Raw genomic sequence first — 55,259 nt, 5'->3', positions numbered from 1 at the left:
GGCCGCTGCCCTGGACGACTAGGGATGCTCTGGTCGATTGGGCGGAGTGGCATGATGTCCAGAAAGCCCGCAGAGTGCGCGGCGTGGCGCCACGCAGGCTGGCCGCCTGGGCAAGTTGCGCACCGCACTCTGCGGGCTTTCTGGACATCACCCGAAGGGCCGGCTCTTTCTGCCTACGGCTCCGTGCCGCACCGATTCGACAGGCAGCCAGCCTGCCTTCATCGGTGCGGCCCGCATCTGCGGGCAGACAGAGCCAGTGACATCCCATCCAATCGACCAGAGCATCCCTAGCCGTGAGCTATCTCGTCAACGCACTCTCCTTTCTGATCGAACTGGCTTTTGGCGCCGCCGCCGCGTTATTCGTGTTGCGACTGCTGGCCGAAGCCAGCCGTGCAGATTTCCACAATCCGCTGAGCCAGTTTGTCTACCGCACGACCAACCCGATCCTTGCACCGATCCGCCGTGTGATGCCCAACTGGCGGCGCATCAACCTCGCCGCGCTGCTGCTGGTGTGGCTGCTGATGCTGATCAAGCGCGTGGTGCTGTTTGCCCTTCTCGGCATGTTTCCGCATGTGCTCGGATTGCTGCTGCTATCGGTGGCCGACACGCTGGACTTCATTGCGATGTTCTACGTAGTGCTGATCTTCGTCTGGTCGCTGATGAGCCTGTTCCAGGTCGAGCACTACCACCCGGTTTATCGGTTGGCCGGCAGTCTGGTCGATCCGTTGCTGCGCCCGTTGCGCGGCAAGCTGGTGGCGGGCGGGCTGGACTTCGCGCCATGGGCCGTAATGATCGTGCTGATCCTCGCCCGCCTGTTGCTGGTATCGCCACTGTCCGATCTGGGCGCGCGGCTGGCCTTGGGCATCTAAACCTGCGGTAGCTCTTCCATTTCACACAGGAACCTTCTTCGCATGAAAGCGACTACGCATTCTCTGCGCCGGTGCCTTCTGGCGCTCGCGCTGACCGCCAGCATGGGCTCGACCCTTGCCGCCGACATGGCGCCGAAGCCTGACGTGGTAGCGGGCAATATCGATACCTCCGTCAATCCTGGTGACGACTTCTTCGACTTTGCCAATGGCGCGTGGCTGAAGAGTCATCCGATTCCGGCAGAGGAATCGCAATGGGGTATCGGCCAGGTCGTGCAGGACGAGCTGTACGCCAAGCTGCGCAAGATCAGCGAAGACGCTACCGCGAAGAAGAATGCCGCCGCCGGTAGCGACGAACAGAAGGTCGGTGATTTCTGGACCACGGCGATGGACCAGGCACAGGCCGATCGTCTCGGACTGACGCCGCTGAAGGACGAACTGGGGCGCATCGACGCCGTGCACGACGTGAACTCCGCACTCGATGAAGCGTTCGCTCTTCAGCCACTAGGTGTGGACGTATTCTTCGATTTCGCCGTGTCGCAGGATGAAAAGCAGAGCGACGCGATGGCCGTGCACCTGGGCCAGGGTGGCCTGGGCCTGCCCGAGCGGGACTACTACTTCAACACCGAACAGGGTGTGGCCAAGGCCCGCGCGGCCTACGTAGAGCACCTGCACCGCACGTTCCGCCTGCTTGGCTCCGATGACGCCGCCGCGAAAACCAGTGCCACGCAAGTCATGGCATTCGAAACAGCGCTGGCCAAGGTGTCGCGACCGCTCGCCGACTTGCGTGACCCCGAGAAGAACTACAACAAGATGGCGCCGACGCAGCTGACGTCGAAATACACGCCGGCCATCGCATGGAATGCCCGCCTCACGAGCTGGAAACTGACGGCTCCCACGGTCATCGTCGGCCAGCCGGAATTCTTCAGTGGGCTGCAAGCTCTGCTGGCCAAGACGCCGGTACCCGTGCTGCGCGACTACCTGCGCGTGCATCTGGCCGATAGCTACGCGAGCTATCTGGGCCAGAATCTCGACGACGAACACTTCGATTTCTACGGCCGCACGCTGTCTGGCCAGGCACAGCAGAAACCACGCTGGAAGCGCGTACTGCGCGCCGAAAACGAAGCCCTCGGCATGATCCTGGGTCGCATCTATGTGAAGGACTACTTCACCGAGGCAAGCAAGCAGCGCTACAACACCATGGTCGAGGCCGTTCGCACTGCCTACGGTGAACGCATCGACAAGCTCGACTGGATGAGCCCGGCCACCAAGGCCAAGGCACACGAGAAGCTTGCCGCGGTGACCAGGAAGGTAGGCTATCCGGACAAGTGGAAGGACTATTCCGCGCTGACCATCGGCCGCAACTCTTACGCACAAAACATGATGAGTGCGCGGCGCTGGGCCTTCAACGACATGCTGTCGAAGTTCGGCAAGCCAGTGGACCGTAACGAATGGGAGATGACACCCCAGACCTACAACGCCTACTACAACCCATCCAACAACGAGATCGTGTTGCCGGCGGCGCAGTTCATGATCCCGGGCTTTGCCGACAGCGAGATCGACGACGCGGTGGTGTATGGCTATGTGGCGGCGTCGACCATCGGCCACGAAATCACCCACGGCTTCGACGATGAAGGTCGCCAGTTCGATGCGGCAGGCAACCTGGTCGACTGGTGGACCAAGCAGGACGCTACCCGCTTCAAGCAGCGCGCCGACGTGATGGTGAAGCAGTTCAATGCCTACGAACCGCTGCCTGGCCTGCATATCAATGGCCAGGCCAGCCTGGGCGAGAACATCGCCGATTTCGGCGGCATCATGATCGGCCTGGATGCCTTCAAGAAGACCGAGCAGTACCAGAAGGGTGAGAAGGTCGCCGGCTATACGCCGCTGCAGCGCTTCTTCCTTGGTTATGCGCTGGGTTGGCTGTCGCAACAGCGCGAGGCCAGGTTGCGCAATTCGCTGCTGGCCGATGTGCACGCACCGGCCAAGTGGCGCGTCAACGGTCCACTGTCGAATGTGCCGGCATTCTACGAGGCGTTTGGCGTGAAGCCGGGACAGCCGATGTGGCGGCCAGAAAACCAGCGCGTGAAGATCTGGTGATTGCGCTTTACTCCCTCTCCCCTTTTGGGGAGAGGGCTGGGGTGAGGGGTCAATCTTGCTCAAGCGTTTCATCAGAGCAAACTTTGTAGACGCACTATCGCGAGCCCACGCCCTTTACCACCTTCAGGTGGCGTCCCGCAATTCTCTCTTTATAGGTGAGAGGAAGCAGTTTCGCTCCGGGCTGCCCATGCCGCGATCACCTTGTGAATCGCATCCAATCCATCGAGCAACGCCGCCGGTCCCGGCTGCAGGATGATGGGCGACTTGATCTCGTAGAGATCGCCGTGGCGAACCGCCGGGATCGCATCCCAGCCATCACGCGCGGCCACGCGCTCGGGGCGAAAGCGCTTGCCGCACCACGAGCCGAGGATGATGTCAGGCGCCTGCCGCACCACCTCACCCGCATCGGCCAGAATGCGATGCTTCGCGAGTGACTCACCCGACATCTGCGGAAACACGTCATCGCCACCGGCGATGCGTACCACTTCGGCTACCCATCGGATACCCGTGATCAGCGGCTCGTCCCACTCCTCGAAGTACACCTTCGGGCGACGCTTCAAGCGCGATGCAGCAGCCTGCACCTGAGCGATGTGTTGCTCCACCTGCTGCGCATAGGCCTCCGCCTTGTCGGCTGCGCCCACCATCGCACCAAGCCGGCGGATATACCCCAGGATGCCATCCACGCTGCGGTGATTACTGATCCACACTTCCACGCCGGCTTTGATCAGCTCGCGCGCGATGTCAGCCTGGATATCGGAAAAACCGATGACGAAATCCGGCTGCAGCTTGAGGATTTCGTCGATCTTCGCGCTGGTGAACGCCGACACCTTCGGCTTTTCCTTGCGCGCCCGCGGCGGACGCACGGTGAAGCCGGAAATGCCGACGATGCGGTGTTCCTCACCCAGCGCATACAGCACTTCAGTGGGCTCTTCGGTGAGACAGACGATGCGCTGCGGATAACGGTCGGAATGGCTACGATGTTCGGTCACGCGTTCAATGTCCCAGCACGGTCACCGTGATCTTGCGTTGGTGCGGATCAAGTCGGTGTTCCCATAGAAAAATGCCCTGCCACGTTCCCAGTTGCGCGCGGCCTGCATGCACCGGCACGACCAGGCTCACGCCGGTAAGGATGGCACGCACATGCGCAGGCATGTCGTCGGGGCCTTCTTCGTCATGGCGGAAGATCTTGTCGCCATCGGGCACGGCGCGCGCGAGCCAGCGCTCCAGGTCGTCACGTACCGTGGCGTCAGCGTTCTCGCTGATCAGCAGCGAACAACTGGTATGGAGGCTGAAGATGTTGGCCATGCCCGTATGCACGCCGCTCGCGGTCACCACCTCGCCCACCTTGTCGGTGATCTCGGTGAAACCGCGGCCGCGCGTATGCACGACAAAACCATTCTGGACGACGTGATCGGCGGGCGCTGCACGCATGCTTGAAGCCTCCGAATGGCGTGACGTAACGTCAAGGATAGAGCAGTCGATTCGTCCAGGTCTGTCCGTGGCGGCTCCAGCGTACGCGTTCGTGCAGCCGGAACTCGGCGCCGTACCAGAATTCCACCATATCCGGCTCGACCACGTAGCCGCCCCAATGCAGCGGGCGCGGTACATCCCGGCCTTCGAACTCATGCTCGTAGCGCGCAAAGCGCTGGTCGAACGAGTCGCGATCGGGCAGCGTCTGCGACTGCAACGAGGCCCAGGCGCCGATCTGGCTGGCGCGTGGCCGCGTCGCAAAATAGGCGTCGGACTCCTCCGCCAGCAGTTTGCGTGCCAAACCTTCCACGCGCACCTGCACGCCTTCGCGCAACTGCTTCCAGTGAAAGCACAGCGCGACCTGAGCGTGCGCCTCAAGCTGGGCGCCCTTGTCGCTTTCGTAGTTGCTGTAGAAACGGAAGCCGCGCTCGTCGGCCCCCTTGAGCAGCACGATGCGCGAACTCACGCGACCGGCTGCATCGACCGTAGCCAGATTCATGGCCGTGGGCTCGGGGTCACCGCCCGTTCCGGCCTCGTCAAGCAGTTGCAAGAAGGTGTCAAGGATCTCTGGTTTCAACATGGGGTCTTGAATCGTGGCCGCCGCGCGCCATCATGGCGAAATGTCACCAGATGCTAGCACGCAGAATTCGACCCTGGCGGGACACCTGCTCGACCAGTATGCCGGTCGCATCGCTCGCGCCCGTCGCCCTTACCTGCTAGGGCTTTCAGGCCTGCAGGGCAGCGGCAAGAGCACGCTCGCCCGTGAAATGAAAGCCCAGGCCGAGGTCCGTGGCTGGCAGACCGAAGTGTTGTCGCTTGACGACTTCTACTATTCGCGTAGCGAACGCGAGGTGCTGGCCCACCAGATCCATCCTCTGCTGCGCACCCGCGGCGTGCCCGGCACACACGAGACCGAGCTGCTGCTGTCGGTACTGGCGGCATTGCCGCAGGCGTCCGAAAAGTTGTCCGTGAGCTATCCGCGCTTCGACAAAGGGCGTGATACGCGTGTGCCGCCCTCGAAGTGGCCGCGCGTGATCCGGCCGCCGAAACTGGTGATTCTGGAAGGCTGGGCCATGGGCCTGCGCCCGCAAATCCAGGCGGCCCTGGACGAACCGGTCAACCAGCTGGAGCGCGAGGAAGACCCCGACGGCACCTGGCGTCATTGGGTCAACAAGCAACTGCGGAGCTACCAGCCGCTATGGCGCAAGCTCGACGCGTTGATCGTTCTGCAGGCTCCCAACTGGGAAATCGTGCGCAAGTGGCGCAGCGAGCAGGAGGAAGAACTCCTTGCCCGCCACGCCCCGCTGGCCATGGATGCCGAAACGATGCTGCGCTTCCTCGCTCACTTCGAGCGTCTGAGCCGACACGCGCTGGCCACCCTGCCCGAGCTGGCGGACACGGCTGTCGAATACGACGATAGCCGCCACGTCATCGCGCTCAACCACAGCTAAGCCACTCAGGCCAGCGGCTCCACCTGCACAGCGGTGCCGTAGGCGAGCACTTCGGTTACACCTTCGGCGACGTCATTGGCGTCGTAGCGCATCGCGATCACCGCATTGGCGCCGCGCTCAGCAGCGTGGCGAAGCATCAGTTCGAATGCCTCTTCGCGCGCGTGTTCGCACAGCTCCGTGTAGATCGAGATGTTGCCGCCCACCAGCGTCTGCAGTGCGGCGCCAAGATTGCCGATGACGCTGCGCGAGCGCACGGTGATACCGCGCACGATGCCCATGGACCGCACGATGCGATAGCCGGGCAACTCGTTGCTGGTGCTGACCATGTGAAGAGGTACATTGGTTGGCATGAAGGTCTCCGCGGGACATTGAAGAGGTAGGCGTTCTATCGTCATCCCAGCGCACGCTGGTATCCAGTGCCTCTGTCGAAGCGCTAGAGACACTGGATTCCAGCGTGCGCTGGAATGACGGTGCGTTTCACGTCTTGCTTAGGGGGCATGGCCCAACAGCGCCGCATACCCCTCTCGCGCATCGGCCCACTGCAGCGTGAAGCCGCTGGCGCGCAATCGCGCATTGCTCAACCGCTTGCTGCCCACGCCGGCAGGTGCCGGACCTTCGTCAGGGAGCGGTGCGCCAATAAGCCCGGCCAGATGGTCGTACAGCACATCCAACGACAGCGGCGTGTCGTCGACGCCGAGATAGAGCGGCAGCGGGTCAGGCAGTGACAGAAGATGCACGATGGCGCCGGCCGCGTCATCGACATGGATGCGATTGGCCCAATGCGGCGTCGCGCGCGGCACACGCACCGCACCGGCACGCAGGCGCTCGATCAGCTGGAGGCGATCCGGTCCATACAGGCCAGCCAGCCGCACCACCACAGACGACACGGGTTGCGCGGCAAGCCAGCGCTCCGCTTCCAGCAGAACCTTACCGTTGAAGCCGGGTGGATCGGGCGACGTGTGTTCATCCACCCAGGCGCCACCATGCTCGCCATAGACGGCGCTGGAGGAAACGAACACCACGCGCTGCAGCGCGTTGCGATCGAGCGCGTCGAGCACATGCCGCAGGCCTTCGACGAAGACGGCGCGATAAGCCGATGCGTCCCGCGCATCGGGCGCCGGCAGATAGACCAGATGCGTAATGCCCTGAGGCAATTCGCGCAGCGTACTCGGCCGCGTCAAGTCACCTTGCAACCATTGGATGCCGTTGTCGTCGGGCCGTGTCGCGCTGCGCCGGAGTGCCCAGACTTCGTCACCGCGCGACACCAAATGGCGCGCAACGCGCAGGCCCACGTCGCCGCAACCGGCGATCAGCACGCGCGCATTCATGACTCGCGCCTCGTCATTCGGCTCAACCATGCGCTTTCGTGCCTGCTAGCATTCACCCATGAATCCATCGTGCAACCTGTTCATCGTCGGTCCGACCGGCGCCGGCAAGACGTCCATAGGGCGTCGGCTGGCCGAGCATTATGGTCTGAGCTTCGTCGATCTTGACCAGGAGATCGAACGAGTGTGCGGTGTGCCCGTAAGCACGGTGTTCGAGATCGAGGGCGAGGCCGGTTTCCGGCAGCGCGAGAGCCAGTTGCTGGACGAATGCAGCCGCCGCCGTGGTGTGCTGATGGCCACGGGTGCCGGTGCCGTGCTCGACCCAGCCAATCGCCGCCTGCTGGCCGAACACGGCTTCGTGCTGTGGCTGCAGGCCACGCTGGAACTGCAGCTCGAACGATTGACGCAGGACCGGCTGCGCCCATTGCTGGCTAGCGGCGACCGCGCGGAGCGACTCACCACCATGGCGCTAGCACGCACACCGCTCTATGAGGAGATCGCCGACCTGGCGATTCCCGGTGCCCATGAGCATGTCCACGCTGCCAGCACGCGCAGCATTCTCCTGATCGACCAGCACTGGCAGCGACAGCAGGCCGCATGATTACGACCATGGACGCCAATCTCCGCACCATCGACGTTGCCCTGGGCGCTCGCAGCTATCCGGTATGGATTGGCCCGGGCTTGCTGACCGATCACTCGCGCTGGCGCGCCACGCTACGCGGTCGTCATGCATTGGTGATCAGCAATACCACGGTGGCGCCGCTGTATCTGGATCGTGTCGCGGACGGGCTGGGCGGTCTGCATTGGTCCTCATTCCTGCTTGAGGACGGCGAGGCGCACAAGACCTTTGCCAACGTCGGCCGCGCACTGGAGGCACTGGCCCAGCTCGGCGCGACGCGCGATGCCTGCGTGGTAGCACTGGGCGGCGGTGTGGTGGGTGACCTTGCCGGCTTCAGCGCGGCCTGCTGGATGCGAGGCATCGATTTCATCCAGATGCCGACCACGCTGCTGTCGATGGTCGATTCCTCGGTGGGTGGCAAGACCGGCGTGAATCTGCCCGCCGGCAAAAACCTGGTGGGCGCATTCCACCAACCGCGCGCGGTGATCGCCGATACGAACACGCTCGCCACCCTACCCGAGCGGGAATACCGCGCCGGTCTGGCCGAGGTGGTGAAAGGTGCCGCCATTGGCGATCCAGCCTTCTTCAGCTGGCTCGAGCAGAACGCCGCTGCGTTGAATGGGCGCGAAGCTGGGACGTTGGTCGAAGCCATCGCACGCAAGGTGCAATACAAGGCCGGCGTGGTGGCGCGCGATGAAACCGAACAAGGCGAACGCGCCCTTCTCAACCTCGGCCATACCTTCGGCCATGCGCTGGAAACAGCGGGCAAGTACAGCGTGCTGCTGCATGGCGAGGGCGTGGCGATTGGCATGCTGCTCGCAGCACAGCTATCGGAGCGCATAGGCATGAGCGAAGCGGCGGACACCGCGCGCTTGCATCGATTGCTCGATGCGCTTGGGCTGCCCACGGCAATCCCAGCTGGCATGGCGCCGGAACAGCTGCTTGCACTGATGCGGCTGGACAAGAAGAACCTCGCCGGCACCCTGCGGCTGATCCTGTGGCGCGGTGTTGGCCGGGCGGAGATTGTGAGTGGCGTAGATGAAAACGCCGTGTTGACGGTGCTGGAAGCGGCGACGCGCTGAACCACCTCCTCACCGTCATCCCAGCGAAAGCTGGGATGACGGTGAGAAGTACCGAAGGTGCCTGCGACCGCCGCACGCTCGCTACTGCGCCCCCGCCCTTCTAGAATGCTGGCTTTGCGGCACCTTGCCCCTTCATCCGATCCCAGGCATCCATGCGTCTCTACCTGCAAGCCATGCCCGCCAATACCGAGGCGCCGCGCTACGTCCAGATCGCGCTGGAGCAGGATCTGCTCGGCGGCTGGACGCTTTATCGCGAATCGGGCGTGCAAGGCGGCAAGGCCACTCTGAAGCGTGAACAGTTTCTTGAGCGCGACGATGCCATCGCCGCCTTCGAGAAGGCGCGCGACGCGCAGATCAAGCGCGGTTACCGCCTGATGTTCATCCAGGGCCTGGATGGCCCTTACGGATCCTAAAAACATGACAGATGTGTTGAAGAACGACCGCTTCCTGCGCGCCCTGCGTCGTGAGGCCACCGATACCACGCCCGTATGGGTCATGCGCCAAGCCGGCCGCTATCTGCCGGAATACCGCGCCACCCGCGCCCGCGCCGGCAGCTTCATGGCGCTGGCGCAGAACCCGGAACTGGCCTGCGAGGTGACGCTTCAGCCGCTGGAGCGGTTCGAGCTGGATGCAGCCATCCTGTTCTCCGACATCCTCACCATTCCCGATGCGATGGGCCTGGGGCTCAGCTTTGCCCAGGGCGAGGGTCCGCAATTCGCCCATCCGGTGCGCACCAAGGTCGATATCGACAAGCTCGGCGTGCCCGACATGGAAGGCGAGCTGCGCTATGTGATGGACGCGGTGCGGCTGATCCGACGCGAGTTGCACGGTCGCGTGCCGTTGATCGGCTTCTCCGGCAGCCCGTGGACGCTCGCCTGCTACATGGTCGAAGGCCATGGCTCGCGCGATTTCGCCACGCTCAAGGCCATGTGCTGGAACGAGCCCGCCCTTGCCCACCAGTTGCTCGACACGCTGGCAAAGGCCGTGACCGCCTACCTGATCGCCCAGGCGGCCGCTGGCGCGCAAGCGCTGATGGTGTTCGACACCTGGGGCGGCCTGCTTGGCCCCGCGGCATTCCACGAATTCTCCCTACGCTATATGACCCGGGTGGTCGACGCCCTGAAGGCCAACCCGCATAGCCGTGACCTGCCGGTGATCCTGTTCTCCAAGGGTGCGGGCCAGCACCTGGCCACCATGGCCGATACCGGCTGCGCCGGCCTGGGCGTGGACTGGACCATCGACCTGGCCGACGCCCGCCAGGCCGTGGCCGGCCGCGTCGCGCTGCAAGGCAACCTGGACCCGGCCGTGCTGCGCGCCAGCCCGGATGTGATTCGCCGTGAAGTACGCCGCGTGCTGGACAGCTACGGCAACCATCCCGGCCACGTGTTCAACCTGGGACACGGCATCACGCCGGAAGTCGAACCGGAGCATGTGAAGGTGCTGGTGGACGAGGTACACATTTACGGCCGCCAGCTGCGCGGCGGTTGAGGGCAACCCTATGGCCTGGCTGGTCACCAAGTACCTGATCACCGCCGCGGTGGTCGTGGCGGTGTCCGAATTCGCCAAGCGCAGCGACCGCCTGGGAGGCTTCGTGGCCGCTCTACCCCTGGTCACCGTGCTGGTACTGATCTGGCTGCAGGTAGAGCACCAGCCGCAAGCCAAAATCGCCAACCATGCCTGGTACACGTTCTGGTACGTGGTGCCCACGCTGCCGATGTTCCTGGCCTTTCCGGTGCTGCTACCACGCCTTGGTTTCTGGCCCACCCTGCTGGCCTGCCTGGTGATCACCGTGGTCTGCTTCGGTCTGTTTGCCCTGCTGGTACGCCGCTTCGGCATCGAATTACTGCCCTGAGCGGCCTCCGCTCCGGTACGGTTTTTGGCAGCCTAGTGCCCCTCCCCGTACAATTGGCCCCTTTGCTTCTTTCCCCACGTGCCGGCGACGGCGCGCAATCGCGAGCCCCCGATGGACAAGAGTTTCGAGCCCAGCCAGATCGAGTCGAAGTGGTATGCCCGTTGGGAGGCCAGCGGCGACTTCAAACCCTCCGGTCATGGCGAGCCGTACTGCATCCTTCTGCCGCCGCCGAACGTCACCGGCACCCTGCACATGGGTCATGCCTTCCAGCAGACCGTGATGGACATGCTGATCCGCTACCAGCGCATGCGCGGTATGAACACGCTGTGGCAGGTGGGCACCGATCACGCCGGCATCGCTACGCAGAAGATCGTGGAGAACCAGCTGGCCGTCGACAACCAGTCGCGCCATGACCTGGGTCGCGAGGCATTCGTCGAGCGCGTGTGGCGCTGGAAGGAAGAATCCGGTTCCACCATCACCAATCAGATGCGCCGCATCGGCGCCGCCGCCGACTGGTCGCGCGAGCGCTTCACCATGGACGAGGGCCTCTCCGCCGCCGTGCGCAAGGTGTTCGTGGAGTGGTTCCGCGCCGGCCTGATCTATCGCGGCAACCGCCTGGTGAACTGGGATCCGCTGCTGGGCACTGCGGTATCCGATCTTGAAGTGAACAACGTCGAGCGCGACGGCCACATGTGGTCGATCCGCTATCCCACGATGGACGGCAGCGCGAGCGTCGTCGTCGCCACTACGCGTCCGGAAACCATGCTGGGTGATGTCGCCGTCGCCGTGCATCCGGAAGACGAGCGTTATGTGCACCTGATCGGCAAGACGCTGAAGCTGCCGCTGACCGGTCGCGAGATTCCGGTGATCGGCGATGATTACGTCGACCGCGAGTTCGGCACCGGCTTCGTGAAGATCACCCCGGCGCACGACTTCAACGACTACGCCATCGGCCAGCGTCACAATCTGGCACCGATCAACATCTTCACGCTCGACGCCAAGGTCAACGAGAACGCCCCGGCGAAATATCAAGGCATGGATCGCTTCGAGGCACGCAAGGCCGTGCTGGCCGACCTGGAAGCAGAAGGCCTGCTGGTCGAAACCAAGCCGCACAAGCTGCAGGTGCCGGTGAGTCAGCGTTCCGACGCGGTCATCGAGCCGATGCTCACCGACCAGTGGTTCCTCGACCTCACCAGCGACGTACAGACGGATGGACGTCCAGGCGGCCGCAAGGCCATCACCGAGCCGGCGCTGGAAGCGGTGCGCGGTGGCGAGATCAAGTTCGTGCCGGAGAACTGGAGCACGACGTACACGCAGTGGCTGGACAACATCCAGGACTGGTGCATCAGCCGCCAGCTGTGGTGGGGCCATCGCATCCCGGCGTGGTACGACGAGGCCGGCAACATCTTCGTGGGCGAGGACGAGGCCGACGCGCGTGCGCACGCCACCGTTACGCCAGTCGGCGCGCTGCGCCAGGACGACGATGTGCTCGACACCTGGTTCAGCTCGGCGCTGTGGCCGTTCTCCACGCTCGGCTGGCCCGCCAACGGCCCGGTGAAGAACGAGCGCGGCGAAGTCGTCGCCGATTGGCAGCACGACCAGATCTTCCTGCCCAGCGCCGTGCTGGTCACGGGCTTCGACATCATCTTCTTCTGGGTCGCCCGCATGGTGATGGCGACCAAGTACTTCACCGGCAAGGTGCCGTTTCGCGAGGTCTACATCAACGCCATCGTGCGTGATGCGGAAGGCCAGAAGATGTCCAAGTCCAAGGGCAACACGCTCGATCCGCTCGATCTCATCGATGGCATCGAGCTGGAGCCGCTGGTGGAAAAGTCCACCAAGTCGCTGCTGATTCCGCAGGTGCGCGAAAAGGTGGAGAAGCGCATCCGCAAGGATTATCCGACTGGCATCCCCGCCATCGGCACCGACGCGCTGCGTTTCACCTTCGCCGCGCTGGCCAGCTACAGCCGCACTATCAATTTCGATATCAAGCGCGCCGAAGGCTACAAGGCGTTCTGCAACAAGCTGTGGAATGCGGCGCGCTTCGTGTTGATGAACCTGCCCGAAGGCGAGCTGCCGGCGCCAACTGCCGAGCCGGTGACGGAAGCCGAGCGCTGGATCCTCACGCGCCTGAAGCAGACGCTCGTCGATGTGGAACAGCACTTCGTCAGCTACCGCTTCGACCTGCTCGCACAGGAGCTGTACGAATTCACCTGGAACGAGTTCTGCGACTGGTTCCTGGAACTGTCCAAGCCAGCACTCAATGGCGACGACGCAAACGCCGCCGCTTCCACGCGTCACACGCTGGTGGTGGTGCTCGAGACCGTACTGCGCGCGCTCCACCCGATCGTGCCGTTCATCAGCGAGGAAATCTGGCAGTCGGTGTCACCGAAGCTGGGCCTCACCGAGAAGTACTTGCTGGAACGTCCGTGGCCGAAGGCCGGAGAGATCGTGTCTGATGAGGCCGCCACCGCCGAAGTGGAGTGGTTCAAGAACGTGCTGAGCGGCATCCGTCGTATCCGCGCCGAAATGAACATCGCACCGGGCAAGACCATTCCGCTGCTGCTCGCCGATGGCGACGCGAGCGATCGGGCACGCGCCACCAAGTTCGCTGCGCAGATCAGCTTCCTGGCTCGTGTCGATGTGCCGCATTGGATCGAAGCAGGCGCCGATGAAGCCGCCGCTGCTGCCGCGGTCGTCGGCTCGATGCGCGTGTTGATCCCATTGGCCGGGCTGATCGATCTGGGCGCAGAAAAGACGCGCCTGGGGAAGGAAATCGCCCGCATCGAAGGCGAGATCAAAAAGTGCGAAGGCAAGCTGGGCAACGCCAACTTCGTGGCGAATGCGCCGGCGGAAGTCGTTGCGCAGGAACGTCAACGCATCACCGATTGGGGCATTCAGCTCAACGCGTTGCGCGAGCAGTCGCAGAAGTTGGGGTAATCCCCCACTTCTCCCTCTCCCCTGTGGGCGACCCGAAGGTAGTCCCCGTGGGAGAGAGGGCCGGGGTGAGGGGCCAACCTTGCGATAAGTGATGTTCGAAGCAGGCTCTGCTGAAACGTTACCGCGAGCACCCACCCCTCATCCCAACCTTCTCCCCAGAGGGGAGAAGGAGCTAGGCAGCGCTACGACGGCAACAAATCCAACGCCATCACAATGGCGTCCTCGCGCCCCTGCTTTGCCGGGTAGTACTTGGGCCGGCGACCGATCTCATCAAAACCCATCGCGCTGTAAAGGCTCTGCGCCACCGGATTGGACGGCCGCACTTCCAGGAATACGCGGGTAGCACCGTTCCAGCGGGCAATATCCAACAGACGTCTCAGCAGAAACCGGCCCAGCCCAAGACCGCGATGATCCGGCCCCACGCAGACATTGAGCACATGCGCCTCGCCTGCGGCCACGGACAGCACACCATAGCCGGCGATGACGCCATCCACCCACATCACCCAGCACGGGTGACCTGCCTTCAGGCAATCGGAGAAGATGCCGGGCGTCCACGGAAATTCGTAGGAAGCCGCTTCCATGTCGGCAACCGTCGGTACATCCTCGCGCCGCATGGCGCGGATCTCGGCATGGGGACGAGCCACGGCGACCATGAGTGATCACTCCATCGCGCGGGACAAGGCACGCCGCAGGCTGCGCAGCGCATTCCACAGTCGGCGCTTGCCGGCCGCGGAGGTCAGCACGCTGGACGGCTCATCCGCCAGCACGATATGCGCTCGGCTCAGCACGGCAGCCGGCAGCTCACGACCCAACGCATGCGCCTGCGCCTCGCCGAACACCAGGTAAGCCCTCGCCTCGGGCGCGCCCGTCAACTGGCCATTGCTTACTTCGATGCGTGGCGCCCTAGCCACCGCCGGGCCAAAGGCCATCAGGGCGCGACCGACCAGATCCAGCTCTCGCGGTGAGCAACCGGCAGGCAACAACACGACGCAATCCCCTGACATCACCACCGCAGGCATCTCCACTGCGGACTCTGCCGTCACAGCCGATGCCGCCGTACGGCGAATCCACGGCGTGACACCAAGGGCGCGCAGCACGCGCTCGCGGTGCGCTGGCGAGGCTTGCGCGACCGCCGCCATGATCAGACCACTCCGCGACGACGGCGGTGCGTGGCACGACCCCATAGGGTCATCACCGGACCGGACAACAAGTACAGCGTGAACACCACGAACAGCACACGCGGCGGATCGATGAAGAACGGTACCAGCACCAGCACGGCGACGATGATCCACAGGAACGGTACGCGGCCATCGCCCATCGGCAGCGACTTGAAGCTGTAGTAGCGGAAGCGGCTGACCATCAGCAAGCCCACCACCACCGCAATCACTGGCGTGATGAAGCAGACTTCCGCACCGAGGATGCCGAACTTGTCCATGCTCCACACGAAGGACATGCACACTGCAGCCGCCGCCGGGCTAGCCAGGCCCTGGAAATAGCGCTTGTCGATCACGCCGACCTGGGTGTTGAAGCGCGCCAGGCGCAATGCGGCGCAAGCGGCATAGATAAAGGCTGCGGCCCAGCCGATCTTGCCCCAGGTAGAGCCAAACTCCTTCAGGGTGGACAGGGACCAGGTGTACATCACCAGCGCGGGCGCCAGGCCGAAGCTGATCAGGTCGGACAGTGAGTCGTATTGCACACCGAATTCGGTCTGGGTGCCGGTGAGCCTTGCGACGCGGCCGTCCAGCCCGTCCAGCAGCGCGGCCACGAACACGGCAATGGCGGCCGAACTGTAGTCCCCGCCAATACTCGCCACGATCGCGTAAAAACCGGCAAACATCGCGCCGGTAGTGAACAGGTTCGGCAGCAGGTAAATGCCCCGGTGGCGCGGGGGGCGGACGGGTGTACTGTCGCTCATGAATCAATCCGTGACGGAATGCGCGCAGTGTAAACCATCCTCCGCTTGAGTCCGGGCGGAGGGGGTGTAACGATGCTGCGCACCCTGTCTCAAGCCTTGGAGAACACCGATGCGCCGCTTGCTGATTGCCACTGCGCTGCTGCTTGCTGCGCCCCTGGTTGCCGCCCAGGCCTACAAATGGACCGATGCCAATGGCACGGTGCACTACTCCGATGCACCGCCGCCGCAGGGCACCAAGTTCAATAAGGTCACCACCAGCGGCACAGTGGAACCTCTGACGACGCCGGCGCCTGCGGTGAATACCGAAAGCAATCCGGAGCCCCACAGCAGACCCAGCGCCCAGGCCATGGCCGATACGCCGGAAAACCGCACCAAACTCTGCGCCTCGCTCAAGTCCAACCTGGAAATGCTCAAAACCAGCGGCCCCGTGGTGATGGACGAAGGCGGCCAGCAGAAAGTGATGAACGGCGATCAGCGCAAGCAGCAGCAGGCCACCGCCGAGGCCCAATACCAGCAGTACTGCTCGGGCGGCTGACCCTGGCCCACTTCGCCGGGCCGGGCAAATCACGCCCGGCCGGCCGAGTTGGCGTCGCGCATCGCTATAATCGGCCTCTTTCTCCGCCGGATCCGCTCGCATGCGCCTCAGCCAATTCCACCTGGCCACTGTCAAGGAAGTCCCCGCCGACGCCGAAATCGCCAGCCATCAGCTGATGCTGCGCGCCGGCATGATCCGCAAGCTCGCTGCCGGCCTGTACACCTGGTCGCCGCTGGGCTTGCGCGTGCTGCGCAAGGTGGAAACCGTCGTGCGAGAGGAAATGGACCGCGCCGGTGCCGTCGAAATGCTGATGCCGACCATCCAGCCCAAGGAGCTGTGGGAGGAAAGCGGCCGCTGGGCGAAGTTCGGCCCTCAGCTGCTGAAGATCAAGGATCGCAAGGAGCAGGCGTTCTGTTACGCGCCCACCGCCGAGGAAGTGGTCACCGACTTCGCGCGCAATGAGCTCAAGAGCTACAAGCAGCTGCCGGTCAACTTCTACCAGATCCAGACCAAGTTCCGCGACGAGATCCGCCCGCGTTTCGGCGTGATGCGCGCGCGCGAATTCCTGATGAAGGATGCCTACTCCTTCCATCTCACCCAGGAATCGCTGGGCGAAACCTATGACGCGATGTATCAGGCCTATTCGCGCATCTTCAGCCGCCTGGGCCTGAAGTTCCGCGCTGTGCAGGCCGACACCGGCGCCATCGGCGGCAACGCCAGCCACGAATTCCAGGTGCTCGCCGACTCGGGCGAAGACGCCCTCGTGTTCTCCGATGGCTCCGAGTACGCCGCCAATATCGAGAAAGCCGAGGCACTGGCGCCCACCACCGAGCGCCCTGCTCCCGCTGCCGGGCTGCAGCGTGTCGACACGCCCAGCCAGAAAACCATCGACGATGTAGCCGCCTTCCTCAAGGTGTCCCCGCAGCAGTGCGTAAAGACCATCCTGGTGCGTGGCACCAAGGGTCTGGTGGCGCTGTGCGTGCGTGGCGACCACGAGGTCAACGAAGTGAAGGCCGGCAAGCTGGCCGAGATGCCGGGTGAGTCGGTACTGGCTACCGAGGAAGAAATTCTTGCGCTCACCGGCACCCAACCTGGCTTCCTCGGACCGGTGGGCCTGCCTGCGGAAATTCCGGTCATCGTCGACCGGAACGCAGCCGTACTCGCCGATTTCGTCTGCGGCGGCAATCAGAACGGCACCCATTACACCGGCGCCAACTGGGACCGCGACGCTCGCGTCACCCGCGTGGAGGACATCCGCAAGGTGGTCGTCGGCGACCCTTCGCCGGACGGCAAGGGCACGCTGCAGATCGCCCGCGGCATCGAGGTGGGCCACGTGTTCCAGCTCGGCAAGAAGTACGCCGAAGCGCTCAAGGCCACCGTGGTCGACGAGAGCGGCAAAGCCCAGGTGATGCTGATGGGTTGCTATGGCATCGGCGTCAGCCGCATCGTGGCTGCCGCCATCGAGCAGCGCCACGACGACGCCGGCATTATCTGGCCCGAGCCGATGGCGCCCTGGCGCGTGGCCGTGTGCGTGATCAACCCCAAGAACTCGCCGGAAATCGCCCAGGCCGCGGATGCGCTGTACACGGCACTGAATGGACGTGGCATCGAAACCGCGCTGGATGATCGCGGCCTGCGTCCGGGCGCCATGTTCGCCGACATGGAACTGATCGGCGTGCCACACCGCGTGGTGATCAGCGAGCGCGGTCTCGCCGCGGGCACTCTGGAATATCGTGCCCGCGACCAGGCGGAGGCCCGTGCCATTACCCAGGACGAATTGTTCGCCCTGCTGGCCTGACATGGCTGGAATATGTCCCATGAAACGGCCGCATACGCGGCCGTTTTCATTTACGGATCTGCGTTTCGGCGGATATACGCCATAGGCTTATGGCAATGAGCCTTGCGCGTGCATTACGTTTCGAAATAACACTGCGACGCTAATATCGCGCCTTATTCGACCCATTATCCATTGCGCTTTGCTTTGCGCGGATATATCAGGGAGAATCAAAAAACACTTACGGATGCCCTGCCCTACGATGCAGCCCATTCAAGCAACCGATTACTCACCCCCGGGAGTTACGTATGGCAGTTGATATCAAGAGCCTCAATCACAACCAGCTCAACGAGCTGATCACCAAGGCCCAGGAGCGCCAGAATGAATTGCGCAAGGAAAAGGTGGTCAAGCTGCGCGAGAAAATCCACGCGCTGATCAAGGCCGAGGGCTATGCATTCGAGGATATCTTTGGTCACGCCCGTGGCGTGAAGACCCGCCGCAGCGGCGGTACCGTGGCGCCGAAGTACCGCAACCCGGCCGATTCCGCGCAGACCTGGTCCGGCCGCGGCAAGCGCCCGCGCTGGTTCAATGATGCGTTGAAGGCGGGCAAGAAGGAAAAGGATCTGGCGATCTGATCGCCGTTCCAGGCTTCCTTCGCTGAAAACGCCGGCTTCATGCCGGCGTTTTGTTTTTCCCCATTCGATTCAGAGCGAACGGCGTGGGGCAATCAGCAGGTCGCCAAACAACAATCCCGCCACCAGTGCTATCAGCAAAGTAATCAGAAGCATGGTGGTATCCATACCCAACGTGGTGTCGCGTTCCAGCAGATAAGAAACGCTGCGGAACCCCACGCTTCCCGGCACCAGCAGGATAATGCCTGGCTCGCGAATGATCGCCCCCGGCCGATGCACGAAACGCGCATAGAGATTGGCCAGGCTGCTCAGGGTCAGGCCACCCAGAAAGACGCCAAAGGGTGCCGCAGGAAGCTTGCCTGCCAGGGCACCACCCCAACGCGTAGCCAGATAGCCCAATACCACCGCCGCCATCACTACCAGCCAGTCACGGCGCGCGGCGCGAAAAGAAATGGCAAACGCAAACGCACCCACGAGCAACGCCGGATAATCGGTCCAGGTGGGCAGCGGCGGCAACGCATAATCACGCCCCTCAATGCCAAGCGCGTTGCACAGCTGCGTGGCCGCGACCGTGCCGAAGGTCAGTTTGATCAGCGTGGCGATGGCTCCGCCCATGCGCGCCACGCCCGCCACCAGATGCTGGCTGGAGATCTCGCGCACCGCGGTGGTGAGCGCCATGCCAGGCATCAGCACGATCAAGCCAGCCAGGATCACTGACTTGATGGCCAGCGGCACCACGAACTGACTGACCACGATGGCAATGGAGGTGGCAACCAGCGCGCTGATCGCTTCGCTGGCGACCGCCAGTCGGGGACGTGTGGCCGACAGCACGGTGATCACGCCAATGATGAGTCCGATCAGTGCCGCCGTGATCAGGTCCGCCCACGAACTGTGCAACAGCAGCGCCACCACGCTTGCGGCCGCCAGGCCGTAGCTGCCGATCACACCCGCCTGCGCGCGACGGCTATCGGGACGCCCCAGGTCGCGCAACAGACGGAAACCCTCGCGCAGCTCGATATCGCCGGCAATCACCTTGTCCGCAATAGCGTCGGCTTCGCTCAATCGCGCGAGGTTCACGTCACCCGGCGCCAGGCGCATCACCTGGGTTACTTGCGCTACGTCATTCTCGCTCTGGGCCAGGTCGGTGAACGAAATGATGATCGCCGTGGGGCTGGACCAGACATCCGCCACCAGTCCCAACCGCTGGGCCGCCCCGGCGATCGCCCCCTCCAGGCGCGGCGCCGCCGTGCCGTACTGGTGCAGGCGGCGCGCCAGCTCCAGCAGAAACGCGATGCGGGTATTGAGTGGCGTCGTGGCCAGCGGAGTAACAACGACTGGCTGGCTCATCGTGCGCGTGGCCACAGCAGGGCCGCCATACGTGGCGTCGCCAGGAAGAAAATGAAGGAGGCCGTGGGCATGCCCGTAGTAGAACTGATTTGGATGGCCATTGTCAGCGGTGGCCGTCGCGCAATGCAGCATGAGCGCAGTCGCCATCACATCGGTACCCCACAGGCACGAGTATGCCCCGCCCGGTCGCTGCGCCCACGGCCCGTCGGCGGCATGACACGCGATAACCGCGGGCTGAAACCGGAAAAAGCACCCCCACCTAGGACAAGGTAAACTCACGAGTTCCGTCACCGCGCACGAGCTTCGAGTCCCGATGTCCACCGAAAAAGCCGCCGTTGAATCCATCGCCTCGCCCGCTACCCCGCAGGCCGAGGGGCAACAACGGGACTTCATTCGCCAGATCATCCGCGAGGACCTGGCCACGGGTAAGCATCACGCCATCCGCACCCGCTTTCCGCCCGAGCCCAACGGCTACCTGCACATTGGCCATGCCAAGGCGATCTGCCTGAACTTTGGCATCGCCCGCGAGTTCACCGGCTGGTGCAATCTGCGCCTGGACGACACCAACCCGGGCAAGGAAGACCCCGAGTTCGTCGAGGGCATCAAGGACGACGTGCGCTGGCTGGGCTACGAGTGGCACGACCTGCGCCACGCTTCGGACTATTTCGAAGTGTTCTACGACTCGGCGATCAAGTTGATCAAGGACGGCGTGGCCTACGTGGACGACCTCAACCCGGAAGACATGCGCGCCTATCGCGGCACGCTCACCGAGCCTGGCCGCCATTCCCCGTTCCGCGATCGCAGCGTTGAAGAGAACCTCGACCTGTTCCGCCGCATGCGCGAAGGCGAATTCGCAGATGGCGCCAAGACGTTGCGCGCGAAGATCGACATGACGTCGGGCAACATGAACATGCGCGACCCGGCGATCTATCGCATCCGCAAGATCGCGCATCAAAACACCGGCGACGCGTGGCCGATCTATCCGATGTACGACTACGCGCACTGCCTCTCCGACGCACTCGAAGGCATCACGCATTCGCTGTGTACGCTGGAGTTCGAGGACCATCGCCCGCTTTACGACTGGTTCGTCGACAAGGTGGACCTGGTCAATCATCCGGAGCTGTGGCAGCACCTGCGCGAAGGCGGCTTCCGCACCGAGCCGGCCAAGCCGCGACAGATCGAATTCTCGCGATTGAACCTGTCCTACTCCATCACCAGCAAGCGCAAGCTCGCACAGCTGGTGAACGAGAATCTGGTGGATGGCTGGGACGATCCGCGCATGAACACGCTGCGCGGCCTGCGTCGTCGCGGCTTCACACCGGCGGGACTGCGCCTGCTGATCGAGCGCCTGGGCGTAAGCAAGCAGAACAGCGTCATCGACTATTCGATTCTCGAGAACTGCATCCGCGAAGATCTTGATGCCACCTCGCCGCGCCGGATGGCCGTGCTTGATCCGCTCAAGCTGGTGATCACCAACCTGCCGGCAGATCACGAAGAGAAGCTGACGTTCTCCAACCACCCCAAGGACGAAAGCTTCGGTACGCGCGAAGTGCCGCTCTCGCGTGAACTGTGGATCGAGCGCGAGGACTTCGCCGAAGTACCGCCGAAGGGTTTCCATCGTCTCAAGCCCGAAGGCGAAGTGCGTTTGCGCGGCGTGGGCATCATCAAGTGCGACGAGCTGGTGAAGGATGCGGACGGCAACGTCATCGAACTGCGCTGCACGCTCGACCTCGAATCGCGCCAGGGCATGCCGGGCGCCGATCGCAAGGTGAAGGGCACGATCCATTGGGTGAGCGCCAAGCACGGCGTATCGACTGAAGTGCGTGTGTACGATCGACTGTTCAACGTGCCCGCACCCGATGACGAGAGCGACGGCAAGAGCTGGATCGAACACATCAATCCGGATGCCAAGCGCGTGGTGCATGCGTGGCTGGAGCCTGCCGCTGCCAGTGCTGCACCCGAGCAGCGGTTCCAGTTCGAGCGCCTGGGCTACTTCGTCGCTGATCGCATCGACCACAAACCAGAAGCGCCGGTGTTCAACCGCACCGTCACGCTGCGTGATACCTGGGCGAAGCAGGCTGGCTGACGCCGGCATCACAGGGAGAGTTGCATGCTGCGTCTGCAAATTCACCTGACCCTGCCGCCGTGGATCGGCGACGTGGTCGACACTGGTAAGCGTTACGTTACCGACGAGGAGCGCGTGGGTTTGGCCATCGAGCTTTCGCGCCACAACATCGAGCATGGTCAGGGCGGTCCGTTCGGCGCTGCCGTGTTCAACGCCGATGGGCGTGTGGTCTCGGTGGGCGTGAACCGTGTGGTGCCGCAGACCTGCTCCGTGGCGCACGCTGAGATGATGGCCTATATGAGCGCACAACAACGTCTCGCGGCCTTTCGTATCAACGAAGACGGCGGTCGCTACACGCTGGCTACCAGCGCTCAGCCGTGCTGCCAGTGCTATGGCGCCACGGTGTGGGCAGGCGTCGATGAATTACTGATTGGCGCGCGAGCCGAAGACGTGGAAGAGCTCACCGAGTTCGACGAAGGCCCCTTGCCTGCCGACTGGGTGGGTGAACTTGAACGCCGTGGCATCAGCGTGCGACGTGACATTCTGCGCGACCAGGCACGCAGCGTGTTGTCGGTATATGGCCAGAGCGGACAGCACTATTGAGCCGCCTGCGCGCTGCCTTGCCGCTGATCTTGCTGGTAATCGCCGGCATCGCACTGTTCAGCTCCGGCCTGCTTGATCGCCTGCATCCCGAGCAGCTGGTCATGCACCAGACGCAGCTGCGCGCGGATATCGCAGAAACCCCCTGGCTCAGCCGCATCGCCTACATCGGCCTGCTCACGCTGGCCATGTCTACCGGCATTCCGGGCACGGTCATCATCATCATGGCTGGCGGGTTCGCCTTTGGTGCGCTGGAAGGCAGCATCTACAGCTCCATCGGGCTCACCCTGGGTACGCTCATTCTTTTCCTGGCGAGCCGCTACGCGTTCGGCGCGGGCAGCAAGCACCCGCCGGCCATCGTGGACAGGCTGCACCATGGTTTCGAACTGCATCCGGTGGCTTACACCATGTTCCTGCGCTTCGTGCCGGTGGCGCCCTTTGGACTGGTCACGGTCGCGCTGGCTTGGCTACGCTGCCCACTGTGGCTGTTCATGGGTGCCAGCTGGCTCGGCGGCACCGTCTCTCTGATTTTCGAGACATCGATCGGTGCCGGCCTGAGCGAAGCGCTCGCTCAAAGCCAGGGACATTTCGGCCTGGGCCTGCTCATGCAACGGGGCATATGGGTGCCACTGAGCGCCATTGGCCTGCTAGCCCTGCTGCCCCTGCTGGTGGAACGCCTCAGTCGCCGCCGTCGTCAGGCCGAGCTTCCCGTTTCGGCGCAGCCTCACGACCGTTGAGGGATCACCCCTCGGCCAATGAGCTAGCTGCCCTGCTACGCGAATCGCGCTAGTCTGACGCAGCTTGGCGCATGGAACGCCGGATAGGGTGGATGACGGCCAATGGGTGCAGGGGCTAACTCCCGGGCGGGGCGATGGTGGCGGCGCACGTCGCTGATGCAGCGACTTGCCCTGGTTGCGCTTGTGCCCACCCTGGTGACGGCCACGCTGCTGGTGATCATCCTCACCCAGCATCAGCTGACCACCCTGCGCAACATGGCGCAGAACACTGCAGATGCCATTGCGACGCAGGCCGCCTCGGTGTCCACAACCGCATTACGGGACATGCAGCGACGCGAGTTGGTGCGCATCGCCGAATCGATCGGTGACCTGCCTCATGTTGCACGCGTGCAGATCCGCGCGGCCGATGGCGAGATCCTCGCCGACAACCTTGGGCGCAGCGGCGGAAGCAATGCCGACACCCTCACCGTAGTGCGCGACGTAATCGATACCGACCAGCCCGGGCACCCCGTACTCGGCTCGGTGATGGTGGACGTCAGCCTGAGCGATGCCATCGCCGCGCAACAGGCCAGCCTGCGCAATGCGCTGGTCGCCTTGGCGCTCAGCCTGCTGGTAGCCGCGGTGATCGGCTGGCAGGCTGCGCGCTGGATCAGTGCACCGCTGCGCGGCCTGGTAGCCGCCGTGCATCAGCTTGGCCGCGGTGACAGGCACGTAGAGGTGCAAGTCACCGACCAGACCGAAATCGGCGAGCTGCAACGCGGTTTCAACAGTGCCGCGCTGGCACTGTTCGACGTGCAGCGAAGTATGGAAAAGGAAATCGAGCACGCCACCGTAGAACTTGCGCGCAAGAACGCTGCGCTGGAAGCGGCGAGCGTGGCCAAGGCCCGCTTCCTTGCCGCCGCATCGCACGACCTGCGGCAACCGCTCTATGCGCTGACCCTGTTCTCGTCCTCATTGGCCGAGGACGAGCGCGACCCGGTGCGGCTGGATCGCATCGCGCATATCCAGGAATGCGTGGAGGCGCTCGATCATCTCTTCAGCGAACTGCTCGATCTCTCTCGCCTGGAAACTGGCGCCATGCAGATCGAGATCACGGAATTCCCGCTGGATCAGGTGCTGCAGGAAGTGAGTCGCAACTTCCGCATGATCGCCGAGCAGCACGGCCTGCGCCTCATCATGCGCGCCACCGATCTGTGGGTGCGCAGCGATCGCACGATGTTGGCGCGTATCCTCAATAACCTGGTCAGCAACGCGCTGCGCTACACGCAGCGCGGCGGCGTGCTGGTAGTGGCACGCCGCCGGCACGACAGCACCGTGCGCGTAGACGTCTGGGACACCGGCAGCGGCATCGCGCCGGAGCATCAGGCGCGCGTGTTCGACGAGTTCTACCGCGTGGAATGCCATAGCAACCACGAGTACGACACCGGTCCACGTCGCGGCCTGGGATTGGGCCTGGCCACCGTGCAGCGACTGGCCGAACTGCTCGACACCCAGGTGCAGCTGAAGTCCACCCCGGGACGTGGCAGCGTCTTCAGTTTCCATCTGCCGGAAGTGCCGCCACAGCAGATATTCCACGCTCCTGATGACGCAGTTCCGCTGGACGTTTCAGGCATGCGCGTGCTGGTGATCGACGACGAGCCGGCGATCCTGTCCGGCATCCGTTATCTGCTGCGCAGCTGGGGTTGCGAGGTCGCCGTTGCAGAGGATCGCGCGCAGGCCATGCAGGCCGCCGAGGATTGGCCGCTGCCGCCCGACATCGTCATCTCCGATCTGCGTTTGCGCGATGGGCAAAGCGGACTGGACATCTTGGCAGCGCTGGACCAGCACTATCAGCGCGATGGCAACGCGCCCTTCCCGCGCCTGCTCATTACCGGCGAAACGCGCAGCGATCGCCTTCGCGAGATCATGGCCGCACGCATCCCCGTGCTCTACAAGCCAGTGTCACCCGAGCAACTGCGGGAAGCGATGATGGCGGCCTGGAGCACCACCCGCACGACGGTGGCCTGAAAGCCTGCTCCACGCCTCCGTGGAACAGACTCATTTTTCGGGAGCCAGGCGACGCGCCAGCAAGCGGTCGGCTGGCAGGAAGCGGTTGAACAGGTCGTCAACGAAATCTCCGCCGGGCGCATTCGCTCGCGCTCCTCCGGTCAGATAGAGCCCACACCACAGCAATCGACGCCCGCTGGGAAGCTCACTCGCCAGAAGCCGGTCGAGGAAAACCTGCAACCCACGCTGCAACGTCGGCAAGGTTTGCAGAAACCCGAATATCTCGCGGCGCCCCCATGCGTCGCGCTGCGCTGCCAGCGCCGCCAGGGCTGCCGAACCGAGGCGCTTCCTTACTTCTTCTGTATGGACGTCCATACGCCCGAACGAAGCTTCCTGACCAGGCAGGGAGGAGACACGCCAGCCCAGGGCACGCCGGAACGCGGCCGAGGGTAATGTCGCCCTCAAGGCCGCGTGCCCCGGCAAGGCCTCCATGCCTGTTACCACGACGTACAACGGCAGTTGCAAATGCAGGTGCCGAGCCGCCTCGATCGCCATGGCGTGCAACTTGTCCGCGCGAATCAATATCTGCGGCACCGGCTCCAGCAGGCTTTGCGCGGCAATGCAAAGCACCATGCCATCCAGCGGCAGCTTGCGGCGCTCACGCCCCAGCAACGCCAGCGCCTGCGACCATGGCGATTCGCCACCTTGCGGTGCACCGGGAGGCTGAGCCAGCTGCCGGCCCGGCTCGACAGCGACCACGGATCGAAATTTCCACCAGTACCAGGGCTTGGATACCGGGTTACCGGGCAGCGCGCGCGCATGCGGTGCATGTGCCGCCGCCTGCAACAGGCTGCGCACTTCCGCGGGGCTGTCGCCAAGGAACATCAACCAGGGGTGTCGTGACAACCGCCGCCACTCTCCCCGACGGCGGAACGGATGTAGAACCGCGCCACGCACACGACGCGCGGCATCCCTGATCGCCACCCACAGATTGCCCATGCCGTAGCCTGCATCGGGATTCGCGGCGACACGGGTGTGTGCCCGCATTACCGCCAGCTCTTGCCATGCGGACGACCCAAGCCAGCCAAGCACCCCCAGCGTGACGACACCAAGGCCAAGCAGATACCAGGCCTGCGTGGATATCGTGCTGCTGAAAGCTGGCGCCACGAAGGTCACCAGCACCAGCAACACCACGGTGGTTGCAACCAACTGCACCGACCGCCTGCTGGCCCGCGACGCCGGCAGATGTAGCTGGGGCGATCCCGTTGCGAGGTAAGGCTGCGGCGTAATGGGGTCGCGTTGCAGCGATTGCAGCACCGCCGATGCGGTAACGCTGGGTCGGCAGTACAACGCCTTGATCCTTCCCAACTCCCCGCTGTCGCCTTGCTCGTAGTAATACTGACCGGCATAGCCGAGCAGCAACGCCATGCCGAAGACTTCGCGCACTTCCTCGGCGTCGCCGGTAAGTCTCGCGAGATGGTCGAAAAATTCGCTGGCAGCACCGGCCGTGTGGAACAACGCCAGCTGCAAGGGGTCGGACTGGTTCCTCCAGCCCTCGCGACGCATGACGACTTCGTCGAACCAGGCCACCGCCGCAAAGCCGGCCATTTCGACGTCGGTGAGTTGCTTGCCTTTGGCCAGCGCGGTCACTCGCGCCTCGTCGACGATGGCGCGGGCCCGTCCCTGCACCGCGGAGAGCTCGTCTGGACTAGCCGACGTACTCGCCTGCTCATCAATGAACAGGCCATAGGCAAACAGGGGGGCGTAACATTCCAGCAGCCGCATGACGCCTATGGCCTCGGTGCCAGAGTGGTGCGATTTCCCTTCATGTCATCGACCGGACCGACTACGGCACCTCTCACGAACGCAAGCCCAACACGGCGCCGGCATCGCAGCTCGCCTCAAGCTTCGTGCACATGAGCGACTCCCCCGATCGCAGTGCATCGATTCTCATGGCCATACGCATAGGCGGCCATATCACCTTGTGACTATACCGTTCGGATGCATCGCACGGTTGCCGTATGAGCATGCTGGGGCTATGTTGCGCTAGCGGATGTGCGGCGATGGGAGTGCCGCGCGGCGTCACGGGGAACGACATGCGCATATTGATCGCGGACGACCATCGGCTGATCGTCGAGGGGGTCAAGCTCAAGCTGAGCGAGCTTGAGCCGAATGCCGACTTTGTCATCGCCATGGACATGGCCGAACTGCGCGAGGCGATTCATTCGCCCGACTCCACCTCGCTTTCACTCGCGCTCATCGACCTGGCGATGCCCGGCGTACATGGCACCGAGCATCTGGTCGAAGTGATCGAGCAACTGCCGCATGTGCCCGTCATCGTGCTTTCCGGCTCGGAAGATCCGGTGACGATGAAAGGGCTGCTGGCGATGGGTGTGCAGGGCTTCATTCCCAAGGCCTACTCGCCCGACATCATGCTGTCCGCGGTGCGGCTGGTGTTGTCCGGCGGCGTGTATGTTCCACCGCTGATGCTGCAGGAGCGCGCTGATGGCGTCGGCACCAACGCCAATTCCATGTCACCGCCCGCTCAATCACAGCCTTCATCGCCCGACTCGCTTGAAGAACGTCTGCGCAAGCTGCTCACCGAACGTCAGATCGACGTGCTGCGGCTGCTGTCGCAAGGCAAGCCGAACAAACTGATCGCGCGGGACCTGGGCATCAGCGAGGGCACGGTGAAAATCCATCTCGCCGCGATCTTCCGGGCACTGAACGTGCGCAACCGGGTCGAGGCCGTGGTGGCATCCCGGCGCATCAGCGGACTCTAGGGTTTCTCTGAGCTGCGCAAGGTGGACATCACTCGCGGAACCGGCGGCAACCTCGCTGGGTAGATCAGAGCATCCCCAGGCACCAGCTTTCACCTCGCACTGACGGGAGCCGCGTATGCTGCGCACACCTCGGCGCATACAGATTGGGCGTTGGTGCCCGAGAGCATCCGACGGCCCCTGGGGGGATGCCGCAGTGCATAAGGGTTGGGTCGCAAGCCATCGGCGAGGGCTGGGCCGGGCAGCAATAGCCTGCCTGCTGGTCGCTTGCCTGCTGCCCGGGGATCTGTTCGGCACGAGACCATCGATGGCCGGGGTGCCGCTGGAACGCGGCAGTCATATTCGCACGCTGACCTTCGGCATCCTGCCGATCGGTGGCCCGTCCGAATCGCTGGCCGCCTGGCGTCCCATTCTGGATGACCTCAGTCGCACGCTGGGTCTTCCCGTCCATAGCCTCTCGGTAAGCACCTACGAGGGTCTGGGCCAGGCCATGGCCGAGGAGCGCGTCGACTTCGCCTTCGTGTCCGGCCGACTGGCGCTCGATGCGGTTATCCATGACCGCATGCAGGTCATTGCCCAGCTCTCGCGGACCAACGGCTCGCGCGGCTACTACTCGGTGCTGCTGGTGGGGAAGGATTCGCCTCTGCACAGCGTCGACGACCTGCTCCGCCAGCCTGGCCGCCTGCGCTATGCGCGCGGCGAGGTGCTATCGGTATCGGGCTACCTGGTGCCCGAAACGCAGTTGTTCGCGAACCGCCGACTGGACTCAGACACCTTCTTCGCCAGCGTCATGGTGGACAACCACCAGAACAACGCATTGGCGGTAGCCAACAACGAGGTCGACGTGGCGACCAACAACACCGCCGATCTCGAACGCTTCGCCAAACGCTTCCCTGACCAATATGCGCGGCTGCGCGTACTGTGGACCTCCGGCCTGATTCCCCACGCCGTCGTGGTGATCCGCACCGACCTTCCCGCCGAGCTTCGCCAACGGGTCGCCGCCGCGCTCACTTCTTATGCCAAGGGCAAGAATGCCCAGGCGGAACTGGCCAAGCTGCAGCTGATCCATGACATCAGCGGCTTCTCTCCCGCAGGCAACGAAACCCTGGTGCCCTTTGCGGACATCGAGTTCAATCTGGACCGCCGCCGCGCCTACAGCGCCCAGTGGGTAAGCGATGCGGCGATGCAGACGCGGCTGCGCAAGATCGATGTCGAACACCAGGCCCTGGTGCGCCGGTTGATGGCGCCGCCTTCGCCTTGATCATTCATGCCGAGGGCGGCATTGGCGCCGATCCGACAGCTCGGTGCCATAAGCACCGGCTGATTCCGCCCCCGCTGGTTTCATTGGCAAACGTGCATCAACTGGACACGCCGCGCCAGATCAATGCTGCATGTCCTTGAGGTTCATCGTGGTGCCGTTCGGCATCACCATGTCACCCGGCTTCTGCCCCGCCGCGCACTGTCCGACCCAACGCCCCGAACTGGCCACCGCAACATCGCTCTGACCCATCACCGCGGGTTCGTACTTCATGTGGCCTTCGGTGTGATACGCCGTGTCACCCTCGAATTTCGTTTCGCTGTGACTGGTCATGTTGACTGCGCCGTTGGGGGTATCGAGCTTGCACACGGCGTCTGACACGACCGTCGTGCCCTGTACGTTGATGTTGAACTTGCTGCACATCTTGCCGCTCATCTGCGAGCCCATCCGGTACATGGCCTGATCGGTATCCGCGTCCAGGCAAAGCTTCATCAGCTGTTGATGGCCACTCATGCCCGACGTCTGCATCTCCCACAACCCCGGCTTGCGTTTGGGCATGTTCGCGGGAAGATCTTGCGCCACGGCAACGCCGGCAAGACCAAGCAGGGAAATGGCGAGCAACAGACGGGGTGCAGACATGGGGATCTCCAATCGGCCCGGCGGGCCATACCGTGGTGAAAGTTAACGCCAAATGGCGCTGGCGTCATGCCATGCCCGCCTCACCGGAACGGAAACGTTGCCGCCGCCTTGCGACGCAGCATGACCCTGGCAAATGCAGATAGGCCGTTAGCACTATGGCGCCTCGCGCTAGAACGAAGTGCGTATCGTTGGGCCCCAACGAATTCTTTAGAGTGCCAAGCAGGGCATGCCATGCGAATTGTGTGCCCACCAAGGGCTACTTCGATCGCCTCTTTAATTCGCGAGTCCAACATCATGCAGCCGACTCCAGTCATGCCCTGCCCAAGGACTCCAAGTCACCGTGCTGGCTCGTCTCCATCGCGTCATCGAGCCAGGGAGGCATGACGCATGGAATCGCGCCAACGCCTGCTGCCTCGCCTGTTCATTGATGTAGTGCTGCCCAGCACGATCGCTGCGCTCGCACTCATTCTTGCGCTATGCGTGCAGCAGACTCACAACCTGGGCGAACGCACCGACGCCGCTATCGCCTTGCGCATGGAGCGCCTCGCGGGCGAACTGGGCAGCAACGAAACGGTTTCGCCCCAAGGCACGCTGGACCGTGCCCTGCAGGATGGTCAGGCCGACCGGTTGCATCGCGTGGAACTCCATCGCCCCGATGGCAGCCTGTGGAGCAGCGGCACATCGTTGCCCCAAGGCGGCGCCACCTACCGAAGCGAGCTGCACGGCCAACGCGATGCAGCCTCCTGGCTGAGCATGCAGGTAGATACGCGCCCGCTGCATCAAGCGCAGGGCCTGGTGTGGTTGCTGGGCAGTCTTTGCGCGGCGGGCATTCTGGTACTCGCCTGGCTTGCCAGGGTGACGCTGCGCCATCGCGTGGTCGATCCGCTGTCGCATGTGCAGGACGCACTCCACGAGTTGGTGAACGCGCGCCATCCAGCCATTGACATCACACCGGTAGGCACCGAGTTTGCCGATGCACGATTGGCCCTGCAGCGCCTGTCCGAGTTGCAGGAGGAGCAACGTCGCGACTGGAGCGCGCTGCAACACGACAATGCCGTGGAAGCGCTCGACCGTCTGCGCCAGAGCCAGGCAGCCACTCGCAGCAAGTCCCAGTTTATCGCCCTGGTCAGTCATCACTTCCGTCAGCCACTGCAGGCGCTGGAACTGTTCGCCGGAAGTCTCGACGACGATGCCGACGGCGAGCACCAATCCGTGTTCCAGCAGATGCGCACCAGCATTGCCGCCATGACCCGCCTGCTGGATGCGCTGCTGGAGATATCTCGTCTCGATGCAGGCGTCATCGCCGTCAAGCCAACCGGCTTCACTGCCGCCGAACTGTTCATGCGTGACCGCACGTCGCTCAGCCACGAAGCGGCGCAGCACCATGTCACCCTGATATGGCGCGGCAGCCACCACCGCCTGCACGGCGATGCCGACGTTGCTGCCAGCCTCCTCTACCAGCTGGCCAGCAACGCCATCATCAACGCCTCCGAGGGGCGCGTGCTGATCGCGGCGCGCCGATATGGGCAGGCCATCCGCATCGAGGTGCGCGACAACGGTCCGGGCATAGCCGTCATCCACCAGCAACGGATCTTCGAAGAGTTCGTGCAATTGCAGGCTGGTGAAAGCGAGCGACGCGGCGGCTACGGTCTGGGCCTGGCCATCGCCGAGCGGTTGGCCCGATTACTAGGCACACGCATCGGCTTGCGCTCTGAACCGGGCCGCGGCAGCACCTTCTGGTTCGAACTGCCGCGCATGCCGGTGATGGAGTGCCACTCCACATCTCATAAGCAATCCCCGCACGCGTGGCGTCAGGCCGGTTGAACGCTCTGGTGCGTCGTCCATGGATGCGGCGCGAGGAACCTATCGTGCATGACCTTAGTCGTCATGCATGCCCAGCTTGCCAAGCTGTTCGAGATCGGCCGCCAGCTCGATAGCGGTGATGCTCCTCGAATTCTTGCGTCAGCCAGTCACTGCCGTCCGTCACGCTCTTCCTTCGTGGTTCGCATGGTCATGACAGCTGATACCCAAGCGGTGTGGCGACACCACCGGGAACATCGCATGACATCCAAAGCGAGCCTGTGGCTGAGGTGGCCGCTTCGCTAATGTTCGTTAACCCACACGACCTCAATGTCATCCATCACAGCGGTTTGGAGATCGATCGTCGGGAGCCTGGAGACATCAAAGACTCTTCCATGACGTATGCCACGGAAAATGCCTTGATGGCGAAAGGTCGCCATCCAGCGAACACTGTCATTCGCCGAAGGCTCGTACTCGCCCTCGAAGGTGAACCCATTCGACGTCGTGCCGGAGACAGCGGTCATGACCGGAACCTGGTGAAACTTTGATACCTCGACCGTACTCCGGGTCGTCGTTCCTGGTGTGAATCATTCGATGAAGACGCCGCCTTGTCCTCTCGGCGCGTCAAGGCGAGTGGCGCTCTGCCCGGAGAAACTCAGTGATTCACTTTCACTAGCCCAGTAAGCAGTGCCACTGCATCGGCTCGAGGCAATCGTCCCCCTGGAGCAGGCGAGCAAATGCCACGCCTTCCTCCTCGCCTGCGCCACATGCACTTGCGCTGGTCGCAAGCACTTGCGATGTCCTTCCGCTTGTCAGCGGCTCCCAGTCACGGCGGTTGCCTGATGGGGAGCGAAGAACTGTCCAAGAACCAATCCACGAAGTCTTGCCGTCACGCTCAACTTCGATAGAAACGCACTGGATCAAGTAAATGCCGACGAATACGGCCATGCATGAACTCCATTTCCGGCGCCATTCACGCACAAAGCGACGACACCAGCTCCATGAAGCTGGCGTCCATCAACTCGCATGGCGTGGGGAGCCATTAGGGGTCGGAGCTTACGTCAGGCTTGCTAAATGACAAACATGGCAAAGGTCATGGATAGCTGTTTGCGCATCGAACCGACCAAACGAGCCATGGGCGACCGTTCAAACGTGCGAGGCGGTGTGTTGAAGCAGAAAGCCGATCGCGAACCTGTCCCGGGCTGCTGGCAAACCAATGCGTGGCTTCTTTGCGAGGTCGATGCCGCGACGCTTATCTTCGCCGGGCATGTCGAGCGGATGGTCATCAACAGTGGCATGACACCCTTGTTGAAATGGATCCCCGGATTCGAGCAGTAGTCAGACAAGGCCGCACCACCGAGGTTTCCCATTTCACGATGGCACGCAGCCCACCCCATGGCGTGTTGTTGGGGAAGCGGATAAAGCCGCCTTCCCGATGTTCTTCCGTCCTACGGCGAGTTTTACGGCCGCCCATAAAAAAAGGACTCACGTTTCCGCGAGTCCCTGAATGCTTTGGTGGGCCGTCCGAGATTCGAACTCGGGACCAATAGATTAAAAGTCTACTGCTCTACCGACTGAGCTAACGGCCCATCTTCAAAGGCAAGCCCGCAATTTTATGGGCTTAGCGCTCATGGCACAAGCAAACTCGTTCAGATATATCGAGTCGGATCGGGCAGCCCTGCTACAACAAAGCCCTGAGCACGCAGACGGCAGGCGTCGCAGTGGCCACAGGCACGGCCCAGCGCATCGGCTTGGTAGCAGCTCACCGTTTCCGAGAAATCCACGCCCAGACGCTGACCTTCGCGTGCAATATCAGCCTTGCTCATGCGCATCAGGGGCGCATGGATGCGAATGCCCGCCCCTTCCACGCCTGCCTTGGTCGCAACGTTGGCGAGCTGCTCAAAGGCTTCGATGAAGGCCGGGCGACAGTCCGGATAACCGGAGTAGTCCACCGCATTCACACCGCACCAAATGTCGGTGGAACCGAGCACTTCAGCCCAACCCAGCGCGATGGACAACATGATGGTGTTGCGCGCCGGCACGTAGGTCACCGGAATGCCTTGCTCGCTACTGTCCTGGTCCAGCGGCACGTCGATATCGGCGGTAAGTGCCGAGCCGCCGATGGTGCGCAGATCCACCTGCACCGTCTTGTGCTCGACCGCGCCGAGCAGGCGCGAGACACGCTCGGAAGCTGCCAGCTCGGCGCTGTGACGCTGACCGTAGGCGACGCTCAAGGCGTGCACCTGATAGCCCTGTTCGCGGGCAATGGAGATGGTGACGGCCGAGTCCATGCCGCCGGAGACGAGCACGACGGCCTTGCGGAGAGAAGGTTGTGACATGGGTTGCATCCACTCTTGGTCAGGCCGGTCATCCGGCCGAAACGCGCCAACGGCAACACAGGCCATCGCGCGGGAAAACTATTGTCGAGGCTCTGGCCTCAAGGTGAAAGCTGCGCAACCAGCATTGCCGGCACGCGCATGGGGTGCGCTCTTACAGACGCACCCTATTGGTCAGCAGCGCACTTGGTGCGCGCCCCGACTGGCCTCAGTGCCCAGGCTCATCGTTCCAGAGCAACTTATGCAGCTGCATCTGGAAACGCACGTCCAACTTGTCGGCAATGATCCACTCGGCCAGCTCGCGCGGCTGGATCGCACCGTGCACCGGCGAGAACAGCACCATGCAGCGCTCGTTGAGTCGATGTTCGGCCACCACGCCGCACGCCCACTCGTAGTCGGCTCGGCTGGCAATAACAATCTTCACCTGATCATGCGGCAACAGAAGGTCGATGTTCGACCACAGGTTGCGCTTGGCTTCACCGGAATCCGGCGCCTTCAGGTCCATCACCTTACGCACCCGCGGGTCAACCTGCGATACGTCCAGCGCACCGGACGTTTCCAGCGACACGTCGTGCCCGGCATCGCACAGGCGCGTCAACAGGATCAGGCATCGCTTCTGCGCCAGCGGTTCGCCGCCGGTCACGCACACATGCTTTGCACCGTGAGAGGCCACTTCGGCCACGATGTCGTCAATGGCACGCCAGTCGCCACCGTAGAAGGAGTACTCGGTATCGCACCACACGCAGCGCAAGGGGCAACCGGTAAGCCGCACGAACACCGTGCGCCAGCCGATCGCATCGGCCTCGCCCTGGATCGAATGGAAGATCTCGGTGATGCGCAACCGCTCAGCCGGGACCTGGGCCGGCGTGGTAGATGCCACGCTAGCGTTACTGCTGCTCACAACCGCAACCTCAATTGGCCGGCTGCATCTGCAGACGGCGCAGGCGTTCCTGGGCCAGGCTGGCTGCCTTGGAGCCGGGGAACTTGGTGGAAACCGTCTTCAGCGTCGCCTTGCCGGCATCAACCTGCTTGAGCTCGATCTGGCTGTAACCGACCTTGAGCATGGCGTCTGGTGCCTTCTCGCTCTGCGGGAATTGGCTGAGCAGGTGCTGGAAAGCCTCGAGTGCCACCGGGTAATTCATGGTGACGTAGTAAGACTCGCCCAGCCAGTAATAGGCGTTGGGCAGCAACGGACTGTCCGGATACTGCTGAATGAAACCGCGAAAACCGCGCGAGGCCGTCACATAATCGCCGCCGCGTAGCGACTTGAAGGCTTCATCGTAGGCGGCTTGCGCGCCTGCCGCGTTGGTCGGCGTCGCGCCTTTGGCTGCTCCGGCCCCAGCTGCGGCGCCTGCTGCGGCTTTGCCACCGTTCGCCGCGCCCGGTGCTGCCGGTGTCGCGGGAGCCGCGTTAGCAGCAGGCGGAGGCGGAGGTGGAGGTGGAGGATTGGTAGTGTTGGCTGCATTACCCGGATTGCCCGCCGCTGCACCGGCACCGCCTTCGAGGCGGCCCAGGCGCGAATCGAGATCCACGGACTGCGCCTTGTTCTTGTCGTTCGCTTCCTGCAACTGGTGCTGGAGCTCTTCGATCTGGCCCTGCATCTGCTGCAACTGCGACTGCAGAGCCTGAACCTGGTTGACCAGAGTGGTGCCGCCCTGATTCTGACTCTGCGCCTGCTGCTCAAGCCGCGACACGCGGTCGGCGAGGCTCAAACGGGAATCTTGCGCGAATGCCGGGACAGCAAAAAGCATGGCGGACGCAATTGCGCCCGCCATGCCCATCCTGGCTGTGAAGCTGTTAGCCAGTCGCTTCTTCATTACTTCGCCGTGTAGACGATCTCGACGCGACGGTTCTTGCTCCAGCAGTCTTCGTTGTGCTCACGGCACACCGGCTTTTCCTTGCCGTACGAGATGACGTTGACCTGGCTGGCCGAGCCGCCGTTCGACTGCAGTGCGCTGGACACGGCATTGCCACGACGCTCACCCAGACCGAGGTTGTACTCGCGGGTGCCGCGCTCGTCAGCGTTGCCTTCCAGGCGGATCTGCGCCATCGGGCGATCCTGCAGGTACTTGGCGTGGCACGCCATGATCTGCTGGAACTCCGGCTTGATTTCATCCTTGTCGAAATCGAAATACACGACGCGCTGACGCAGGCAGGCGTCGGTGTCGAGATCGGCCGGGGTGTACTTGCCAGCAGTCGGGGCCGGGGCGGTCATCGGAGCCTGCTCCGGAGCCGGCTGCGGCTTGACTTCCTGCTTCTTCGAGCATGCGGCCGCGCCAACGCAGAGCAGGGCGACCAGGGCGACGCGAACGGTCTTATTCATGGTGGACGTTCCTTCAAACAGGTTTGAGTTCCGACAGTCAGTAATGATTGCGGTTTCGGGACAGTTTTCGCCGGTGAACCGGCTGTTATTTTGACATTTTGCTGCCGGCGGCGCGCTGTCTCGCAACCGCCTGACCCGCCAACCGCGACCTATTGCCGCGGCAGACAAGCTGTTTGATCCGGAGTGTCGTTTAAGGCTTCACGCCCGGATCACATAGCAGTGACGCTTGCGCGTCACGGCATGAACTGGTCAACGCTGTCGATAGGGACCCCAAGCCGGCTCGCGAACGTCGCCATCGGCTAGCACGAGTCGCTGCCTGACCAGGCCATCGGCCGACACGGCGTACAAGACACCACGACGACCTTCGGAGGCGGCATACAGCAGCATGCTGGCATTGGGCGCGAAACTCGGAGTTTCATCGATCGGACCCGGCGAGATGAAGCGCACCTGCCCACCCAGACTGCGATCCATTATGGCAATACGATACACGTTCCCGTTGCCCTGCACCATCGCGATCTGCTTGCCGTCATAGCTGACAGATGCATTGGCGTTGAACTGACCCTGGAAGGTGATGCGGTCGGCCGAGCCGCCGCCCGCAGACATCTGGTAGAGCTGCGGACGACCCGAGCGATCGGAAGTGAAGATGATGCTCCCGCCGTCCGGCGTCCAGCGCGGCTCGGTATCGATCGCCAGATTGTTGGTCAGACGAGTCTCCTGGCGAGAACCTACGTCCATCACGTAGATCTCCGGATTGCCCTGATACGAGAGCGCCAATGCCAGCTTGCTGCCATCCGGCGACCAGTTGGGTGCGCCGTTAATGCCCTTGGCGCGGGCCGAAATCAGCTGGCGCGAACCCGTGGTGATGTCCTGCACATAGATGGCCGAGTTACCACTCTCGAACGACACGTAAGCGATCTTGCGACCATCCGGCGACCACGACGGCGACAACAGCGACTCGCGAGAACGTGCGACCACCTGCGGGTTATAGCCGTCCGAATCGGCCACAATCAGCGAGTAGTTGGTGTTGTTACCCAGGCCCACGGCGGTGATGTAAGCGATGCGTGTCCAGAAGGCGCCACGCACGCCGGTGATCTTCTCGTAGATCGCATCGGCGATCTGGTGCGCCACGCCGCGCAGGTCACCCGCCGGGGCTGTGAACGCCTGGGCCAGCATGCTCTGCTGCCTGTTGACGTCCCACAGTTCGTACTCCACCCGCAGCATGCCGCCGCCGGCATCGCTGATTCGACCGATGGTGAGGTAGTCCTGCTTGAGCAGGCGCCAGGTGGCGAAATTGACGTCGGAGCCCTTGGACGGCATCTCGACAATTTCGCTCTTGGCCAGCGAGCGGAACTTGCCGGAGCGGTTGAAGTCGTTGCGAATAACGTCGGCCACATCGGTCGGCAGCGGTGCGCCACCGGCCTGAGCAAACGGCACAACAGCAATCGGCGTGGCCGACTTGGTCACACCTTCGACAGTGCCAGTAAGGGTTTGAACCTGCGCAGACACCACACCTGCAAACAACAGGCTCAGGAGTCCAAGCAATAGGATTAGATACCGGGACGGCTTCTTCATGAGGTGCTCACCTATGGCTTGAAAAACATGTCAACGTTGCGACTAAAGACACTTTCAAATCCTTTGTACGGCAACGTGTTGGCCCGCATCGCAGCGTCTTCGACCGACTTCTTTCCTGCATCGTCGAAGGGGCAGCTGGAATCGACCTTTGCGCTCAACACCTGCCCGCCTGGAAGCTGGACGATATGGAGCAGGCATTGCTGATCGGGGGGAATGTTATCTGGCCCAATCCAGTTCTGTTTGAGCGAATTCTGAATCGCCGCCAGATATTGCGCCCTCAGACCGCTATCCGGACCATTTTGGCCGGTTTGGCGCTGGGGGGCATTGGGCAGGTCGGGAAGGCCATTGTCCTGGGCGTTCTGTAGATCCTGCATTTGCTGCTTGGCCTGCTTGGCCTTGCTATCCGCCCGCTTCGTCTGCTGGTCGGCCGCGTCCATCTTGGCGAACAGTTCGTCGAGCTGCTTCTGCTTTTCCTGCTTCTGCTTCGCCGCCTGGGCGTCCAGTTCGGCAGCACGCTGCTTCTGCTTTTCTTCCTGTTCCTTCTTGGCGTCCTCTGCCTTCAGCAGGGCATCGGCCACCACCTTCTCCTGATTGGTGATGTCAGGATGCTCGGGCGGAGGCGGCAGGGTCTTGATCTTGGGCGTTTCTTCGGACGGCGGCGGCGGCACACTGGGCGGCGGGGGCACCGTGGCCGGCACCGGCTTGACTGGCGTCGACTTCGGCGGTGGCGCCCCTGTAGGGCCAACCAGGGTGGCCTCGATGATCTCTCCCGCCAATTGGACCGGCTTCGTACAGGTGATCGGGTTCCAGCTCGCGGGCAGGTGCAGGGTCTCGAACAGGCCCTCGTAGAACGAGCACGGGATCACCGCGAGGGCCAAAAAGCCCACGAGACCCAGATGCAAGATGGCGGAAAGAACAACCGCCTTGGATGTGCCCTTGGGGGAGTCGTCCCTCATTTCTTGCTGCCCGACTCCGGCGCGCTCATCAGACCCACCTTGGCCACGCCGGCCTGCTGCAGCTGGGCCAGCACCTGGTACACGCCGTCGTACTTGCCGTCGCGATCGCCGGCCACAAGCACACTGACCTCGGGGTTCGCTTTCACGAACGCGCCGACCTTGGCCTTCATGGTGTCGGCGTCGATCGGCTGCTTCTTCTCGGTACCAAGCGTGAGATAAAGCTGGCCGTTCTGATCCACCGAAACGATCACCGGTTCTTTCTTGTCCTGCAGCGACTTGGCATTGGCCTGCGGCAAGTTCACATCGACGTTGGAATTCATCATCGGTGCCGTGACCATGAAGATGATCAGCAGCACGAGCATCACGTCGATGTAGGGAACGACGTTGATCTCTGATTTGAGCTTGAGGCGCTTGTGGCGCGCGGAGCTACGCATGACTTAGAGCCTGACTATGGCCTTCACATGGCCCGCGCCGGGATCTGTTTGCCCGCGAGCCAAGGAAGAGCGAAGGAATGTATGTCGATACATGACTGAGTGATGACGCAGGCTTGCGGGCAAACAGACCCGGCCCGCAGGGTTGAGTTCGAATGGCCGCCTGGGCATGGCGCGCGGCTTGACCTGACAGCCAGTCAGGCGCGGCGCCACGCACCATGCCCAGGCGGCCATTCGAACTCAACGCGGACCATGTGAAGGCCATAGTCAGGCTCTCTTCCCTCAGGCAGTCGCGTCGTCGGACTGGATCTGCCGCTGCAGCACGGAGGAGAACTCCTCCTGGAACACTTCGTAGCGGGAAGCGACGCGTTCGACCTTGTTGGCGAAGCGGTTGTATGCCCACACCGCCGGGATCGCGGCGAACAGACCCATCGCTGTCGCGATCAGCGCCTCGGAGATGTGCGGGGCGACCACGGCAATGGTCACGTCCTTCATCTCGCCCAAGCCCTGGAACGCGCCCATGATGCCGATGACGGTGCCGAACAGGCCCACGTACGGGCTGATCGAACCGACGTTGGCGAGGAACTCGAGGTTGCGCTCCAGTCGGCCGATCTCGCGTGTGCCGGCTACGCGCATGGCGCGCTCGGAGCCTTCGATGACGACGCGCATGTCGTGCGTCTTGCGCTGGCGCTGACGGACGAATTCGCGGAAGCCCGACTCGAACACGTTCTCCATGCCGCCGTTCTCGGCGCCGCGATTGCTCACCTCACGGAACAGCTGCGCCAGGTCGGCACCGGACCAGAAGCGCTCCTCGAAGCCCTCCGCCTCCGCCATCGCGGATTTCAGCTGCGCGTGCTTGCGCAGGATGATCACCCAGGACATGAAGGAGAACACCAACAGCACCAGCATGACGAACTGGACCAGGATGCTCGCTTCCGCGACCAACTTGAAAATGTTCACTCCACCGTTCATTGCTTGAAGGTTCTCCAGCGCACGTACTTATTGAGGGGAAAGACCGGGAATGAAGTCGGCCGGAATCTGCACCGGACGCATGCGGGTGACATCGACGCACGCCACACGCACCTTTGCGCGGATCAGTTCCGCGCCGTCCGCCCGGCGGATCGTCTGGGCGAAAAGGATACTGGCTGCGCGCCGTTCTTTGACTTCGACGCTTACTGACAGTTCATCATCCAGCAGGGCCGCCTTGAGGAAGTCGATCTGCATTTCGCGGACCAGGAAGGCCAGTCCGGTGGTTTCCTTGTAGCTGGACTGGGTGATGCCCATGGCGCGCAACCACTCGCTACGGGCGCGCTCCATGAAACGCAGGTAGCTGGCGTGATACACCACCCCGCCCGCGTCGGTGTCTTCCCAATACACGCGCACCGGCCACTGGAAGCGGTCGGTGGTCACAGCTGGCTTGATCTCAGACATCGGCGTTGTCGGCGGTGTACAGGTCAACGGCGGAAGGCTGGCGCGGCGGCGGGGTCAGGCCCAGATGGCGCCATGCCTTGGCGCTGGCCATGCGACCGCGCGCGCTGCGCACCAGGAAACCCTGCTGGATGAGGTAGGGCTCGACCACATCTTCCAGTGTGCCGCGATCCTCGCTGAGCGCTGCGGCGAGCGACTCCACGCCCACCGGACCACCGTCGAAGTTCTCGATGATGATGCCCAGCAAGCGTCGATCCAGCTCGTCGAAGCCCTCGGCGTCTACCTTGAGCATGTCCATCGCCGCACGGGCGACTTCGCGGGTGATCTCCCCGTTGGCACGCACTTCGGCGTAGTCGCGCACGCGACGCAGCAGGCGATTGGCGATACGCGGTGTGCCACGCGAACGCCGCGCGATTTCCTGGGCACCTTCCGGCTCGCAGGCAATGCCCATGATGCGCGCCGAGCGTCGCACGATGGCGGTGAGCTCTTCGGGCGTATAGAACTCCAAACGCTGCACGATGCCGAAGCGGTCGCGCAACGGCGCGGTAAGCAGGCCAGCACGCGTGGTGGCGCCGATCAGCGTGAAAGGCGGCAGGTCCAGCTTGATCGAACGCGCGGCTGGGCCCTCGCCGATCATGATGTCGATCTGGAAATCCTCCATCGCGGGATAGAGCACTTCTTCCACGACGGGCGAGAGACGGTGGATCTCGTCCACAAACAACACATCGTGCGGCTCGAGATTGGTCAGCAGCGCCGCCAAGTCTCCTGCCCGCTCCAGCACCGGACCGGAAGTGGAGCGGACATGCACGCCCAGTTCGTTGGCAATGACGTGACTGAGTGTGGTCTTGCCCAGGCCCGGCGGGCCGAAGATCAGCACATGATCGAGCGCACCGCCTCGCTTCTTGGCCGCCTCGATATAGATCGACAGCTGCTCACGCACCGCCTGCTGGCCCAGGTATTCGGCCAGCCGCTTGGGCCGGATGGAGGCTTCCAGGGCCTCGTCGTCCATCTGGGCGGCGGCAGTAATGATGCGGTGTTCGGTCATGGGGCGAAATTATGGCAGAGCACGATGACGCAGGCGGGAAAAAATGCCCGCACCGTGCCAGCCATCACCCAAAAAGGGGCACCGTGGGCGCCCGAAGCTCAGATCTCGACCTGGGCACCCAGCTCGATCAGGCGATTACCCGGAATTTGGAAGAACGCCGTGGCTGGCAGCGCATTGCGCGCCATGAAGGCAAACAGCTTGTCGCGCCACAGTGCCATGCCGGGCCTTCGGGCATCCGCAATGATGGTTTCGCGCGACAGGAAGAAGGTGGTGTCCATCATGTCGAACGGCAGACCGGCCTTGGAGCACTTGGAAAGCGCCGCCGGAATATTCGGATCCTCGGCAAAACCGAAGCGCAGTTCGAGTCCGTAGAAAGCGCCGCCCAGCTCTGTGATCTCGATGCGCTCGCCCGGATCGGCGGTGGGCGTTTCCAGCATTTCCACTGTCAGCAGCACGTTGCGCCCGTGCAGCACCTTGTTGTGCTTCAGGTTGTGCAGCAGTGCGTGCGGCACCGAGTTCTGGTTGGCGGTAAGGAACACCGCAGTACCCGGCACGAGTATGGGCGGGTGCTCGGCGATGTTCTCGATGAACGGCTGCAACGCCAACCCCGACTGCTTGATCTCGCGCACCACCAGTTCGCGACCACGGCGCCAGGTGGTCATCACGATGAACACACCCACGCCCAGCACCAACGGGAACCAGCCGCCGTACTCGATCTTGATCAGGTTGGCACCGAGGAAGGACAGGTCGATGGCAAGCAGCAGGATGCCAGCCACAATCACCGTGAACAGACTCCAGCGCCACTGCCGGCGCGCGACGATCAGCGCCAGGATGGTGGTGATCGTCATGGTGCCGGTCACCGCGATGCCATAGGCCGCGCTCAGGTTCTCCGAACTGCGGAAGCCCAACACGGCCACCAGCACCATCACCAGCAGGAAGTTGTTCACCCACGGCACGAAGATCTGTCCGGACATCTCGCGCGAGGTATGCACCACCGGCATGCGCATCGAATAGCCCAGCGACATGGCCTCGCGGGTCATCGAGAACGCACCGGAGATCACGGCTTGAGAGGCGATCACCGTGGCCACCGTGGCCAAACCGATCATCGGGTACAGCAACGGGCCCGGCACCAGCTTGAAGAACGGACTGTCGATAGCCTCTGGGTGATCGAGCAGGAGCGCACCCTGGCCGAAGTAGTTGATCACCAGGGCCGGCAGCACGAAGCTGAACCAGGCGAGGCGAATCGGGCGCTTGCCGAAATGACCCATGTCCGCATACAGCGCCTCGGCGCCGGTCAGCGCCAGCACCACACCGCCGAGCGCGATGAAAGCCTGCAGCCCATGCGTGAAGAAGAACTTCACGCCGTAGTACGGGTTGAGTGCGGCCAGTACGTGCGGGTTGGCCGCAATCATTCGCCCACCCAGCAGCGCGATGACGATGAACCACACCACCATGACCGGCCCGAACAGCCTGCCTACCCGCTCGGTGCCATGACGCTGCAAGGCAAACAGCAGGAACAGGATCACCGCGGTGATCGGCACGATCCAGTGCTCGAGGTGAGGCGCCGCAACCTTGACACCCTCCACCGCCGACAGCACCGAGATGGCCGGGGTGATCACGCCATCGCCGTAGAACAGCGACGCGCCGAAGATGCCGATGATGGCCAGCAACCAGCGCTGCCGCGGCTGGCTGCCGACACTGCGCAGGGCCAGTGCGAGCAGCGCCATGATGCCGCCCTCGCCCTTGTTGTCGGCGCGCATGATGAACACTACGTACTTGAGCGAGACCACAATGATCTGCGCCCAGAAAATCAGCGACAGGACGCCGTAGATGCTTTCCGCCGTCGGCTTCAATCCATCGTGGCTGAGCGTGGTCTGCAGCGTGTACAACGGGCTGGTACCGATGTCGCCGTAGACCACGCCGATGGCACCTAGCGCCAGGGTAGCGAGGCGTCTTTTGGCATCAGCGTCGGTCATGCTGTGGGGGGAATCCGGGGTCACGAGTCAGTTCCCTAGTGCGGCGCGCAGCGCCTTGCGGATGATCGATTCAGCCGTGTCGCCCTCGGCGGCGACCTTCTGCACCAGGCGGGTGACTTCCGCCGGCTTGTAGCCAAGTTGCTGCAATGCGACGGTCGCTTCGCCCGAGGGATCCAGCGCCACGCCGGCGGAAGCGGTGCCGGCACCGGGCAGCGTCACGACCATTCCGTCCACGCGATCTCGCAGCTCAATCACCATGCGTTCCGCTGTCTTCTTGCCGATACCGGGAATCTTGGTGAGAGCCACCACGTCGCCCACCTGTACCAGTCGTGCGAAGTCGCTGGTGGAGACGCCGGACAAAACGGCGAGCGCGATCTTCGCGCCGATGCCGCTGACCTTCTGCAGGTTGCGGAACAACACACGCTCGGCTTCGTGCAGGAAGCCGTACAGCGCCACGCTGTCTTCCTTCACCGCGTAATGGGTGAGCAGGGTGACTTCCTTGCCGGTAGCAGGCAGGTCGTAAATCGTGGACATGGGCGCTTCCAGCTCGTAGCCCACACCGCCCACTTCCACCAATAGCCATGGCGGCTGCTTGGAGATCAGAATGCCGCGCAGACGACCGATCATCGACGACGTCTCCAGGCGGTGCGCGGAATGCCCACACGCTCAAGGCTCGATCGCGTGTGCGCGTGCGCCACCGCGATGGCCAGCGCATCCGCCGCGTCGGCTTGCAACGGCCCTTTCAATCCGAGCAGGACGCCAATCATGTGTTGCACCTGGGTCTTGTCTCCGCGGCCGCTGCCGACCACAGCCTGTTTTACTTCTGTCGCTGCGTATTCGTGCACCGCGATCCCCTGACTGACGACCGCGCAGATCGCAGCTCCCCTCGCCTGCCCCAGCTTCAGTGCCGAGTCGGCATTGCGCGCCATGAACACGCGCTCGATACCGCACTCGTCCGGTCGATGGGCGGCGATGATGGCACACAGATCGTCAAAGATGCGTTTCAGGCGCAGGGGGAAACTGGCCTCGCCGGCTACCACCAGCGCGCCATGAAATACGTGGGACAGCTTGCCGCTGGCGTCGACATCGATGATGCCGACACCGGTGCGCTGGCTGCCCGGGTCGATGCCGATGATGCGGGTCATGGGAAATGCCTCTCCGGGCCCGCGTGAGGCCGCGTGGACTTAACTTGCTGTCTCAGCAGGCAGCAGCGCGTTGTGCGAGACATCGCTGACGTCGTCGAGCGCATCAAGCTTCTCGAGCAGATCGAGCAGCGGCTCCAGCGCCTCTTCGGATACGGCCACACGGTTGTTCGGACGCATGCCGACGCCGGCGTGCTGGGCATTGAGCCCGGCCGCGATCAGCGCCTGCTGCACGGACTCGAAGTTTTCCGGCGCGCACAGCACGGTGCTTTCGCCGTTTTCGTTGACCACGTCGTCGGCACCTGCGTCCAGCGCTGCTTCCAGCACCTTCTCTTCCGCGGCTTCGTTGCCGCCGGTGGCGAACGCCAGCTCACCGACGCGCGAGAACTGGAATGCGACCGAACCTGACGTGCCCAGGTTGCCGCCGTGCTTGGTCAGCGCGTGACGCACATCGGCCACGGTGCGGGTCGGGTTATCGGAGAAGCAGTCGATGATGAGCGCGATGCCAGCCGGGCCGTAGCCTTCATAACGCAGCTCTTCCATCGCCGCGCCGCCATCGGCACCCGAGCCGCGCTTGATGGCGCGCTCGATGGTGTCCTTGGTCATGTTGGCCGACAGAGCCTTGTCCACCGCAGCACGCAGGCGCGGGTTGGCAGCCGGATCGGCGAGACCGGCCCGTGTGGCGACGGTGATTTCGCGGATCAGCTTGGTGAACACCTTGGCGCGCTTGGCGTCTTCGGCGTTCTTGCGACCTTCGATGGACGGGCCTCTACCCATGGCACTTCCTGCAAATCTGGTGAGCGAACAGAACGCGAATTCTATCCTTTTGGAGCCGCGGGCAGGCAAACAGATCGATCAGGACGGACGCCTTGCCCGGCTTTTACGCCTATATGTCAGGCGCCGGCGCGGTCGAAACGGCCGTTATGGAGAAACTGCGTGACCTGCCGGGCCGCCTCTGGCGAAAACAGCAGCCCGGTGTGGTTGGTCTCGAGCACGCAGTGATCGGCAATGCCCGGCAGGTTCGTTTCATCCACCGCCACTGTGCCGTCATTCTCTCCGCCGAACTGGCCGAGCACGGCGCCCAGCCCAAGTGCCATGCGGCCTGCGATCACGCCAACTTCGCGCGGGCCATCCCAGCGCTCGAAGCCATGCTCAAGCAACTCGCGGTTGTGGCCGAGCAGCACCTCGCCACCCCGCCCCATGCCGGCAAAGCGGCGCGCTGCGGCACTACCCTTCAACGGAGACCCCAGGCAAACGACGCGGCCCGGCGGTAGATGCACGCTTTCAGCGCAGGTCCTCAGCGCAAGCAGGCCGCCCAAACTGTGGCCGACGAGATGCACGGTCTGCGTGTCCTCGGCCAACTCATGAATGCGGGCTTCGAGGCGGCCCAGGATGCGTTGCTGCGTGGTGGCCACGCTCATGTAATCGAAGCGATGGACTCGGAAGCCCGCCTCCATCATGCGACGGTGCAGCATCAGCAGCGCAAAACCGCGCATCCACAGGCCGTGCAGCAGGATCACATGGTCAGTCATTCAAAGGCCAGGAATGGCGGATCGGAAATTGAGCACGAAACGATAGGCAGGTTCGCTCTCATGGAGCAAACCCGCCCCTCACAAAACCGGCCGATCCCTGGCCTGTTGCAGCTCAACCGTGAAGCTTGTCCGCAGCAGCAATACGCACGTGCAGCTCCTTGAGCTGCGGCTCCGAGACCATCGACGGCGCGTCGGTCATCAGGTCTTGTGCGCTGGTGGTCTTGGGGAACGCAATGACATCGCGGATCGACTCGGTGCCGGCCATCAGCGCGGCAATGCGGTCGATGCCGAAGGCCAGGCCACCGTGTGGCGGCGCGCCGAACTTCAGCGCCTTGAGCAGGAAGCCGAACTTCAGCTCCGCATCTTCCGGGCTGATGCCAAGCAGATCGAACACCGTGCTCTGCATCTCCGGACGATGGATACGGATGGAGCCGCCACCGATCTCGGCGCCGTTGAGCACCATGTCGTAGCCGCGGCTGACCGCAATGGCCGCATTGACGCGCAGGTCTTCCACGTCGTCCACCTTCGGTGCGGTGAACGGGTGATGCAGCGCCACGAAGCGCTTTTCTTCCTCGTCGTACTCGAACATCGGGAAGTCGGTGACCCACAGCGGCTTCCAGCTGTTCTCCACCAGGCCGCGATCCTTGCCGACCTTCAGGCGCAGTGCGCCCATGAAGTCGGTGACGGTCTTCCACTTGCCGGCACCCACAAACACGATGTCGCCCGACTGCGCGCCCGTTGCTTTGAGCACGGCGGCCAGCGCTGCGTCATCGAGGAACTTGGCCACCGGCGAGTTGACGCCATCGCGACCCTTGGCAAGGTCTTCCACCTTAATCCAGGCCAGGCCCTTGGCGCCGTACTTGGCGACGTACTCCGTCAGCAGATCGATGTCCTTACGACTGAGGCTGGCGCCATCCGGCAAGCGCAACGCAGCGACGCGACCGGCCGGATCGTTGGCCGGCTCGGCGAACACCTTGAACTCCACATGCTTCACCGCGTCGGCGATGTCCACCAGCTCCAGCGCAATGCGCAGGTCCGGCTTGTCCGAACCGAAGCGGCGCATGGCCTCGGCCCAGGTCATGCGCGGGAAGGAGGCGTCCAGTTCCACGCACTGCACTTCCTTGAACACGTGGCGGATCAACTCCTCCACGAAGTCCTGCACGTCCTTCTCTTCGACAAAGGCGAACTCAAGGTCGAGCTGGGTGAATTCCGGCTGGCGATCGGCGCGCAGGTCTTCGTCGCGGAAGCAGCGGGCGATCTGATAGTAGCGATCGAAGCCCGCCATCATCAGGATCTGCTTGAACAGCTGCGGCGACTGCGGCAGCGCGTAGAACTGGCCCGGGTGCACGCGGCTGGGCACCAGGTAGTCACGTGCGCCTTCCGGGGTGGCCTTGGTGAGGATGGGCGTTTCGATGTCCTGGAAACCGCGCGCATCGAGATAGCGGCGCAGCGTCTGCACCAGCTTGATGCGCGTGCGCATCATGCGCTGCATCTCCGGGCGACGCAGGTCGAGGTAGCGGTAGGTCATCCGCATGTCCTCGTTGGGGTTCTCATGCAGCGCGAACGGCAGGTCCTTCGCCGCGTTGAGAATCTCCACCGTATCGGCCACCAACTCCACCGTGCCGGTGCGCAGCTTGTCGTTCACCGACAGGCGCTTGCGGATGGTGCCGGTGACGCGAAGGCAGTACTCGTTGCCGATTTCGCCGGCGACCGCGAAGGCGTCAGCATTCTCACGTTCCACCACCACCTGGGCGATGCCCTCGTGGTCGCGCAGGTCGACGAAAGCCACATGGCTCTGCAGGCGAAGGGTGTTGACCCAGCCACACAGGGTGACGGTCTGGCCGACCAGTGCCTCGTCGATGAGGCCGCAGTAATGCGTGCGCATGCGCTTGGAACTCCGGGCCGCGGGGCGGCGTGATGCGTGGAAAAGACCCGGAATGTTAACACCGGCATGGCCGATGGCGGGCGCTGATGCGCGGCCACGCGGGCCGCGCATCAGGTCAGACTTGCCGGCTTACCAGCGGCGTTCGACGGAGAACAGCCCGCGGCAGCCCTTGGATACCCATACGCCGGCGCGATTCCAGCCCCAGCTATAGCCTTCCTCGCAGGGACGGCCGGACAGCTGACGCAGCAGTCGGGCGCGCCCGCGCCCACCCACGTCGACTTGGCAAAACTGGTAGCGATTGTCGCCGCTCTCGCACTGCAGGCGGATCTCGCGATCCCAGTCGGGACCGGGGCGCCAGCCGCCGTTATCCGGCGGGTAGTAGCCGCCCGGCGGGCGATAACCACCGCGCCCCATCTCGACGAACTGCCCGCGACAACCGCGATCGACCCAAAGGCCACCGCGATCCACGCCCCAGGTTCGGCCTCGCTCGCACGGGCTGTCCGATTCCTGGCGGATCATTTCGGCATCCCGCCAAGGCACCTGGCAACGGGTGAAGCGGCCATCTTCGCTGCCGCAGCGTATGACATCACGTCCTTGCGCCTGGGCCACTGGCGCGACTGACCACAAAAGGCCCACGGCGAGACCAGCCAGCACACCCATCAAGCCCGCTCTAATCCTGAACATCGGTACCCCACTCCTGCTGTGACAGAGCGTCACGCTAGCGGGCACATCATCAACCGGAATTGAATATCTTGCGACTATTTCGCAGGAATCTGCACGCCGGCTACGTGGCGTTCAGCCACCGGGCCAGGTCAGCTGTCGCTGCTCGAACTCGAACTCGAACTCGAACTCGGTGCGGGTGCGGGTGCGGGTGCGGGCGCAGGTGCCGGAGCGCTGCCGTCGCCGGCCAGGTTGCGCTTCTTGTCGCCTTCCTTCTTGAAGTCGGTCTCGTACCAGCCGCTGCCAGCAAGGCGGAAGCCCGGTGCGCTCAGCCGCCGCTTCACCTCGGCCGCGTCGCACGCGGGGCAGACCGCGGGATCGGGATCGGACATCTTCTGCAGGCGGTCGAAACGGTGACCGCAACTATTGCATTCGAATTCGTAGATGGGCATGTGAACTCCGGATTTCGGCCGCCACTGGACAGGGATTTCTCCGTCCATGAGGGGCGGCAACCAACCATTATCGAGGCGAACGGGACAAATTCAACGCCCGGCGCACTTTCCGCACCACGCAGGGGGTTTTCGTGCACCGATGGACAGCTTCCCATGTCATCGCATTTGGACGTCCAAACGGTTCTTCCGGGAGATCAGGCATCCAGGGCCAGGGCAACCAGTACCGCGGCTTCGACCAGTTCGGTCAGCGCGCCGCATGTGTCGCCGGTCATGCCGCCCAGACGGCGCATGCATGCCAGTCGCCAGGCAGCGAACACAACCAGCGTCACCAACAGCGCACGCAAACCAGGCCAGCCGGCACACAGGCCGAGGACCACCGCAAACACCAGACTGGCGACGCAGGCGGGCCGCGACGCGCTCACCAGCGCACTGCCCAATCCCCCGCTACGCACGTAGGGAGTCACCGTAAAAGCTGCCGTCAAGACGGCGCGCGCCAGCAGGGGCGCCAGCCACAGGGCCACGGAAGGATGCGGCAGGCTGGCCAGCGCGGCGAACTTCACCAGCAACACCAGCACCACCGCGGTCACACCCATCGGGCCGCTGCGCGGGTCTTTCATGATAGCCAGCGTGCGCTCGCGGTCGCCCAGCCCGCCGACCCAGGCGTCCGCGCTGTCGGCGAGGCCGTCCAGATGCAGGCCACCCGTCACCGCCACCCAGGCAACCAGCAACAGCGAAGCAGTCAGCATGGGGGATGCCCCTGCCAGCAACCACGCCAACCCCCACAACAATCCGCCGATCAGCAACCCGACCGCCGGATACCACGCCAGCGAGGACGACGGCCGGCTATCGCCATCGAACGCCCTCGTCGGCAGCGGCAACCGGGTGAGGAATCCGATGGCAGTGAGCAGGCCCCGCATTACGCGCTGACCTTTCCTGCGGTGGGTGTCGCCCAGGTCAACGAGTGCAGCGAGGCATGCGGCACGTCGATGTTCGCCATGTCGCCGAAATCGCGACCTTCCGCTTCGCATCGCAACAGCCTGATGGCGCCGCCATGAGTCACCACCAGCACACGTTGCGATTCGGCTCCGATGGCAACTTCGTCCATCGCGGCGCACAACCGGTCCCGGAACGCCTTGAACGTTTCCGCACCGGGTGGCGGACAAGCCACCGGGTCTGCCCAGAAGCGTGCCAGCGCATCGCCCTGTTCCTTTGCAAGTGTTTCGACGGGTACGCCCTGCCAGTCGCCAAAGTGGTACTCGGCCAACCGTGGGTCCACTCGCAACGGCACGCGCCGTGCGGCGGCCAGGTCATGCGCGAAATCCGCGCAACGTAGAAGCGGCGAAGTCACGATGGCGTCCCAGCCGCGTCCGAAAATCGCTGCGCGCAACTGCGTCCAGCCCAGCGCGGTGAGGCTGTCGTCCAGTTGTCCGCGATAGCTTCGCTGACCGGTGTCGCCGTGACGGAGCAGGTCGATGCCGATGTGTTTTCCAGTCATGCGCCACTCACCCCCGCCTGAGCGAAAGTGGCCATGCGCGAGTGCAGTTCACAGGCCAGGCGCATCAGCGGCACGGCAGTTGCGGCGCCGCTGCCTTCGCCCAGGCGCAGGCCCAGGTCAAGCAGCGGGTCGGCTACCAGCGCGGCCAGCAAACGTGTGTGCCCGCGTTCGCGCGAGCGGTGCGCGAAGAACATCCACTCGCGGCAGCCCGGATTGATACGCACCGCGGCCAGCGCCGCTGCGGTGGTGATGAAGCCATCGACAAGCACCGGAATCCCGCGTTGCGCCGCCGCGATGTACGCGCCGCTCAACGCAGCAATCTCGAAACCGCCCACGCGGCCCAGCCACGCCAGCGGGTCATCGTCCGACGGATACAAGGCCAGCGCGCGCTCGATCACCGCCGCCTTGTGTTCGATGCCCGCCGCGTCCAGTCCCGTGCCTGCACCCGCCAACGCCACCGGCGATTCGCCCAGCAATGCGCAAGCCAGTGCGGCTGCCGCCGTGGTGTTGGCGATGCCCATTTCGCCACCGATGAACAGCTGCGCGCCGGCCGCATGTGCCGCGGCTGCGCTATCGGCACCGGCGCGCAATGCCAGCTCCAGCTGCGCGGCACTCATCGCCGCCTGTTCGCAGAAATTGTTCGTCTGCGGCGCGATGATCGCGCGCCGCACGTTGGGCAGTTCGCCCGGGTCATTTACCGTGCCCAGGTTCACCACTTCCAGCATGGCGCCCAAGGCGCGCGCGAGCACGCTGATGGCGGCACCACCGTGCGCGAAATTGCGCACCATCTCTCCGGTGACGACTTGCGGAAACGCCGACACACCTTCCGCCGCCACGCCATGGTCGCCGGCGAACACACTGATCCACACCTGTTGCACCGAAGGCAGCGTCGTGTGTTGCAGTCCCGCCAGGCGAACCGCCAGCGTTTCAAGCGCACCCAGCGAACCCGGTGGCTTGGTCAATTGCGCCTGATGCTCGCGGGCGCGTTGCTTGCACTCCTCATCGATGGCGAAACATGGTTCAACTAGCCAGTCATGGCTCATGCAAGACTTCCTTTGAGAGTCAGCGGCAGCCCTGCCGCAACGAACAACACCCGTTCACACTGGCTGGCGAGTGCCTGGTGCAACCGGCCGGCTTCGTCGACGAAGCGGCGCGTCAACTCGCCCAGCGGCACCACGCCAAGGCCAACTTCATTGCTGACCAGCAGCACCTGGCCGGTCAGCGATGGCAAAACTTCAAGCAGTGCGTCGCGTTCCTGCGCGAAGCGCATCGGGTCTTCAGCGCCAAGCAGATTGCTCAGCCAGAGCGTGAGGCAATCGACCAGCACACAACGCCCGGGACGCGCATGCGCCTGCAGCGCCGCGGCCAATGCCAATGGCTCTTCCACGCTTTGCCAGTGCGGGGGACGGCGCGCGCGATGATGAGCGATACGCGCCGCCATCTCGGCGTCATGCGCCTGCGCCGTGGCGATGTAGGTCACCTCGTGTCCCGACTCCACGGCCAGCCGTTCGGCCAGTGCGCTCTTGCCCGAACGGGCGCCACCGAGAATCAGGGTGCGCATGCGGATGCTCCATGCCTGCTTTGAAGCAGGCGCAGCAATGACGAGGTATCCAGGTGTGCCTCCACCGCGTCGGCCAGGCGTTCGATGCTGGCTTCGCGCAGCTCGCGCATGTCGAGCGGTGCCGCTTCGCGCAAACCGGCCCAGGCCAGCAACGCGCCCAACGCCTGCGGTTCGTCGAACAAACCGTGCATATAGCTGCCCAGCACCTGCCCGTCCGGCGACAGCGCTCCATCAAGCCTGCCGCCATCGAGCACGCTCAACGGTTGCGCTAGTGCATCACCACGACTGACGCCGCAGTGGATCTCGTAGCCGCTCACGCGCACATCTCCCAGGACCAGTTTCCCCTCCACGCGACGCAATTGCTTGCGTCCCTCCAGCGTGGTCTCCATCTCCAACCAACCCAGTCCTTCGCTCGAGCCCGGCTCACTCTCGATGCCCTGCGGATCATGCACGAACCGCCCCAGCATCTGAAAGCCACCGCAGATGCCTATAAGTTTGCCGCCGTAGCGTAGATGCCGCGTGATGGACTCGACCCAGCCATGCGCCCGCAGCCACGCCAGATCCGCGCGCGTCGACTTGGAGCCCGGAAGCACGATCAGGTCGCAAGCGGGAGCTGGCTCGCCGGGTCCCACAAAACGAAGCTCCACGTCGGGATGCGAGCGCAAGGCATCAAAGTCGGTGTGATTGCTGATGCGTGGCAACGCGGGCACCGCCACCCGCAGGCGGGCATCCGCTTTGCGCGGCATGTCACGCGGCAACGCATCTTCTGCCTCAAGTTGAAGCCCATGGAGATAAGGCAGTACGCCAAGCACTGGCTTGCCGGTTTCGCGCTCCAGCCATTCGAGGCCCGGTTGCAGCAGCGAGATGTCGCCACGGAAGCGGTTGATGACGAAACCCGCCACGCGTGCGCTTTCGCTATCGGAAAGCAGGGCCAGCGTGCCAACCAGATGCGCGAACACGCCACCTCGATCGATATCGGCGATCAACACCACGGGACAGTCCACCGCTTCGGCGTAGCCCATGTTGGCGATGTCGCGATCGCGCAGATTGATCTCAGCGGGACTGCCAGCACCCTCAACGATCAACGCCTCGTACTGCGCCACCAGGCGGCCATGCGATGCGAGTACTGCATCCATCGCGATGCGCTTGTAGTCGTGATAGAGGCGCGCATCCATGTTGCCGATGGCGTGTCCGTGCACGATCACTTGCGCACCGGTGTCGCTGTTGGGCTTGAGCAGCACCGGGTTGAAATCGGTATGTGGCGGCACGCCGGCCGCCTGGGCCTGCACTGCCTGCGCGCGACCGATCTCGCCACCGTCAACGGTCACCGCCGAGTTGAGTGCCATGTTCTGCGGCTTGAACGGCGCCACGGCGACACCACGCCGATGAAGCCAGCGACACAGGCCCGCGACGAGCGTGCTCTTGCCTGCGTCGGAAGTGCAGCCTTGTACCATCAGTACACCGGCACTCATGGTGAACACCCCTTCAGGCCAAGGCCGCGCAATGCCTGGCCGAGCCGATGGAAGGCAAGCTCATCTCCGGGCAAACCGAAGCGCAGGCTGCGAGGCTCATGGAACAGGCGAGTGAGGATGCCTTGCGCCGCCATCACGCGATGAACATCGTCGGCACGATCGTCTCGCCACCACTGGAAGAATGCACAACCGCCCGTGGGCGTCATTCCGTGTTCCGCCAACAGCGAGGACAAGCGAAGGCTGCACACTTGCAGGCGTTCGCGCGCCACAACATGCCAGGCATGGTCAGCCAGGGCCAGCTTGAGCACATGACGGCTTGGCCCACTCAACGTCCATGGCCCCAGTCGCTCGCGCAAGGCGTCGAGCAGCGTTTCACTGGCGCCGACAAAACCCGCACGTGCACCAGCCAGTCCGAAGAACTTGCCCGAGGAACGCAATACCACCAGCCCTTCGCGCCAGGATTCCGCACACAGGCTGTCGGCAGGCGTCGCATCCATGAAAGCCTCGTCCACGACAAGCCAACCGCCGCGCGCAACCAGTTGCTGATGGCAATCCATCAGCGCGCCACGACTGAATCGCTCGCCGCCCGGATTGTTCGGATGGATCAGCACCACCACATCGAAACGCCCGGTCTGTGCCAGCAATGTGGATGCCGGCAGACTGTCCACCACATGACCGGCACGACGCCATGCATGGGCATGCTCGTTGTAGCCCGGCGCAATCACGCCAACCCGCGATGCCGGCCGCAATGCCGGCAAGGCCTGAATGGCTGCCTGTGAGCCAGCCACCGGCAGCAGACGCGGCGCACCGTAATACGCGCACGCGGCCTCTACCAGGCCATCGTCGTCTTCCGGCAGACGCGTCCAGGCCGATGCGGGAATGGACGGCGCCAGCCACGCGAACGGACTGATGCCGGTAGACAGGTCCAGCCAATCCGCAGGCGCGATGCCGAAGCTGCGTGCGGCGTGCAGCAGACGGCCGCCGTGTTCAAGCATGGAAGCCTCCCGACCATAGCCCGTAAAACAGCAACGCCACCGCCAGCCACGCCACCACACTTCTCTGTACCAGCCGCAAAGCGCGTCTGATCGCGTTCGCATCGGGCGGCTCGCCTTCGCCCAGCATCGGGCGCGGCTCCCATACGCCGTCATAAGGCGCAGCACCGCCCAGGCTGATGCCAAGTGCACCAGCACCGGCAGCCATCACCGGACCCGCGTTGGGGC

Annotated in this window: 59 protein-coding genes and 1 tRNA gene (2 of these 60 only partly in view); 21 read left to right on the top strand and 39 right to left on the bottom strand. The window is 63.6% G+C overall.

The window, feature by feature from the left end:
- The 3 genes from proC to AC3CBN_RS09385 all read left to right on the top strand — a co-directional run.
- Positions 1-22, top strand: partial view of a pyrroline-5-carboxylate reductase gene (gene proC / locus AC3CBN_RS09395; protein ID WP_488636536.1) — the 3' end only. 797 nt of this gene lie to the left of the window's left edge; only the last 22 of its 819 coding nucleotides appear in the window; the start codon falls outside the window, past its left edge; the stop codon is at positions 20-22.
- A gap of 271 nt (positions 23-293) precedes the next feature.
- Complete coding sequence (locus tag AC3CBN_RS09390) at positions 294-869, top strand: YggT family protein (protein WP_488636535.1); 576 nt, start codon at positions 294-296, stop codon at positions 867-869.
- Positions 870-911: 42 nt separating this feature from the next.
- Entirely contained in the window at positions 912-2,966 is a 2,055-nt protein-coding gene (locus AC3CBN_RS09385) for a M13 family metallopeptidase (protein WP_488636534.1), read from the top strand.
- 149 nt (positions 2,967-3,115) lie between these two features.
- Here the strand turns inward: AC3CBN_RS09385 and AC3CBN_RS09380 are convergent, their stop codons facing one another.
- Genes AC3CBN_RS09380 through pdxH form a run of 3 tightly spaced genes read right to left on the bottom strand, consistent with a single transcriptional unit; the run spans position 3,116 to position 5,016 of the window.
- Entirely contained in the window at positions 3,116-3,955 is an 840-nt protein-coding gene (locus AC3CBN_RS09380) for a cobalamin-binding protein (protein ID WP_488636533.1), read from the bottom strand.
- A 4-nt stretch (positions 3,956-3,959) separates the two neighbouring features.
- Positions 3,960-4,397 carry a secondary thiamine-phosphate synthase enzyme YjbQ gene (locus tag AC3CBN_RS09375; RefSeq protein WP_488636532.1) on the bottom strand — a complete coding sequence of 146 codons (438 nt, stop codon included), beginning with the start codon at positions 4,395-4,397 and terminating at the stop codon, positions 3,960-3,962.
- A 31-nt stretch (positions 4,398-4,428) separates the two neighbouring features.
- Positions 4,429-5,016 (bottom strand): pyridoxamine 5'-phosphate oxidase, encoded by a 588-nt coding sequence (gene pdxH, locus AC3CBN_RS09370; RefSeq protein ID WP_488636531.1) that lies wholly within the window; start codon positions 5,014-5,016, stop codon positions 4,429-4,431.
- A 40-nt stretch (positions 5,017-5,056) separates the two neighbouring features.
- Between pdxH and AC3CBN_RS09365 the strand changes: the two genes are divergently transcribed.
- On the top strand, positions 5,057-5,887 hold the full coding sequence (locus tag AC3CBN_RS09365; protein ID WP_488636530.1) for a kinase: 831 nt from the start codon (positions 5,057-5,059) through the stop codon (positions 5,885-5,887).
- Positions 5,888-5,892: 5 nt separating this feature from the next.
- Here the strand turns inward: AC3CBN_RS09365 and AC3CBN_RS09360 are convergent, their stop codons facing one another.
- Positions 5,893-6,237 carry a YbjQ family protein gene (locus tag AC3CBN_RS09360; protein ID WP_488636529.1) on the bottom strand — a complete coding sequence of 115 codons (345 nt, stop codon included), beginning with the start codon at positions 6,235-6,237 and terminating at the stop codon, positions 5,893-5,895.
- A gap of 138 nt (positions 6,238-6,375) precedes the next feature.
- The gene (locus AC3CBN_RS09355) at positions 6,376-7,215 is read right to left on the bottom strand and encodes an NAD-dependent epimerase/dehydratase family protein (protein ID WP_488636697.1); all 840 of its coding nucleotides are present in this window, start codon (positions 7,213-7,215) and stop codon (positions 6,376-6,378) included.
- 58 nt (positions 7,216-7,273) lie between these two features.
- Here AC3CBN_RS09355 and AC3CBN_RS09350 point away from each other — a divergent pair, with 58 nt between their 5' ends.
- From AC3CBN_RS09350 to AC3CBN_RS09325, 6 genes are all read left to right on the top strand, one after another.
- Positions 7,274-7,813, top strand: coding sequence for a shikimate kinase (locus AC3CBN_RS09350; protein ID WP_488636528.1), 540 nt, complete (start codon positions 7,274-7,276; stop codon positions 7,811-7,813).
- An 8-nt stretch (positions 7,814-7,821) separates the two neighbouring features.
- The gene (aroB, locus tag AC3CBN_RS09345; protein WP_488636527.1) at positions 7,822-8,913 is read left to right on the top strand and encodes a 3-dehydroquinate synthase; all 1,092 of its coding nucleotides are present in this window, start codon (positions 7,822-7,824) and stop codon (positions 8,911-8,913) included.
- Between the two features lie 152 nt (positions 8,914-9,065).
- The gene (locus AC3CBN_RS09340) at positions 9,066-9,326 is read left to right on the top strand and encodes a WGR domain-containing protein (RefSeq protein WP_488636526.1); all 261 of its coding nucleotides are present in this window, start codon (positions 9,066-9,068) and stop codon (positions 9,324-9,326) included.
- 4 nt (positions 9,327-9,330) lie between these two features.
- The gene (gene hemE / locus AC3CBN_RS09335) at positions 9,331-10,401 is read left to right on the top strand and encodes a uroporphyrinogen decarboxylase (protein ID WP_488636525.1); all 1,071 of its coding nucleotides are present in this window, start codon (positions 9,331-9,333) and stop codon (positions 10,399-10,401) included.
- A gap of 10 nt (positions 10,402-10,411) precedes the next feature.
- Positions 10,412-10,765 (top strand): DUF3147 family protein, encoded by a 354-nt coding sequence (locus AC3CBN_RS09330; RefSeq protein ID WP_488636524.1) that lies wholly within the window; start codon positions 10,412-10,414, stop codon positions 10,763-10,765.
- Positions 10,766-10,876: 111 nt separating this feature from the next.
- Positions 10,877-13,705 (top strand): valine--tRNA ligase, encoded by a 2,829-nt coding sequence (locus tag AC3CBN_RS09325; RefSeq protein WP_488636523.1) that lies wholly within the window; start codon positions 10,877-10,879, stop codon positions 13,703-13,705.
- Between the two features lie 182 nt (positions 13,706-13,887).
- On the opposite strand, the gene rimI is transcribed toward AC3CBN_RS09325, so the two are convergent.
- From rimI to AC3CBN_RS09310, 3 genes are read right to left on the bottom strand one after another with little or no spacing between them, the layout of a single operon-like run.
- Positions 13,888-14,358: a ribosomal protein S18-alanine N-acetyltransferase gene (gene rimI, locus AC3CBN_RS09320; protein ID WP_488636522.1), complete on the bottom strand. Its 471-nt coding sequence runs from the start codon at positions 14,356-14,358 to the stop codon at positions 13,888-13,890.
- A gap of 6 nt (positions 14,359-14,364) precedes the next feature.
- Positions 14,365-14,844 (bottom strand): hypothetical protein, encoded by a 480-nt coding sequence (locus AC3CBN_RS09315; protein WP_488636521.1) that lies wholly within the window; start codon positions 14,842-14,844, stop codon positions 14,365-14,367.
- Between the two features lie 2 nt (positions 14,845-14,846).
- On the bottom strand, positions 14,847-15,620 hold the full coding sequence (locus tag AC3CBN_RS09310) for a CDP-alcohol phosphatidyltransferase family protein (protein ID WP_488636520.1): 774 nt from the start codon (positions 15,618-15,620) through the stop codon (positions 14,847-14,849).
- A 109-nt stretch (positions 15,621-15,729) separates the two neighbouring features.
- Between AC3CBN_RS09310 and AC3CBN_RS09305 the strand changes: the two genes are divergently transcribed.
- The 3 genes from AC3CBN_RS09305 to AC3CBN_RS09295 all read left to right on the top strand — a co-directional run bounded on the left by AC3CBN_RS09305 (position 15,730) and on the right by AC3CBN_RS09295 (position 18,564).
- Positions 15,730-16,155: a DUF4124 domain-containing protein gene (locus tag AC3CBN_RS09305; RefSeq protein ID WP_488636519.1), complete on the top strand. Its 426-nt coding sequence runs from the start codon at positions 15,730-15,732 to the stop codon at positions 16,153-16,155.
- A gap of 100 nt (positions 16,156-16,255) precedes the next feature.
- Positions 16,256-17,953, top strand: coding sequence for a proline--tRNA ligase (locus tag AC3CBN_RS09300; RefSeq protein WP_488636518.1), 1,698 nt, complete (start codon positions 16,256-16,258; stop codon positions 17,951-17,953).
- 284 nt (positions 17,954-18,237) lie between these two features.
- Positions 18,238-18,564: an H-NS histone family protein gene (locus tag AC3CBN_RS09295; RefSeq protein WP_488636517.1), complete on the top strand. Its 327-nt coding sequence runs from the start codon at positions 18,238-18,240 to the stop codon at positions 18,562-18,564.
- 69 nt (positions 18,565-18,633) lie between these two features.
- On the opposite strand, the gene AC3CBN_RS09290 is transcribed toward AC3CBN_RS09295, so the two are convergent.
- Positions 18,634-19,908, bottom strand: coding sequence for a threonine/serine exporter family protein (locus AC3CBN_RS09290; protein ID WP_488636696.1), 1,275 nt, complete (start codon positions 19,906-19,908; stop codon positions 18,634-18,636).
- 313 nt (positions 19,909-20,221) lie between these two features.
- Between AC3CBN_RS09290 and AC3CBN_RS09285 the strand changes: the two genes are divergently transcribed.
- From AC3CBN_RS09285 to AC3CBN_RS09270, 4 genes are all read left to right on the top strand, one after another.
- Positions 20,222-21,994, top strand: coding sequence for a glutamine--tRNA ligase/YqeY domain fusion protein (locus AC3CBN_RS09285; protein ID WP_488636516.1), 1,773 nt, complete (start codon positions 20,222-20,224; stop codon positions 21,992-21,994).
- A 24-nt stretch (positions 21,995-22,018) separates the two neighbouring features.
- Entirely contained in the window at positions 22,019-22,576 is a 558-nt protein-coding gene (locus AC3CBN_RS09280; RefSeq protein ID WP_488636515.1) for a nucleoside deaminase, read from the top strand.
- Positions 22,573-23,310, top strand: coding sequence for a TVP38/TMEM64 family protein (locus tag AC3CBN_RS09275; RefSeq protein ID WP_488636514.1), 738 nt, complete (start codon positions 22,573-22,575; stop codon positions 23,308-23,310). The genes AC3CBN_RS09280 and AC3CBN_RS09275 overlap by 4 nt, the downstream gene beginning before the upstream one ends.
- Before the next feature lie 156 nt (positions 23,311-23,466).
- Positions 23,467-25,317 (top strand): ATP-binding response regulator, encoded by a 1,851-nt coding sequence (locus AC3CBN_RS09270; RefSeq protein WP_488636513.1) that lies wholly within the window; start codon positions 23,467-23,469, stop codon positions 25,315-25,317.
- Positions 25,318-25,347: 30 nt separating this feature from the next.
- Here AC3CBN_RS09270 and AC3CBN_RS09265 read toward each other — a convergent pair whose 3' ends face one another.
- On the bottom strand, positions 25,348-27,081 hold the full coding sequence (locus tag AC3CBN_RS09265) for a type VI secretion protein IcmF/TssM N-terminal domain-containing protein (protein WP_488636512.1): 1,734 nt from the start codon (positions 27,079-27,081) through the stop codon (positions 25,348-25,350).
- Between the two features lie 278 nt (positions 27,082-27,359).
- Between AC3CBN_RS09265 and AC3CBN_RS09260 the strand changes: the two genes are divergently transcribed.
- Positions 27,360-28,079: a LuxR C-terminal-related transcriptional regulator gene (locus tag AC3CBN_RS09260; protein WP_488636511.1), complete on the top strand. Its 720-nt coding sequence runs from the start codon at positions 27,360-27,362 to the stop codon at positions 28,077-28,079.
- 304 nt (positions 28,080-28,383) lie between these two features.
- Complete coding sequence (gene phnD / locus AC3CBN_RS09255; protein WP_488636510.1) at positions 28,384-29,337, top strand: phosphate/phosphite/phosphonate ABC transporter substrate-binding protein; 954 nt, start codon at positions 28,384-28,386, stop codon at positions 29,335-29,337.
- A gap of 120 nt (positions 29,338-29,457) precedes the next feature.
- Here phnD and AC3CBN_RS09250 read toward each other — a convergent pair whose 3' ends face one another.
- Positions 29,458-29,973 carry a DUF3617 domain-containing protein gene (locus tag AC3CBN_RS09250; protein WP_488636509.1) on the bottom strand — a complete coding sequence of 172 codons (516 nt, stop codon included), beginning with the start codon at positions 29,971-29,973 and terminating at the stop codon, positions 29,458-29,460.
- Between the two features lie 387 nt (positions 29,974-30,360).
- Between AC3CBN_RS09250 and AC3CBN_RS09245 the strand changes: the two genes are divergently transcribed.
- Positions 30,361-31,797, top strand: a complete 1,437-nt coding sequence (locus tag AC3CBN_RS09245) for a sensor histidine kinase (protein ID WP_488636508.1) — start codon at positions 30,361-30,363, stop codon at positions 31,795-31,797.
- Positions 31,798-32,075: 278 nt separating this feature from the next.
- Here AC3CBN_RS09245 and AC3CBN_RS09240 read toward each other — a convergent pair whose 3' ends face one another.
- A complete protein-coding gene (locus AC3CBN_RS09240; protein ID WP_488636507.1) occupies positions 32,076-32,297 on the bottom strand; it encodes a TonB-dependent receptor in 222 nt (73 codons plus the stop codon).
- A 148-nt stretch (positions 32,298-32,445) separates the two neighbouring features.
- The gene (locus AC3CBN_RS09235) at positions 32,446-32,721 is read right to left on the bottom strand and encodes a hypothetical protein (protein ID WP_488636506.1); all 276 of its coding nucleotides are present in this window, start codon (positions 32,719-32,721) and stop codon (positions 32,446-32,448) included.
- Between the two features lie 126 nt (positions 32,722-32,847).
- Between AC3CBN_RS09235 and AC3CBN_RS09230 the strand changes: the two genes are divergently transcribed.
- A complete protein-coding gene (locus tag AC3CBN_RS09230; RefSeq protein WP_488636505.1) occupies positions 32,848-33,111 on the top strand; it encodes a hypothetical protein in 264 nt (87 codons plus the stop codon).
- A gap of 175 nt (positions 33,112-33,286) precedes the next feature.
- Here the strand turns inward: AC3CBN_RS09230 and AC3CBN_RS09225 are convergent.
- The 26 genes from AC3CBN_RS09225 to cbiB all read right to left on the bottom strand — a co-directional run.
- Positions 33,287-33,362, bottom strand: a tRNA-Lys gene (locus tag AC3CBN_RS09225).
- Positions 33,363-33,422: 60 nt separating this feature from the next.
- Positions 33,423-34,112 (bottom strand): 7-cyano-7-deazaguanine synthase QueC, encoded by a 690-nt coding sequence (gene queC, locus AC3CBN_RS09220; RefSeq protein WP_488636504.1) that lies wholly within the window; start codon positions 34,110-34,112, stop codon positions 33,423-33,425.
- A gap of 205 nt (positions 34,113-34,317) precedes the next feature.
- Positions 34,318-35,010, bottom strand: coding sequence for a 7-carboxy-7-deazaguanine synthase QueE (gene queE / locus AC3CBN_RS09215; protein WP_488636503.1), 693 nt, complete (start codon positions 35,008-35,010; stop codon positions 34,318-34,320).
- 10 nt (positions 35,011-35,020) lie between these two features.
- Positions 35,021-35,926, bottom strand: coding sequence for a tol-pal system protein YbgF (ybgF, locus tag AC3CBN_RS09210; RefSeq protein WP_488636502.1), 906 nt, complete (start codon positions 35,924-35,926; stop codon positions 35,021-35,023).
- Complete coding sequence (pal, locus tag AC3CBN_RS09205; protein WP_488636501.1) at positions 35,926-36,432, bottom strand: peptidoglycan-associated lipoprotein Pal; 507 nt, start codon at positions 36,430-36,432, stop codon at positions 35,926-35,928. Before pal ends, ybgF begins: the two co-directional genes overlap by 1 nt.
- 249 nt (positions 36,433-36,681) lie before the next feature.
- On the bottom strand, positions 36,682-38,004 hold the full coding sequence (gene tolB, locus AC3CBN_RS09200; protein ID WP_488636500.1) for a Tol-Pal system beta propeller repeat protein TolB: 1,323 nt from the start codon (positions 38,002-38,004) through the stop codon (positions 36,682-36,684).
- A gap of 11 nt (positions 38,005-38,015) precedes the next feature.
- The gene (gene tolA / locus AC3CBN_RS09195) at positions 38,016-38,960 is read right to left on the bottom strand and encodes a cell envelope integrity protein TolA (RefSeq protein WP_488636499.1); all 945 of its coding nucleotides are present in this window, start codon (positions 38,958-38,960) and stop codon (positions 38,016-38,018) included.
- Positions 38,957-39,394, bottom strand: a complete 438-nt coding sequence (tolR, locus tag AC3CBN_RS09190; RefSeq protein ID WP_488636498.1) for a protein TolR — start codon at positions 39,392-39,394, stop codon at positions 38,957-38,959. Before tolR ends, tolA begins: the two co-directional genes overlap by 4 nt.
- A 279-nt stretch (positions 39,395-39,673) precedes the next feature.
- Positions 39,674-40,363, bottom strand: coding sequence for a protein TolQ (gene tolQ / locus AC3CBN_RS09185; RefSeq protein WP_488636497.1), 690 nt, complete (start codon positions 40,361-40,363; stop codon positions 39,674-39,676).
- A gap of 27 nt (positions 40,364-40,390) precedes the next feature.
- Positions 40,391-40,822, bottom strand: coding sequence for a tol-pal system-associated acyl-CoA thioesterase (gene ybgC, locus AC3CBN_RS09180; protein ID WP_488636496.1), 432 nt, complete (start codon positions 40,820-40,822; stop codon positions 40,391-40,393).
- Positions 40,815-41,864 carry a Holliday junction branch migration DNA helicase RuvB gene (ruvB, locus tag AC3CBN_RS09175; RefSeq protein WP_488636495.1) on the bottom strand — a complete coding sequence of 350 codons (1,050 nt, stop codon included), beginning with the start codon at positions 41,862-41,864 and terminating at the stop codon, positions 40,815-40,817. Before ruvB ends, ybgC begins: the two co-directional genes overlap by 8 nt.
- A 98-nt stretch (positions 41,865-41,962) precedes the next feature.
- The gene (locus AC3CBN_RS09170) at positions 41,963-43,840 is read right to left on the bottom strand and encodes a potassium transporter Kup (RefSeq protein WP_488636494.1); all 1,878 of its coding nucleotides are present in this window, start codon (positions 43,838-43,840) and stop codon (positions 41,963-41,965) included.
- Between the two features lie 27 nt (positions 43,841-43,867).
- The gene (gene ruvA, locus AC3CBN_RS09165; protein WP_488636493.1) at positions 43,868-44,467 is read right to left on the bottom strand and encodes a Holliday junction branch migration protein RuvA; all 600 of its coding nucleotides are present in this window, start codon (positions 44,465-44,467) and stop codon (positions 43,868-43,870) included.
- Positions 44,464-44,985: a crossover junction endodeoxyribonuclease RuvC gene (ruvC, locus tag AC3CBN_RS09160; protein ID WP_488636492.1), complete on the bottom strand. Its 522-nt coding sequence runs from the start codon at positions 44,983-44,985 to the stop codon at positions 44,464-44,466. The genes ruvA and ruvC overlap by 4 nt, the downstream gene beginning before the upstream one ends.
- A gap of 39 nt (positions 44,986-45,024) precedes the next feature.
- The gene (locus tag AC3CBN_RS09155; protein ID WP_488636491.1) at positions 45,025-45,759 is read right to left on the bottom strand and encodes a YebC/PmpR family DNA-binding transcriptional regulator; all 735 of its coding nucleotides are present in this window, start codon (positions 45,757-45,759) and stop codon (positions 45,025-45,027) included.
- Positions 45,760-45,875: 116 nt separating this feature from the next.
- A complete protein-coding gene (locus AC3CBN_RS09150) occupies positions 45,876-46,514 on the bottom strand; it encodes an esterase/lipase family protein (protein ID WP_488636490.1) in 639 nt (212 codons plus the stop codon).
- A 112-nt stretch (positions 46,515-46,626) separates the two neighbouring features.
- A complete protein-coding gene (gene aspS / locus AC3CBN_RS09145) occupies positions 46,627-48,399 on the bottom strand; it encodes an aspartate--tRNA ligase (RefSeq protein WP_488636489.1) in 1,773 nt (590 codons plus the stop codon).
- 129 nt (positions 48,400-48,528) lie between these two features.
- Positions 48,529-49,083 (bottom strand): DUF3011 domain-containing protein, encoded by a 555-nt coding sequence (locus AC3CBN_RS09140; RefSeq protein ID WP_488636488.1) that lies wholly within the window; start codon positions 49,081-49,083, stop codon positions 48,529-48,531.
- Between the two features lie 128 nt (positions 49,084-49,211).
- The gene (locus tag AC3CBN_RS09135) at positions 49,212-49,511 is read right to left on the bottom strand and encodes an FmdB family zinc ribbon protein (RefSeq protein ID WP_488636487.1); all 300 of its coding nucleotides are present in this window, start codon (positions 49,509-49,511) and stop codon (positions 49,212-49,214) included.
- Between the two features lie 194 nt (positions 49,512-49,705).
- Positions 49,706-50,428 (bottom strand): adenosylcobinamide-GDP ribazoletransferase, encoded by a 723-nt coding sequence (locus tag AC3CBN_RS09130; RefSeq protein ID WP_488636486.1) that lies wholly within the window; start codon positions 50,426-50,428, stop codon positions 49,706-49,708.
- The gene (locus AC3CBN_RS09125; protein ID WP_488636485.1) at positions 50,428-51,006 is read right to left on the bottom strand and encodes a histidine phosphatase family protein; all 579 of its coding nucleotides are present in this window, start codon (positions 51,004-51,006) and stop codon (positions 50,428-50,430) included. The genes AC3CBN_RS09130 and AC3CBN_RS09125 overlap by 1 nt, the downstream gene beginning before the upstream one ends.
- Positions 51,003-52,049 carry a nicotinate-nucleotide--dimethylbenzimidazole phosphoribosyltransferase gene (cobT, locus tag AC3CBN_RS09120; protein ID WP_488636484.1) on the bottom strand — a complete coding sequence of 349 codons (1,047 nt, stop codon included), beginning with the start codon at positions 52,047-52,049 and terminating at the stop codon, positions 51,003-51,005. The genes AC3CBN_RS09125 and cobT overlap by 4 nt, the downstream gene beginning before the upstream one ends.
- Complete coding sequence (gene cobU, locus AC3CBN_RS09115; protein WP_488636483.1) at positions 52,046-52,567, bottom strand: bifunctional adenosylcobinamide kinase/adenosylcobinamide-phosphate guanylyltransferase; 522 nt, start codon at positions 52,565-52,567, stop codon at positions 52,046-52,048. The genes cobT and cobU overlap by 4 nt, the downstream gene beginning before the upstream one ends.
- Positions 52,555-54,039, bottom strand: a complete 1,485-nt coding sequence (locus AC3CBN_RS09110) for a cobyric acid synthase (RefSeq protein WP_488636482.1) — start codon at positions 54,037-54,039, stop codon at positions 52,555-52,557. Before AC3CBN_RS09110 ends, cobU begins: the two co-directional genes overlap by 13 nt.
- On the bottom strand, positions 54,036-55,034 hold the full coding sequence (cobD, locus tag AC3CBN_RS09105; protein WP_488636481.1) for a threonine-phosphate decarboxylase CobD: 999 nt from the start codon (positions 55,032-55,034) through the stop codon (positions 54,036-54,038). The genes AC3CBN_RS09110 and cobD overlap by 4 nt, the downstream gene beginning before the upstream one ends.
- On the bottom strand, positions 55,027-55,259 hold the 3' portion of the coding sequence (cbiB, locus tag AC3CBN_RS09100; RefSeq protein ID WP_488636695.1) for an adenosylcobinamide-phosphate synthase CbiB. It continues 679 nt past the right edge of the window; only the last 233 of its 912 coding nucleotides appear in the window; the start codon falls outside the window, past its right edge — the gene reads right to left on this strand; it ends in the stop codon at positions 55,027-55,029. The genes cobD and cbiB overlap by 8 nt, the downstream gene beginning before the upstream one ends.

The sequence above is a fragment of the Dyella sp. OK584 genome (genome assembly GCF_057787755.1).
This window is presented reverse-complemented; position numbering and strand designations above follow the sequence as displayed.

Bases quoted from the DNA above. Each gene is read 5' to 3' on its own strand.
- AC3CBN_RS09385 (WP_488636534.1), top strand. From the start codon at position 912: ATGAAAGCGACTACGCATTCTCTGCGCCGGTGCCTTCTGGCGCTCGCG.
- cobD (WP_488636481.1), bottom strand. From the start codon at position 55,034: ATGCTTGAACACGGCGGCCGTCTGCTGCACGCCGCACGCAGCTTCGGC.
- AC3CBN_RS09235 (WP_488636506.1), bottom strand. From the start codon at position 32,721: ATGGCCGTATTCGTCGGCATTTACTTGATCCAGTGCGTTTCTATCGAA.
- AC3CBN_RS09325 (WP_488636523.1), top strand. From the start codon at position 10,877: ATGGACAAGAGTTTCGAGCCCAGCCAGATCGAGTCGAAGTGGTATGCC.
- AC3CBN_RS09280 (WP_488636515.1), top strand. From the start codon at position 22,019: ATGCTGCGTCTGCAAATTCACCTGACCCTGCCGCCGTGGATCGGCGAC.
- AC3CBN_RS09260 (WP_488636511.1), top strand. From the start codon at position 27,360: ATGGGAGTGCCGCGCGGCGTCACGGGGAACGACATGCGCATATTGATC.
- aspS (WP_488636489.1), bottom strand. From the start codon at position 48,399: ATGCGCACGCATTACTGCGGCCTCATCGACGAGGCACTGGTCGGCCAG.
- AC3CBN_RS09290 (WP_488636696.1), bottom strand. From the start codon at position 19,908: ATGAGCCAGCCAGTCGTTGTTACTCCGCTGGCCACGACGCCACTCAAT.
- ruvC (WP_488636492.1), bottom strand. From the start codon at position 44,985: ATGACCCGCATCATCGGCATCGACCCGGGCAGCCAGCGCACCGGTGTC.
- AC3CBN_RS09170 (WP_488636494.1), bottom strand. From the start codon at position 43,840: ATGACCGACGCTGATGCCAAAAGACGCCTCGCTACCCTGGCGCTAGGT.
- AC3CBN_RS09250 (WP_488636509.1), bottom strand. From the start codon at position 29,973: ATGTCTGCACCCCGTCTGTTGCTCGCCATTTCCCTGCTTGGTCTTGCC.
- tolR (WP_488636498.1), bottom strand. From the start codon at position 39,394: ATGCGTAGCTCCGCGCGCCACAAGCGCCTCAAGCTCAAATCAGAGATC.
- AC3CBN_RS09240 (WP_488636507.1), bottom strand. From the start codon at position 32,297: ATGACCGCTGTCTCCGGCACGACGTCGAATGGGTTCACCTTCGAGGGC.
- AC3CBN_RS09285 (WP_488636516.1), top strand. From the start codon at position 20,222: ATGTCCACCGAAAAAGCCGCCGTTGAATCCATCGCCTCGCCCGCTACC.
- AC3CBN_RS09305 (WP_488636519.1), top strand. From the start codon at position 15,730: ATGCGCCGCTTGCTGATTGCCACTGCGCTGCTGCTTGCTGCGCCCCTG.
- phnD (WP_488636510.1), top strand. From the start codon at position 28,384: ATGGCCGGGGTGCCGCTGGAACGCGGCAGTCATATTCGCACGCTGACC.
- AC3CBN_RS09350 (WP_488636528.1), top strand. From the start codon at position 7,274: ATGAATCCATCGTGCAACCTGTTCATCGTCGGTCCGACCGGCGCCGGC.
- aroB (WP_488636527.1), top strand. From the start codon at position 7,822: ATGGACGCCAATCTCCGCACCATCGACGTTGCCCTGGGCGCTCGCAGC.
- AC3CBN_RS09150 (WP_488636490.1), bottom strand. From the start codon at position 46,514: ATGACTGACCATGTGATCCTGCTGCACGGCCTGTGGATGCGCGGTTTT.
- AC3CBN_RS09110 (WP_488636482.1), bottom strand. From the start codon at position 54,039: ATGAGTGCCGGTGTACTGATGGTACAAGGCTGCACTTCCGACGCAGGC.
- AC3CBN_RS09300 (WP_488636518.1), top strand. From the start codon at position 16,256: ATGCGCCTCAGCCAATTCCACCTGGCCACTGTCAAGGAAGTCCCCGCC.
- ruvA (WP_488636493.1), bottom strand. From the start codon at position 44,467: ATGATCGGTCGTCTGCGCGGCATTCTGATCTCCAAGCAGCCGCCATGG.
- AC3CBN_RS09295 (WP_488636517.1), top strand. From the start codon at position 18,238: ATGGCAGTTGATATCAAGAGCCTCAATCACAACCAGCTCAACGAGCTG.
- cobU (WP_488636483.1), bottom strand. From the start codon at position 52,567: ATGCGCACCCTGATTCTCGGTGGCGCCCGTTCGGGCAAGAGCGCACTG.
- pal (WP_488636501.1), bottom strand. From the start codon at position 36,432: ATGAATAAGACCGTTCGCGTCGCCCTGGTCGCCCTGCTCTGCGTTGGC.
- AC3CBN_RS09310 (WP_488636520.1), bottom strand. From the start codon at position 15,620: ATGAGCGACAGTACACCCGTCCGCCCCCCGCGCCACCGGGGCATTTAC.
- ruvB (WP_488636495.1), bottom strand. From the start codon at position 41,864: ATGACCGAACACCGCATCATTACTGCCGCCGCCCAGATGGACGACGAG.
- AC3CBN_RS09155 (WP_488636491.1), bottom strand. From the start codon at position 45,759: ATGGGTAGAGGCCCGTCCATCGAAGGTCGCAAGAACGCCGAAGACGCC.
- ybgC (WP_488636496.1), bottom strand. From the start codon at position 40,822: ATGTCTGAGATCAAGCCAGCTGTGACCACCGACCGCTTCCAGTGGCCG.
- cobT (WP_488636484.1), bottom strand. From the start codon at position 52,049: ATGAGCCATGACTGGCTAGTTGAACCATGTTTCGCCATCGATGAGGAG.
- AC3CBN_RS09340 (WP_488636526.1), top strand. From the start codon at position 9,066: ATGCGTCTCTACCTGCAAGCCATGCCCGCCAATACCGAGGCGCCGCGC.
- hemE (WP_488636525.1), top strand. From the start codon at position 9,331: ATGACAGATGTGTTGAAGAACGACCGCTTCCTGCGCGCCCTGCGTCGT.
- AC3CBN_RS09245 (WP_488636508.1), top strand. From the start codon at position 30,361: ATGGAATCGCGCCAACGCCTGCTGCCTCGCCTGTTCATTGATGTAGTG.
- AC3CBN_RS09140 (WP_488636488.1), bottom strand. From the start codon at position 49,083: ATGTTCAGGATTAGAGCGGGCTTGATGGGTGTGCTGGCTGGTCTCGCC.
- queC (WP_488636504.1), bottom strand. From the start codon at position 34,112: ATGTCACAACCTTCTCTCCGCAAGGCCGTCGTGCTCGTCTCCGGCGGC.
- tolB (WP_488636500.1), bottom strand. From the start codon at position 38,004: ATGAAGAAGCCGTCCCGGTATCTAATCCTATTGCTTGGACTCCTGAGC.
- pdxH (WP_488636531.1), bottom strand. From the start codon at position 5,016: ATGTTGAAACCAGAGATCCTTGACACCTTCTTGCAACTGCTTGACGAG.
- tolQ (WP_488636497.1), bottom strand. From the start codon at position 40,363: ATGAACGGTGGAGTGAACATTTTCAAGTTGGTCGCGGAAGCGAGCATC.
- AC3CBN_RS09125 (WP_488636485.1), bottom strand. From the start codon at position 51,006: ATGACTGGAAAACACATCGGCATCGACCTGCTCCGTCACGGCGACACC.
- AC3CBN_RS09130 (WP_488636486.1), bottom strand. From the start codon at position 50,428: ATGCGGGGCCTGCTCACTGCCATCGGATTCCTCACCCGGTTGCCGCTG.
- AC3CBN_RS09375 (WP_488636532.1), bottom strand. From the start codon at position 4,397: ATGCGTGCAGCGCCCGCCGATCACGTCGTCCAGAATGGTTTTGTCGTG.
- AC3CBN_RS09360 (WP_488636529.1), bottom strand. From the start codon at position 6,237: ATGCCAACCAATGTACCTCTTCACATGGTCAGCACCAGCAACGAGTTG.
- AC3CBN_RS09355 (WP_488636697.1), bottom strand. From the start codon at position 7,215: ATGAATGCGCGCGTGCTGATCGCCGGTTGCGGCGACGTGGGCCTGCGC.
- tolA (WP_488636499.1), bottom strand. From the start codon at position 38,960: ATGAGGGACGACTCCCCCAAGGGCACATCCAAGGCGGTTGTTCTTTCC.
- AC3CBN_RS09315 (WP_488636521.1), bottom strand. From the start codon at position 14,844: ATGGCGGCGGTCGCGCAAGCCTCGCCAGCGCACCGCGAGCGCGTGCTG.
- AC3CBN_RS09270 (WP_488636513.1), top strand. From the start codon at position 23,467: ATGCAGCGACTTGCCCTGGTTGCGCTTGTGCCCACCCTGGTGACGGCC.
- AC3CBN_RS09230 (WP_488636505.1), top strand. From the start codon at position 32,848: ATGACAAACATGGCAAAGGTCATGGATAGCTGTTTGCGCATCGAACCG.
- AC3CBN_RS09265 (WP_488636512.1), bottom strand. From the start codon at position 27,081: ATGCGGCTGCTGGAATGTTACGCCCCCCTGTTTGCCTATGGCCTGTTC.
- AC3CBN_RS09365 (WP_488636530.1), top strand. From the start codon at position 5,057: ATGTCACCAGATGCTAGCACGCAGAATTCGACCCTGGCGGGACACCTG.
- AC3CBN_RS09330 (WP_488636524.1), top strand. From the start codon at position 10,412: ATGGCCTGGCTGGTCACCAAGTACCTGATCACCGCCGCGGTGGTCGTG.
- AC3CBN_RS09135 (WP_488636487.1), bottom strand. From the start codon at position 49,511: ATGCCCATCTACGAATTCGAATGCAATAGTTGCGGTCACCGTTTCGAC.
- rimI (WP_488636522.1), bottom strand. From the start codon at position 14,358: ATGGTCGCCGTGGCTCGTCCCCATGCCGAGATCCGCGCCATGCGGCGC.
- ybgF (WP_488636502.1), bottom strand. From the start codon at position 35,926: ATGAAGAAGCGACTGGCTAACAGCTTCACAGCCAGGATGGGCATGGCG.